The sequence below is a fragment of the Anaeromicropila populeti genome (genome assembly GCF_900112775.1).
Lineage (GTDB): Bacteria > Bacillota > Clostridia > Lachnospirales > Lachnospiraceae > Anaeromicropila_A > Anaeromicropila_A populeti.
Window position 1 is genome coordinate 57,672 of the sequence record NZ_FOYZ01000011.1, and the last position, 57,671, is coordinate 115,342.

A 57,671-nucleotide genomic window follows, 5' to 3' on the forward strand; every position below is an offset into this window, starting at 1 on the left:
GATTACAGGGGTAAAGTTTAATGCAATTAATTTACAAGAGAAGCTTTCAGTTGAGAAGGAAGAGATTTTTAGTGTGATTTTGGAGATTTCAAAGTTAATAAACCAATATGAACTGGATGTGGACAAGGTTAATTTCAATTATAATATGGAAGTTACTTTATATTCCCACGATATACGGGTGATTTTGGGAAAAAGGGACCATTATGATACACAGCTTGCAGAGCTTTCTAAGCTTTTACCAAAAGCGCAAGAAAAAAAGCTGAAGGGAGAGCTGGATATGGAAAACTTTGAAGAAGGCCAGGACAAGATAATCTTTCACGAAGATTAAAAAATTTAAAGAAAAGCTTGATTATTCTATAGAAAAAATATATTATATACTATAGAATTGTAATATCATATCTGAATATAAGTGTAAGAAATAGGGATCTATTGAATGATAAAGGAGGAAGTACCTTGCTTGAAATAAAATCAAATGAAGCAGAATCCGCGGCGAAAATACTGGTTATCGGTGTTGGAGGTGCTGGGAATAATGCTGTTAACAGGATGATAGAAGAGAGTATAGCAGGCGTTGATTTTGTTTGTGTAAATACAGATAAGCAACATTTAAAAAATTGTAAGGCACCTATTTGCATCCAGATTGGAGAGAAATTAACAAAAGGACTGGGAGCTGGTGCGCAGCCGGAAGTTGGGGAAAAGGCTGCTGAAGAAAGTAAAGAAGAATTAGCTGAGGTAATCCGAGGCTGTGATATGGTATTTGTAACTTGTGGAATGGGTGGCGGAACGGGAACAGGAGCAGCACCTGTAGTTGCACAGATTTCTAAAGATTTGGGTATACTGACAGTTGGTATTGTGACTAAGCCGTTTAAGTTTGAAGCAAAAACAAGAATGAATAATGCGGTAAATGGAATTGAAAAATTAAAGCAGCATGTAGATACATTGATTGTCATTCCTAATGATAAGCTGTTGGAGATTGTAGATCGGAGAACTACAATGCCAGATGCACTTCGTAAGGCTGATGAAGTTTTACAGCAGGGCGTACAAGGAATTACAGATTTAATTAATGTTCCAGGTCTGATTAATCTAGATTTCGCAGATGTACAGACTGTTATGAAGGATAAAGGCATTGCACATATTGGCATTGGTGTTGGAAAAGGTGATGAAAAGTGCGTCGAGGCAGTAAAACAGGCCATTTCTAGTCCTTTATTGGAAACTACTATTGAAGGTGCCTCTCATGTGATTATTAATGTATCAGGTGACATCAGTTTGTTTGAGGCGAATGAAGCAGCTACTTATGTTCAGGAGCTTGCTGGTGAAACCGCTAATATTATTTTTGGAGCCATGTATGATGAAGCATTACCAGAACAGGCGACCATTACAGTAATAGCAACTGGACTAGAGGACATTGGGAATAGTATTAAAGCACCTAATTTTATTAATACAACTGCTCCAAAGACAAGCTATAACTTTAAGTCCCAGGGAACAGAAAGTTCCTCTATGCATAACAGGGCGGCTTCCACTGCTGTACCAGCCAAGCAGGCACCAACCCAGAGACCTGTATTCTCTTCAAATAGTACACCGTCAGGTTCTGCTCCAGTTAAGCCAACTATAAAAGCTGAGTCAGATCATGGTGGAATAAAAATACCAGAATTTTTACAAAGAAATCATAAATAAAATATCTTTATCCTTTGTGTGATGATTTTCACACAAAGGATTTCTTTCTCTAAGGGAAAATCTCAATTCAAATATAATACCATAGAAAATGTAAAAAAAAGTAAAAAGATTATTTGATTTACTTCCATGTTTTGACATATTGAAATTGGAAAATATTGTATACTATCAATGTTGAAATGAAATGTAGTCATGGAGGTGAAGGTTGAAGCTCGTTATCTATATAGACTATTTTTTCTTTATCAATTATTGTATGAATTTTTTTATTTTATACATTCATAAGCAAATCATGAAGGAAAAAAGTAGTTTTTTAAAACTTACACTGGCTGCTTTATTGGGAGCATCAGGAGCATGTATGGCTATACTGTTTCCTGAAATTCCAATATTTATAAAGTTTCTATTGCTTTATGTAGGAATTAGTGCAGGAATGATTCGTATTGCTTTCTCATATAAAGGTCTAAAAAAGTTTTGTATCCATGTGTTCATACTTTACTTTATATGTTTCTTTGTAGGCGGAGGATTGTCATTTATTCTTTATCGTTTAGATTTAAATCAATTTTTAAATCAGCTGTCACGGCAACGTTTTGCAGGTGTTACAAGTTTTGTTAATCTGATATGTGCTGTTGGAGTTTTTTGTATACTTATTCCGGCATGCTTACGTATAGTGGCATCGGTTAAGGATAATTATACAAATATATATGCAGTAACGATTGTACTTGATGGAAAGGTCCTGTATGGGAAAGGATTTGTAGATACAGGCAATGGTCTGGTGGATGCACATACGAAAGATCCCGTTGTAATAGCGGAATATGAATGGATAAATAAAATATTAACCAATAATCAAAAAGATTATTTAGAGCAATTTATGAAAATAGGAGAGACTGATTTTAAAGATTATGAAGAACCACCTATTTTAGTACGAATGATACCCTTTCATTCCATTGGAGAAAATCACGGACTGCTGCCAGCAGTCAAAGTGGATCAAATTATGATTGAAAATGGAAAATATACAAAAGAAGCAGTTTCTATTTTGGTTGGAATATATTATGGTAAATTGTCCAATCATAGTGATTATCAACTGTTATTACATAAAGAATTAACATAAAATATTTACAGGGGGAAGTTCAATGCTTTTAAAGATTTCTATACCAAATAAAGTGCAGTTTCGTATGATTCCAGACATCAAGCATATTCTGTTTGGAAAGAGAGGAGATATTCACTACATAGGCGGGGCAGAGGTGCTGCCAGCACCTTTAGAATCAGAGGAAGAAACAGAGATAATTAATTGTCTTGGAACAGAAAGGGATACAGAAGCAAAATCAATTTTAGTTGAGCACAATTTACGGCTTGTAGTTTATATTGCTAAAAAATTTGATAATACAGGTATTGGTGTTGAGGATTTAATTTCTATTGGAACAATAGGGTTAATCAAAGCAATTAATACATTTAATCCTGACAAAAATATTAAATTAGCGACCTATGCGTCTAGATGTATAGAAAATGAAATATTAATGTACCTGCGCCGAAATAATAAGACAAAGATGGAAGTTTCTATTGATGAGCCATTAAATGTTGACTGGGATGGAAATGAACTTTTATTGTCTGATATTTTAGGTACAGATGAAGATATTATTTATAGAAATTTAGAAGATGAAGTAGATAGAAAATTGCTTAACAAAGCTCTTTCAAAATTAAATGAGCGTGAAAGAATGATTGTTCAGTTAAGATTTGGTTTAAACACTGAGGATGGAAATGAGCGGACTCAGAAAGAGGTTGCCGATTTATTAGGTATATCACAGTCTTATATCTCCCGTTTAGAAAAGAAAATTATTAAAAGACTGAAAAAAGAAATGTTGAAACTTGAATAGATAAAAATAAGAATTTATTACCTTAAATTAACAAAGTAATAATTGAATAAAAGGGAGCCATATAGTAAATCATTTTATTGTGACGGAAGAATAAAGTGGTAGATTTGGGAGGTACTATATGGCTCTTTATAAAGTTGAGATTTGTGGTGTAAATACATCAAAATTACCATTGCTAAAAAACGCAGAGAAGGAAGCATTATTTAAAAGAATTTTAGAAGGTGACAAAGAAGCGAGAGACTTATATGTAAAGGGTAATTTACGTTTGGTACTTAGTATAATCCAAAGATTTTCAAACAGCAATGAAAATGTGGATGATTTATTTCAAATCGGTTGTATTGGCTTAATGAAGGCAATTGATAACTTTGATATTACTCAAAATGTTAAATTTAGTACTTACGCCGTTCCTATGATCATTGGAGAAATAAGAAGATACCTGAGAGATAATAATAGCATAAGGGTAAGCAGATCCTTAAGGGATACGGCTTATAAAGCAATTTATGCAAAGGAAGCGTTGACGAAAAAGAATGATAAAGAGCCTACTGTAAGTGAGATTGCTGAAGAAATTGGGATGAGCAGCAGGGACATTACACTGGCCTTAGATGCCATTCAAAATCCAGTATCCTTATATGAACCAGTATATTCTGAAGGTGGAGACACATTGTTTATCATGGATCAGATTAGTGATAAAAAAAATAAAGAGGAAAACTGGGTAGAGGAAATTACGTTAAAAGAAGCAATGAATAAGCTTTCAGACAGGGAAAATAATATTATTAAGCTGAGGTTTTTTGAAGGGAAGACACAAATGGAAGTGGCAGATGAAATTCATATTTCCCAGGCACAGGTTAGCCGATTGGAAAAAACAGCTTTGAAAAATATGAAAAATTATTTATCTGACAAATAAATTGAGGTGTCAGACATATACTGTGATAAGAGGGTTATTTTGAGGTGTCAGCCTTGAGAATGTGTGAGCTGCGGGAAAAGGAAGTAATAAATGCTATTGACTGTCAGAGACTTGGATTTGTCTGTGACATCGAGTTTAATCTGGAATGTGGAAGAATTGAAAAATTGATTGTACCAGGACCATGCAAATTATTTGGTATTATTGGAAGAGAGTATGAATATATTATTGATTTCCGTTGTATAGTCCAGATTGGTCCAGATGTTATTTTAGTAGAAATTGATCCAGAAAAGGCACTTCATAAATGTTGTTAATAAAAATAAATTTTGGTATAATAAGCTTAGCGGAAGTCCGTATGTTTATGTAGTAATATCAGGAGGATAAATATGAAGTGCCCATTTTGTGGAGAGGACAATACAAGAGTAATTGATTCCAGACCAGCGGAGGACAACAGTTCTATCAGGAGAAGAAGACAGTGTGACAAGTGTCAGAAGCGTTTTACAACATATGAGAAGGTTGAGGCAATTCCCTTGGTTGTTATAAAAAAAGACTTAAACAGAGAATCCTATGACAGGGCCAAGATTGAAGCAGGTGTTTTTCGCTCTTGTCATAAAAGACCGATTTCGGTGGATCAAATCAATTGTCTGGTGGATGAAGTGGAAACAGCAATTTTCAATTTGGAAGAAAAGGAGATTGCAAGTTCTAAGATTGGTGAAATTCTAATGGAAAAATTAAAAGAGCTGGATCCAGTAGCATATGTTCGTTTTGCATCTGTTTATCGTGAATTTAAAGATGTAAATACTTTCATGGATGAATTGAAAAAAATTCTAGACAATTAAATTCTAAATTGTTATACTAAACATAGATGATATGCTTTCATTGGGAGAACAATGAAAGGAGTACTATGTTTAGTAAATCTTATAGTGCAGTAATTCAGGGAATTACTGCATCTGTGATTCAAGTCGAAGCAGATTTAAGTGATGGACTGCCAGTGTTCCAGCTCGTAGGATACTTGGGGTCTGCTGTAAAGGAAGCAAAAGATCGGGTTCGGCTTTCCATTAAAAATTCCGGATATAAAATTCCAGCAAAAAGAATTACGGTCAATTTGTCGCCAGCAGATATGAGAAAAGAGGGGACAACCTTTGATCTAGCAATTGCAATTTCTATTTTAATCAGCATTGGAGTTATTGTTAATAAAAACACGAATGAAGTAGTGTTTATTGGAGAATTGAGTTTAGATGGCTCTATAAAAAGAGTAAACGGAGTATTACCCATTGTATATGAAGCAAAAAGAAAAGGCTTTATTAGTTGTATTGTGCCTAAAGAAAATGAAGGGGAGGCTGCTGTAGTAGAGGGGATAGGGGTTTTTGGAGCTTCTCATCTGCTAGAAGTAGTGCGGCATATTAATGGGGAGAAACTGATTCCGCCTACTACATATCAATTGAAGAGAATGAAAAAACAATCTGAAGCAGAAAAATCTGATTTTAGTGAAGTAATAGGTCAGAGTTTAATGAAGAGGGCGGCAGAGATTGCTGTGGCAGGCCAGCATAATCTGATGATGATTGGACCGCCTGGTTCTGGTAAAACCATGCTTGCACAACGAATGCCTACAATTATGCCAGAGCTTTCATTTGAGGAAGCTATGGAAATATCTCAGATATACAGCATTTCAGGAATGCTTAATTCTAATTTTTCTTTTGTTTCTCAAAGACCATTTCGTGCACCACATCATACTATTACACCTTCTGCACTTGCAGGAGGAGGGAGCATACCAAAGCCAGGAGAAATTAGTTTTGCCAACGGAGGAGTTTTGTTTTTGGATGAGCTTCCTGAATTTAGCCGGGAGGCAGTTGAAGTACTGCGGCAGCCTCTGGAGGAACGTAAAATTACAATTTCTCGTCTAAACGCAGTTTTTACATATCCATCTTCGTTTATGCTTGTTGCAGCCATGAATGCCTGTCCATGTGGATATTATCCAAATAGAACAAAATGTCAGTGTTCAGAACACCAGATTAAAAAATATGTAGGGAAAATTAGTCAGGCTCTTTGGGATAGAATCGATTTAACTGCGGAGGCGGTAGAAGTGAATTACAAGGAGTTTATGTATGAAACGTCTATAGAATCATCACAAGCAATACGAGAAAGAGTGACCCGTGCAAGGGAGATACAGACTGAGCGATATAAATATCTTCCTATTCGTTTTAATTCCCAGCTATCTCCCAACCTGATGAAACGGTATTGTGGTCTTGGAAAGGAGAGCGAAAAATATTTAGAAACTATGTACCAAAAGCTAAAAATGTCGGTTCGTTCTTACCATAGAACATTGAAGGTGGCAAGAACAATTGCTGATTTGGACAGTTCCAGAAATATTGAAAAGGAGCATATACAGGAAGCAACCTTTTATCGCGTAACTGATAAAAAGCATTTTGAAATGGAGTGAAGCTATGAATTTAACAAAACAAGAACTTTGGTTCTGGATGGTAAGTATCAAAGGAATTGGAACAGGAAGAATAGATAAATTATTGTCACATTTTCATTCACCTGAGGAAATTTATCTAGCTGGGAAAAAGGAACTGCTTTCTATTGGGGGAATCGGAGAAAAATGTGCTGATGCTCTCGTAAATAGCAGAAAAGAGGAGAAAATTCATAAAGAATACATGGAACTGCAAAGAGAAGGAATTACGTTTCTCACAAAAGAAAGCTTAGAATATCCAGATAAGCTGCGCCATTTCGGAGGGGCACCCTATGGACTGTATGTGAAAGGAAAAATTCCTGAAAATGATAAAATAACAATTGCGGTTATAGGGGCAAGAAATTGTACCAGTTATGGACGAGAAATAGCAAATTACTTTGGAAAGTGTCTCGCAGAATCGGGGGTTCAAGTAATAAGCGGCCTTGCCAGAGGAATAGATAGTCATGCCCATCGTGGGGTAATTTCTGTTGGAGGGGAAACGTTTGCTGTGCTGGGAAGCGGAATTAATGTTTGTTATCCACCAGAACACATTAAATTATACAACGAAATTTTAAAAAAAGGAGGAATTTTATCCGAATATGGATGGAATGAACCACCGTTTGCTCAAAACTTTCCAGCCAGAAACCGGATTATCAGCGGTTTATCAGATGGAATACTAGTAGTAGAGGCAAAAGAAAGAAGTGGTTCCTTTATCACAGTGGATTTTGGATTAGAGCAAGGAAAAGATATTTTTACAGTGCCTGGACGAATTTTTGATCCACTAAGCTTCGGGTGCAATTGGCTTGCACAGTCTGGTGCAAAAATAGTAACAACACCACAGGATATACTAGAGGAATACGGAATCAAATTGAACAAGAAAAGGGGGAAAGAAAAAGCAGATAAACTTGGAGAAAAAGAAAAATTAGTAATGGAGTGCATAAATCTGGAGGCGGTACATATGAATGAAATTGTAGAGAAGGTTCATATTCCCCTTATTGAGGTTATGGATTTGGTAGTATCATTAGAGTTAATGGGACTAATCAGACAGACATCAAAAAATTATTACATCAGGATTATACAGTAAAATAGTTATGGCGGAAAGGTGAGGGGAAATTCCGCCTTTTGCAGAAAAAGTAAGATGATATTTTTTAGAAACAAAGCATACATATTTGGTGAAAAATGTTTTTCTTCTTATATTTACATACTATTACATCAACTGGAATTTTTGAAAAATAAAAATATAACTTGAAACCGTTTAGGAAATGGTGTATGCTTAATGAAGTTTTACGGAATTGGAAAATATGATTTTTACAAAAGAGAATATGATGGTGAATCATATTACAGAGTTTATATAAGGGAGTGATGATATGCCGAAGTATCTAGTGATTGTTGAATCACCTGCCAAGGCAAAAACAATTAAAAAATTTCTTGGAACTAATTATGAGGTGTTGGCTTCTAATGGTCACGTCAGGGACCTTCCAAAGAGTAAGCTGGGCATAGATGTGGATAATGAGTTTGAACCATATTATATTACGATTCGTGGAAAGGGAGAACTGCTTGCTAAGCTGCGGAAAGAGGTAAAAAAGGCAGATAAGGTTTATCTTGCCACTGACCCAGATCGGGAGGGAGAGGCAATTTCCTGGCATCTGTCCCAGGCATTGAATTTAGGGGATAGAACCAACAATCGAATTACTTTTAATGAAATTACCAAAAATGCAGTAAAGAATTCAATTAAACAGGCGAGAAACATTGATATGGATATGGTTTACTCCCAGCAGGCAAGAAGAATGATTGACCGTATGGTTGGATATGGGATAAGTCCTTTGCTTTGGGCAAAGGTTAAAAGAGGATTAAGTGCAGGAAGAGTGCAGTCAGTTGCGCTACGGATAATTTGCGATAGAGAAGAAGAAATTAATGCATTTGTTCCAGAGGAATACTGGACTCTGGAAGCGGATTTTAATGTGCAGGGACAGAAGAAACCATTACGTGCTAAATTTTACGGAAAAGATGGAAAGAAGTTAGTGATTCAAAATGAACAACAGGTGAATGAGATTTTAAGTGAGCTTGAAAAGGTTTCTTTTCAGGTAACTGACATAAAAAAGGGTGAGAGAATAAGGAAAGCGCCTATTCCTTTTACAACAAGTACGTTACAGCAGGAAGCGGCAAAGGTACTTAATTTTTCAACCCAGAAAACCATGAGACTGGCACAGCAGCTTTATGAAGGCGTTGATGTGAAAGGGAAGGGGACAATTGGTCTTATTACCTATCTGCGTACAGATTCTACTAGAATTTCAGAAGAAGCTGACCAGGATGCCCGCAATTTTGTTGAAAATCATTTTGGGGCTGATTTTGTTGCTACGACTGAAAGAATTCAAAAAAATACGGAAAAGAAGATTCAGGATGCCCATGAGGCAATCAGACCCACTTATGTTGAACTTACCCCTACAATAGTCAAGGAATCTCTGGCAAGAGATCAGTTCCGGTTATATCAGCTCATCTGGAAGAGATTTGTTGCAAGCAGAATGCAGCCAGCAAAATATGAGACTACATCAGTAAAAATAGATGGAGGGGCTTATCGTTTTACCGCATCTGCATCTAAGCTTGTTTTTGAAGGTTTTATGAATGTTTATGTATCAGAAGAGGATAAAGAGTTAACGGGAACATTGGCAGGGACAATCACAGAAAATGCAAAGATTGAATTGTCTGAATATTTTAAAAATCAGCATTTTACACAGCCGCCAGCTCATTTTACGGAAGCTTCCCTTGTAAAAACTTTGGAGGAACAGGGAATTGGTCGTCCTAGCACATATGCACCAACAATTACAACAATTATAGCAAGAAGATATGTAGCAAAAGAAGATAAAAATTTATATGTCACAGAACTTGGTGAAGTTGTAAATGCAATTATGAAAACTTCATTTGCAAGTATTGTTGATGTGAACTTTACAGCGAATCTAGAAGCATTGCTGGATAGAGTTGAGGATGGATCGGTTACATGGAAAACAGTAGTGAGCAATTTTTATCCTGATTTACATGAAGCCGTTATTCTGGCAGAAAATGAACTGGAACAGGTTAAAATAGAAGATGAAGTCAGTGATGTGATATGTGAACAATGCGGTAAGAATATGGTTATAAAATATGGACCTCACGGTAAGTTTTTAGCGTGTCCAGGTTTTCCAGAATGCAGAACTACAAAGCCGTATTTTGAAAAAATAGGCGTAGAGTGTCCGTTGTGTGGAAAGGAAATTGTAATCCGCAAGACGAAAAAGGGTAGAAAATACTTTGGATGTGAGGATAATCCTAATTGTGAGTTTATGTCTTGGCAGAAGCCTACAAAGGAGAAATGCCCAAAATGCGGAAGTATTATGATTGAAAAGGGAGCCAAAGTAGTATGTGCAAATGAAAAATGTGGTTACATTAAAGAGTAGGGGATATGCGGTAGATGAGAGTTTATGTCATCTGCCGCAGAATACTGTAAATGTATGGATTTGATTGACAAGTATAGTCCGATAAGGTAAACTAGATATTGTTAAGAATGAATTTCAGCTATTTTTTCTATTTTTTGAAAATTAGGCAAAATAACCAAACGAGTATTGTTTTTATGGACACAATATGTTAAAATGAATAGGAAATTGTAATAGCGAACTATAGATTAAGTTGGATTACAGGAGGTTTCTTATGGGTGTAGAATTACTAGACAAAACAAGAAAGATTAACAAATTGTTACATAATAATAATTCACATAAGGTTGTTTTTAATGACATTTGCAGCGTATTAAGTGACACATTAGAATCAAATGTTCTTGTAATCAGTAAAAAGGGAAAGGTGCTTGGAATTCATAATCGAAAAGATATTGCTGAAATAAAGGAACTGATTAAAGATAGTGTTGGTGGACATATTGATTTGCTGCTTAACGAACGGTTTCTTAATGTCCTTTCGACAAAAGAAAATGTTAATTTAGAAACACTAGGCTTTCAGTTTGATGGAATGGACGGTTATTCAGCAATTATTACTCCGATTAACATTGCTGGGGAACGATTAGGGACTTTATTCCTATATAAATGTTTTGCTCAATATGTTATAGATGATATTATACTAAGTGAATATGGAACTACAGTTGTTGGTTTGGAAATGCTTCGTTCAGTAAATGAAGAGAGTGCTGAAGAAAGCAGGAAGATTCAGATTGTCAAATCAGCAATTGGAACATTGTCTTTTTCTGAACTAGAAGCGATTACCCACATCTTCGAGGAACTAAAGGGGAGTGAGGGGATCCTGGTAGCTAGTAAGATTGCAGATCGGGTTGGAATTACCAGATCTGTTATTGTAAATGCCTTAAGGAAATTTGAAAGTGCCGGTGTTATTGAATCCAGGTCTTCGGGAATGAAAGGAACTTATATCAAAGTACTAAACGATGTAGTTTTCGATGAATTAGAGAGACTGAAGAAGGACTCATACTAACAAGAAACAGGGGTTAATGGGTAAGCATTCATGACTCCTTTCTTATACACAGGCATTTCTTTTTTTGTAAAGCTAGTTTGGTGAGAAAACTAAATATTTCTTGTGTTTTAATATTTTTTTAGTATAATTATTATAGGGAAAGGATGTGACAGAGTGGTTAGTTCAGATATGTTTAGTTATGTTAATGTTTTGGGACAGGCAGCCAGTGCCAACTGGTCAAGAATGGAAGTATTGAATAATAATATAGCAAATGCAAGCACTCCAAACTATAAAAGAAAAGATGTTCAGTTTGAATCTTATCTTTTGGCAGAAGTTGCAGGGGGAGATTCGCTGGATGAAAATATTAAAAATATTGATCTTAGCACGATTAATGCAACCACTTATATAGATCAGTCAAATCTTAGTTATAGATATGATGGGAACAATGTAAATATTGAAACAGAAAATGCTGAACTGGCTAAAGCACAAATCCGGTATCAGACGTTGCTGGATTCTATGACGAATGAGTATAGCAGAATCAGAACAGCACTTACAAAATCCTAGCAGGAAGCTTGTGCAATAACGAATGTCTAAATGGATAATAGCAGTTTATCGGGATAGCTTTCGGTCTGAATGATGAAAACAATGGAAAGGGGAGAATGAAATGTCGGTTTTTGGAAGTATGGACATTAGCTCCAGTGGATTAACAGCACAAAGATTGCGTATGGATGTAATTTCCCAGAATATTGCAAATGTAAACACAACTCGTGATGAAAATGGAAATGTTTATAGAAGAAAATCTGTTGTTTTTGCAGAAAAGGACATCACTTGTTTTTCGGATGCATTGAGCAGGGCATCTGGAACAGTTGGTGATGGAGTAAAAGTGGTTGAAATTGTTGAGGATACCAATACAGAACTAAAAAAGGTATATGACCCTTCACATCCAGATGCAGATGAAGAGGGATATGTATCTTATCCTAATGTTAATACAGTAACAGAAATGACAGATTTAATTGATGCCAGCAGAGCCTATGAGGCTAATATAACAGCGTTTAATGCAGCAAAGAACTTAGCGGTTCAAACGTTACAAATGGGTAAATAGTGGAGGGTAAGGTATGGCAATTTCAAGTATTAGTGCACTGACAGGGAATGAACTTCTGAACTATTCAAATAAAGTTCAGTCAAATAACAATGAAGCATTTGAAACGGTTTTTCAATCTGCATTAGATTTGATCGATGAAACGGATGGATACATAAAGAATTCTGAAGAGGAAGAGATCAAATTTGCTACAGGTGCATCAGATAGTTTAATCGATTTACAAAATGCCCAGATGAAGGCAAACATTTCGTTACAATACACTGTAACAGTGAAGAATGCTATATTGGAAGCTTATAAAGAGATTATGAACATGCAATTCTAAATAAAAATGATAGGACGCAACATTACGGCATAGTGTAGTGTTTGGGAAAGAGGATAATATGGTAGAAAGAGTTAAGCAGATACCGATCCAGTTGTTCGAAACATGGAAGAAATTTTCGAGAAAACAAAAAACTCTTATTCTCAGTGTTATTGCAGCGGTCATTTTAGCGTTGGTTGTTCTGTATGTTACGTTAACAAAAGTGCAGTATGTAGTTTTGTATAAGTTTGAAGATATGAGCAGTGCTAGTGCCTTTGTAGAATTACTGAAAGAAGAGAATATCAAATATAAATTATCAGGTGACGGAATAACCGTAAGTGTTGATTCAGAGCGACGTGAAGATGCAATGATAGTAATGGGAACCAATGATATTCCAACAACCGGAATGAGTTGGCAGGAGGCTCTTGATAATTCTATTTCAACAACTCAGTCAGAGAAGGATCAGAAAATTAACCTGGCATTTCAGAATGAATTAAGGGAAAATCTTTTAACATTTGAAAACGTAAAGGATGCAGTTGTACATGTAACTGCACCAGCTGAAGATAATACGATTTTTGCAGAAAATAAAGAAGCTACAGTAAGTGTTGTGTTAGAACTGTCAGAGGATATGTCGGCAGAAGCAGCAAAGGGAATGGCCAAAATGCTTGCTGGAGCAGTAGGAAATGATACAACAGAAAAGATTACAATTGTTGATACAAAGGCGAATGTTCTGTTTTCTGGTACAGATGAGACGGGATTGGGTGGTACGATTTCTTCATCATCAGAATTTAAAGAAAAACTTCGTAATACATTCCGTAATAATGTTAGGGACATGCTTCTTGCATATGGGTTTAGCCAAGTAGAAGTAAGCGGTGAGAACATTCAGTTTGATATGGATAAAGTATCAGCGATTGAAACTATGTACACCACCAATGAAGGTATGGAGCAGGGGCTTTACAGTAGTACGTATAACTATAAAACTACAGGAACTACGGGTTCAGGAGGGATTCCTGGTACGAGTTCTAATGGGGATTCTACTGACTATATGGTTGAGTCAGAAACTACTTCGGATTCAGAGACAACTTTAGATAAAGCGGATTATTTGCCAAACAGTACAGTGAAAAACATTGAATACGAAGTGGGAGCAGTGGATCATGCCAGTTCTTCCATGGGTGTGGTTTTAACCACATATAAAGTTTATGATGAAGCAGAATTAGAAAGACAAGGAGCTTTAGACGGAACGACATGGGAAGACTTTGTAAGCGCCAATGATGTTCGTGTGGAACTTGAGGTTCCTGATAATGTGATTGAATTAATTTCACAAGTTTCAGGTGTAGCAGATAGAAATATTGCAGTTGTATCCTGGGAACAGCCAATTTTTAATGAAAAGGTTACTACACCAAGAGGATATGCAACTTACTTGATGATTATACTTGCAGTTTTAATTATCGCACTGTTAATTTTTGTAGTATTTAAGAGTACAGCACCAGTTGCTGTTACAGAAGTGGAACCAGAGCTTTCTGTGGAACAGCTTTTAGCTACAACTAAGGAAAATCAGTCTCTTGAAGATATTGAATTCAGTGAGAAATCAGAAACAAGAAAATTAATTGAAAAATTTGTGGATGAGAATCCAGATGCAGTTGCTCAATTATTAAGAAACTGGCTGAGTGACGATTGGGGGTAACTAAATGGAAATGAAAGATGATATTACTGGCTTACAGAAAGCGGCTATATTGCTCATTGCATTGGGACCGGAAAAGTCAGCAAGTATTTTTAAACATCTGAAGGAAGATGAAATAGAGCAGCTCACATTAGAGATTGCTAATACAAGAAGTGTGCCGACCCAAACGAAAGATGCAGTATTGGATGAATTTTATGAAATTTGTCTGGCTCAGCAGTATATTTCCGAAGGTGGCATTAACTATGCAAAAGAATTGTTGGAGAAGGCATTAGGCCATGAAAAGGCCATGGATGTAATCGGTAAGCTTACAGCATCTTTACAGGTAAGACCGTTCGAGTTTGTACGAAAAACAGATGCAAGCCAATTACTGAACTTTATTCAGGATGAACATCCCCAAACAATTGCACTTATCTTGTCTTATCTTTCATCTGGTCAGGCGTCAGCTATTATTTCATCGCTATCACCAGATAAGCAGGCAGATGTAGCAAAACGTATTGCGCAGATGGATCGCACTTCACCAGATGTGATTAAGGAAGTTGAAAAAGTTTTAGAGAAGAAGTTAGCTTCTTTGGTAAATCAGGATTACACAATTGTTGGCGGCGTAGATTCTATCGTAGACATTTTGAATACAGTGGATCGTGGTACCGAAAAACATATTATGGAATCACTTGAAATTGATGAACCAGAATTGGCTGATGAAATCAGAAAGAAAATGTTTGTATTTGAAGATATTCTTTCACTGGATGACAAGTCTATTCAGAGAGTGCTTAGAGAAGTTGATAACAATGAACTTGCTGTTGCACTGAAGGGCTCGAATGAGGAAGTGCAGAATGTTATTTTCAACAATCTGTCCAAGCGTTTGTCTACTATGATTAAGGAAGATATGGACTTTATGGGTCCAGTTCGTTTGAAGGATGTGGAAGAAGCACAGCAGAAGATTGTTAATATCATAAGAAAACTGGAAGACTCAGGTGAAATTATTATTTCCCGAGGTGGAGGTGACGAGATCATTGTCTAACGTTATAAAGAAAAACTATATCTTTTACAATGAGTCTGAAAAAATGATTATTAATTCAGATAGCAGGATGGGCAGTTTTGTACCGTTATCTCTTCAAAGAATTGAACATGATATGCCGGAAAATTCAGAACTGGAAGATAGTCCTCTAACAGAACAAAGTATACATCCAGAGCCAGAGCAGGAACTGGAAGGAGCTTATCTGGAAGCGGCAGAAGAAATCATTGGTTCTGCAAATGAAAATGCTGCTTTGATTTTAGAAGAGGCACAGAGACAGGCAGAGTTGATAAAAGAGAATGCATATCAGGAAGCACAGAAAGCGGGATATGAAAATGGCATGTCAATGGCAAAGCTGGAAATAAAGCAGCTGGAACAAGAGCTGGAAGAAAAAATACTGGAAGTTGAGACAAACTATCAGATGGAACTGGAGCAGCTGGAACCAAAATTTGCTGAATTAACAATCCAGTTGGTTCAAAAAATTACAGGCATATTAGTTGAGGATAAGCAAGATATAATCACATATCTAATTGCTGCTGGCATGAGAAATATGAAAGGTCCTAAAAAAATTGTAGTTCGTGTGTCAAAGGAAGATGCATTTATTGTAAATCAAAATAAAAATAAATTTGCTGAACTTTTAGAGCAAGATGTAATACTTGATGTGGTAGAAGATTCTTCCTTAAAGACAAATGAATGTTTTATTGAAGCGGAGGATCGTATTATGGATGTGAGTCTGCCTGTTCAACTAGAAAATTTATCAAAAGACTTAAGGCTGTTGGCAAATTCATAAATATAAGTAATAGGAAGAAAGAGGCGTTTGTTTGAGTTCTGTAAATATGAAAAAGTATACTGCTTTACTTGATAAAACATTTGAGAAGAGGCTTGGAAAAGTAGTGAAGGTAGTAGGTCTTACAATAGAATCGATTGGGCCAGAAGCAAAGCTGAATGACTTATGCCATATCATTTCCAAGGATGGTCAGCAGGTGATTAAGGCAGAAGTAGTGGGGTTTCGGGATGACCGGGTGTTACTGATGCCTTATGATAAGGTTGAGGGAGTCGGCTTGGGAAGCAGTGTTGAAAACACCCATGCTCCACTTAAAATTAGAGCAAGTAGGGATTTACTTGGTAAAGTATTAGATGGCCTTGGCTGCCCATTGAAGGGCGGGGTAATTTTAAACGGTGAAGAGTATTCAGTAGAAGCTTCGCCCCCAGATCCTATGGAGAGAAAATTAATTGATACTGTTTTACCGTTAGGAGTGAAGGCGGTAGACGGACTAATTACGGTTGGCAAGGGACAGCGTATTGGAATTTTTGCTGGTAGTGGAGTTGGAAAAAGTACTTTGTTAGGTATGTTTGCCAGAAATACAAAAGCTGACATTAATGTAATTGCATTAATTGGAGAGCGTGGCAGGGAGGTTCGTGAGTTTATCGAAAGAGATCTTGGAGAAGAAGGAATGAAACGATCGATTGTGGTTGTTGCTACTTCCGATCAGCCAGCACTAGTGAGAAATAAAGCTGCTAAAACTGCAACAGCAATTGCGGAATATTTTCGAGACCAGGGTAAAGATGTTTTACTAATGATGGATTCATTAACTCGTTTTTCTATGGCTCAAAGAGAAATTGGTCTGGCGTCTGGAGAGCCACCCGTATCAAGGGGATATCCGCCTAGCGTATATGCCGAGATGCCGAAGCTGTTAGAGAGGGCAGGCTATGCACAAATTGGTTCTATTACAGGGCTATATACGGTTTTAGTAGATGGTGATGACTTTAATGAACCGATAACCGATACGGCAAGAGGAATTTTAGATGGTCACATTATGTTGTCCAGAAAGCTGGGGCATAAAAATCATTATCCAGCCATAGATGTATTACAGAGTATTTCCCGTGTTATGTCAAGCATTGTAGCAGATGAGCATAAAGACGTTGCAGGTAAACTAAAAAATGTTCTTGCTACATATAATGAAGCAGAAGATTTAATTAATATTGGAGCATACAAAAAAGGCTCGAATAAGAACATTGATTATGCAATAGAAAAAATTGACTTAGTGAATCAATTTTTGTGTCAGGGAGTATATGAAAAATATGCATTTGATGAAGTGATTGAAAAGTTAGGTGATATTTTTCAATAGTATCAAATAAAAAAGCAAGGTTGTGATAAAATGGCAAAGTTTTTCTATAAAATGCAAGACCTGCTGAACATTAAATTGAAGTTAGAAGAACAAAAGAGGGCAGCGTATGGAGCTGCCAAGAGACATCTAGACGAAGAGGAAGAAAAGTTTGAACAGCTTTCATTGAGAAAGCAAATGATGCAGGAAAGACTTACACAGCTTATGACTTCTCATATCAATGTTATGGAAGTGAAAAGACATAGAGAAGCGCTAAAAATCATTATGATGAAAATGGATGAGCAGAAAATTGCTGTGATTCATGCAACTCGTCAGCTGGAACTGGCAAGAATCACATTAAATGAAGCAATGAAGGAACGAAAGACTCATGAAAAGTTAAAAGAGAAGGCGTTTGAAGCTTTCAAAATGGAACTGCTTAAGGCAGAAGGCAAAGAAGTAGATGAATTGGTGAGCTTTAAATTTAGTAAAGCAAAGGATGAGGAAGATTAATTATGGCGAAAAAGAAAGAAAAAAATTATGACAATATGGATTCTCAAGAGGATTATAGTGAGAGACGGGGAAGCAAGATTGTAAACTTTTTAATTGCTCTGATCGTTGTCCTTATTTGGTTGGCTATTTTTGCTGTACTAATCAAGCAGGATTTTAATGGTATTGGCAGTAAAGTATTAAGACCAATTCTAAAGGATGTACCAATTATAAATCGAATATTACCAGACTCAACTGATGAAGAATTTTTCAGTGAGAATGATTATCCGTATACAAACTTGGAAAGTGCAGTTGCACGAATTAAGGAGTTGGAGCTTCAGCTTCAAGATTTACAAAGTCAAAGTGGTGCTGATAGTGAATATGTCAGTGATTTGAAAGCTGAAGTGGAGCGGCTTCAGGTGTTTGAAAAGAATCAGGCGGATTTTGAAGCCAGGGTTAAGGAATTTGATGAGAAAGTAGTATTTGCAGATGAGGCACCAGATATCGAAGAATATCAGGCTTTTTATGAGCAGATTGATCCAGAAAATGCTGAGGAAATCTATCGTCAGGTAATAGAACAAATTCAATATGATGAAAGAGTACAAGAGCAGGCAGACAGATATGCAAAGATGGATCCAGCAGATGCGGCAGCGGTTTTAGAAATTATGTCCGCAGGAGATTTGGATTTAGTTTGTGGCATTTTAAGTTCAATGAAGAGCCAGCAGAGTGCTTTGATTATGGCACAATTAGATCCTGCCACAACCGCAAAGATTACAAAGAAGATTTCATTGCAGGAGTAAGCTGCTAATGGCATTATGCCTTAGTATAAATTAATAAAAGAGAAAGGAGGAATGAGAACAAATGGCACAGGGATTGCGTGTTCAGGGAATGGATTTGCTTTCTAATCTGAAAACAGCTCAAGCTAGCCAGCCAGCGAATAAAAAGACTTCTGGTAATTTTCAGGATTTAATGGGCACTAACATTAAGAGTCTGAAAAATGAGGAAAAAGTAGTTGTGAAGGATTCTGCCGCTGTAAAGGATATTAACTTTAATAAGGCAGCTTTGGCAGCAAATAAGCAGGAAACAGCAGAGGAGACAAAGGCTGGTGAGATGTTAGAAACAGTTGGAATGGAAACAGAGGATGTATTAGCGTCAGGCAGTGAAGTACTGGAAGGTTTAGAACTGGAGCTGAAGCAAAAAATCTGCGATGTTTTAGAAATTTCACAGGAAGAGCTGGAAAAGCTTATGCAGGAATCAGGCTTGACCGTACTAGATTTGTTGAATCCAGAAAATCTTCAGAAACTGTTGTTTACTGTTGAAAGTGTCTCAGATAAGACAGAATTATTAACAAATGAAGATTTGTTGCAGGAGCTGGGGGAATTAACAGAGACAGTAGATGAATTTGTAAAAGAGAATGAGGTAATTCTGTCACATCTTTTGAATGGAAATAGTAGCGAAGATAATCAATTTTCAGCAGCTGTTTTGGAAAGTATGCCGGAAGCGAGAGAAGATATGCTTCAGGATGCAAAAGGAAAAAATGTGGAACAGGATTTGACAAAAGAAATTAACATTTCAGTGGAAAAAGAGCTAGAAGAAAAAATAACAGAAACAGCTGGGTCAGGTAAGGAAACGTCTAGTCAGGACGCTGACAGTATGGAACAATCAACGGTATTAAATCAGTTTGTAAATTATCTTGTACAGGGTGGAGATAGTGTAGAACAAATTGACACATTAGATTTTTCAAGAGTTCAGCAAATGAGAGAGATCGTTGACCAGGTTGTAGAGCAGATTAAGGTACTGATTAAACCAGATTCAACAAGTATGGAATTACAGTTAAATCCAGAACACCTTGGTAAGGTTAATGTCTCGGTAGTTGCAAAAGAAGGACAGATGACAGCTGTTTTTGTAGTGGAAAACCAGTTGGCGAAGGAAGCATTGGAAAGCCAGATGATGACACTTAAAGATAATTTAAGCGAACAGGGATTAAAAGTTACTTCAGTTGAGGTTACAGTTGCAAATCATGGTTTTGAGCAAAATGAGTTTTCTGAGGGGAACCAGGGTGGATTTCAGAAACAAAATAAGAGATCACTGCGTAGCAGTAAACTGGAGTCAGATGCCGATTTCGATGAAGAAGAACCTGAAGAATCAGATTCTATCTTACAGAGTGGAACGACAGTGGAATTCTCTGCTTAAAGGAGGAAAGAAATGAGTAATTTAACAGCAGCAGTTACAGATGGAGTAGTTCAGCAGACTACAAGCAGCACCAGTACAAAAAGTACAAGGGGAACCAGTGAACTGGGAAAGGATGCATTTTTACAATTACTTGTCACACAGATGCAATACCAGGATCCGCTGAATCCTCAGGCAGATACGGAATTTATTTCTCAGCTGGCTACCTTTTCATCATTAGAACAGATGCAGAATTTGAATAAAACCTTCACCAGTGCACAGGCATTTTCATTAATTGGCCAGACAGTAGTTGTATCTAAAAGCACCGATTCAACCGATTCGACCGATTCAAAGAATTCAAGTGCAACAGTACAGGGTAAGGTAGATTACGTTACTGTTTCAGGCGGCACCACATATTTATCAATAGATGGTACCCTATACTCAACAGACAAACTTCAGACAGTAATTGATTCCAATTATATTGCCCAACAGCAGGCACCAACAGTGACAGAAACAAAACTTGCGTATGATCATGACGATGCGAAGGATGTGGAGGTTCAGATTTCGTTAGGTGAAGAAGAAGGAGAAGCTTCGAGTTTTGCAGTATTAGTGAATGGAAGTTTGATTGATCCAGCTAAAATGAGTTTTGATACAGAAACTGAAAAGCTGACAATTAAGAAGGAAGCATTTTCTGGTTTGGATGCAGGAACATATAAAATCGTTTTCCTATTTGATGACCAGTTAGAAACAACTATTAGCGATAAGGTATCGGTTACTATTACTGGTACAAAGCCAGTCAGTGACAATGGTGATACAGAAACAGCATAGCCATATATGACGACAAGAAACTAAGTTGGCGGACACGATTTCGTTACATGGAGGTAGAAATGAATTATATTACGAATCGAAACCTAACTTCCATTGAGCATATGACAGGCAAACTATTACCAGCTAAAAAGACAGAAGGCAGTAAGAATAGTTTGCAGACAGCCTCCTTTCAACAGATTTTAAGTAAACAGCAGGATATAAATGCATCTGGAGAGCTTAAGTTTTCTAAGCATGCAAATGAAAGATTAGCAAGCCGTAATATTGATTTGTCCAAGGAGCAGATAGCACGACTTGAGTCTGGGGCAGACATGGCCAGAGAAAAAGGAATACAAGAATCATTAGTAATGGTAGATGATCTTGCATTTATTGTTAATTGTAAGAACAATACTGTTGTTACAGCGGTAAGTGACATGGAAAAGGCCGTTTTTACAAATATAGATGGAGCGGTTATTAGTTAGGCAGTTTCAAATTGCTGGCCCTTTGTATAGGAAGCAAGGCATCTTTGAACGACAGAGAAGATGACGAGACTGCATGAATATAGTATGAAATGGTACACATACAGGAGGTAAATAAATTATGATGAGATCATTGTTTTCTGGTGTTTCAGGATTAAAGGTTCACCAGACAAAAATGGATGTTATAGGTAATAATATTTCTAACGTTAATACAGTAGGATTTAAAGCAAGTACAGTTACATTTTCAGATATATTGTATCAGACAACACAGTCCGCGTCCGGACCAAATGAAACAACGGGTGCGGCTGGTAAAAATGCAATGCAGATTGGTCTTGGTGCCAGCATTGCAGGAATTACAACAAATGCCTCTGTTTCTGGTGGTTCACAGAGAACTGATAATCCGTTTGATGTTATGATTAACGGAGATGGATTTTTTGTAGTAAAAAGTGGTGGTACAAATTATTTTACAAAAGCTGGAGCGTTTCAGGTTGATGCAGCAGGTACCTTGTGTACATCATCTGGTGCCGTTGTAATGGGATGGCTTCCTAATGAAGAACAGACAGGAATTGATGTAGGAACGGTAGAAGAGCTTCAGATTATGTCACCTGATAATCTGACGGCTGAGCCAGAAGCAACTACGGAAGCAAAGATTACTGGAAATATTGACAAAAATGATGAACAGCTTGTAAGCACGGATGGAAAGCCAGTTCAGATTAAATTTTATGACAACTTAGGAAATACGTACACAGCCCAGTTTTCCATTAAGCAGTCTGCTACCAATACTAGCCAGTATTCAGTAGACTTAACCGATATTGTAGATAAAGACAATAACTCAATTTTCTTGGTGGAATCGACTAATGCTTCAACAGGAGTAGTTACTACAGCGTTAAACGCTAATCTGGCAGGTGTAACATTAGGTGGAATAACGTATACTGCAAGTTATTCAGCAGGAGAATTAACGTTTACACATTCTTCGTCTAATACACTGTCTTTTAATCCAGGCACTGGTGAGTTTGCAAGTGTGGGTGGAACGACAGCTACCTCTGCTGATAAAAAGTTAGCATTAGCAATTAATGCTGGTTCTGGTGCAGGTGCAGCTGCCGCAGTAGCTCCATTTGATGCCTTTAATATTGACTTTTCTACCATTACCATGTATGCAGCCAGTGGTACTTGTTCACTGGAAGGTTCTAAGGGAGATTTGACGGGAGCTGGAACAGGTAGAAAAGCTGGGGAAATGACAGGAATCAGTATTGACGCTGCTGGTAAGATATATGGCTCTTACAGCAATGGTACAGACCGTATATTAGGACAGATTGCGCTGGCAACATTTGCTAATCCTTCCGGACTAGAAGCGGTTGGTAATAACATGTTTGCAGAAACTCAGAACTCAGGAGAGTTTGATGGAATTGGTGTTGATCCATCTTCCCAGGGTAATTCCTTGACAACAGGTGTTTTAGAAATGTCAAATGTTGATTTGTCACAGGAATTTACTACAATGATTACAACACAAAGAGGTTTTCAGGCAAATTCTAGAATAATTACAACATCAGATACTATGTTGGAAGAGTTGATTAACTTAAAGAGATAATAGTAATGTATGATATTTCTTGAGTGTGGAATTACACTAGTTTAATAAAGTCCTATACTAATAATGTAAGGGCAGAACAGCTGCCCTTACAAAATTGGAGAGAGGGGAGGATTACAGAGTGATTGAACTTACAAAAATGAGTGGACAGGTATTTACCCTTAACTGTGATTTGATTGAAACGGTAGAAGAAACACCAGATACGGTGATCACACTTATGACAGGGAAAAAAATAATTGTAAAGGAAAGCAGACAAGATGTAAAAAATCTTGTATTAATATATAAAAAGGATATTTTTAGTAAATAATAAAGGTGGTGAAGAGTTTTGGATTTAGCTACATTAATAGGTCTTGCATTGAGTTTATTTTTAATGATCTTTGGTATTGTCTGGAGTCCAGATAAAGGACTTGAGTTGACGAATATAAATGCCTTTATAGATATACAATCTATTATGATTACATTTGGTGGTGCATTTATGGCTACCTTAACCCAAACAGAATCACTGAAAGTATTTGTAAACAACTTAAAGAGTTTTACATTAGTGCTTAAAGTTATGACAGTTTCAGAAAGTGAGATTATACACAAAATAATTGATCTTTCCAATGTTGCACGTAAGGAAGGGCTTCTTGCATTAGAGGAAGCAGCAAATGACGTGGAAGATGAGTTTTTAAAGAAAGGTATTTTACTAATTGTTGATGGTACAGATCCAGAATTGGTAAGAAGTATATTGGAAACAGAACTTTCTTGTATTGAAGATAGGCATAGCTCAACATTTGGGTTTTGGGAAATGGTTGCAGCCATGGGACCTGCCTGGGGTATGATTGGTACTTTGATTGGTTTGATTAACATGCTAAAGAATTTAAATGATCCATCTTCGGTAGGTCCAGCTATGGCAGTGGCTCTGGTAACAACGTTTTATGGTTCTGTTTTGGCAAACTGGATTGCAACACCTGTACTTACTAAATTAAAAGCAAACAGTGGAAAAGAAACCAGAATGAAAGAAGTAATGGTAGAAGGTTTGTTATCGATTCAGGCAGGAGAAAATCCAAGAGTTATTGAAGAAAAATTGAAATCATTCTTAGCTCCGGCAGCTCGTGCAGGTTTCACGGAACAACAAGAAGGCGGTGAAAATTAATGGCGAGAGCAAAGAAACAAAAAGATGCACCCCAGGGGTCTCCAGCATGGATGGCAACATTTAGTGACTTGATGAATCTTCTGTTATGTTTCTTTGTATTGCTTTTCTCTATGTCATCAGTTGATGTTGCCAAATATGAAGAGGTTGCTGCTTCTTTATCTAGAAGTTTTAGCATTTTCAATGGTGGTGGTTCTGCCATTGGGGAAGGACAGCTTATTAATAGTGGTATAAGGCAGCTGAATGATTTGGGCGAATTATACAATGAGGTAGGCAAGGCAAGTGAAGAGGAAGAAGTTAAGGACTCGGATTCATTAGAAGAATATAAGAAGGATTTGGAAGAACAGCGTAAGAAAGAATTGGAAAAGATTTATGAAGAAGCAATTGATGAAGCTGAAAACCAAAAAATAGACCAATATTTAGAATTTAGCATTGATGGTGAATATACTTATGTATGTATTAATATGAATGGTTCATTTCTTTTTGAATCGGGAAGTGATGAATTGAATCCAAAGGCTAAACTGATTTTGGATAAATTAAGTGAAATACTGAAATCCTATAATGATCACTTAATTAAGATAGAAGGGCATACAGATAATGTACCAATTAGTAATAGCAGATACAGAAGTAACCTAGAATTGTCATCGTTTCGTGCCATGGGAGTGTTTCAGTATTTAGTAGAAGATAAAAAATTAGATCCTAAAATGTTGGAAGCATCTGGAAGGGGTGAATATGATCCAATTGCTGATAATAAAACAGAAGAAGGGAAAGCTAAAAACAGACGCGTAGTATTTAAGATTTATTCTAATTCACAAAAAAATAATTAGGGAGCAGAGATATGAAAAAAAACATATTAACCATTATTATTATGGCATTAACGATTGTTAATGTAATATTATCTTCGGTACTGATATTTGTTGTTGTGCCAGCTTCAAACAGGACTAATAACCTGATTACAAAAGTTGCAAATGTAATTGATTTGGAATTAGCGTCATCTACAGACAAAGATGTGGCAGATAATATTGATGTGACAAAGCTGGAGAATTATACAATAGAAGATGAGTTATCCTTTAATTTAACACTTGGTACAAGTGGTGAACCTCACTGGGGAGTATTGGATAGCATTACGTTATCACTTAATACAGAATCAAAGGATTATAAAAAATTAAAAGATGTTTTAGCAAAAAACGAAACATATATACAGGAAATAGTTACGAATGTTATTTCGTCTTATCCATATGATTCTGCTATTGACAGCAGAGAAGAGATGAAAGTAAAATCACTACAGAAAATTCAAGAGTATTTTGATTCAGAGTTTGTTGTTGAAGTGTCTTTTGGAAGTTTAAGGTTTCAGTAATAAATTTGTTTGCAAAACTTGTGGTTTTACACTATATATAGTATAATGATAGTACTTTTGAGATATTCAGAATAGACAAAAATGATTGCGAGGTGAGAAGGAATGGGCGACGTCTTATCCCAAAGTGAGATAGATAATTTACTTGCAGCATTGAGTAGTGGTGAGTTAGATGCTGATGAGATAAAGGATTCAGGTGAAAAGCAAGTAAAAAATTATGATTTCGCCAGGCCTTCTAAGTTTTCGAAAGAACATTTGAGAACGCTTATTATAATATTTGAGCACTATGGGCGTTTATTATCTACAAATTTACCTGCTTACCTTCGTAAAAATGTTCAAGTAGAAGTTATGAATTCAGAAGCAGCGACATATTCTGAGTTTTCCAATGCGTTATCGAATCCAGTTTTATTGGGAGTGGTTAATTTTGCACCTTTGGATGGTAATATAATCATAGAGTTGGACAATGGTTTAGGATATGCTATTATAGATCGTATGCTTGGTGGCGGTGGGCAGCCAATTGATAGAATTCGGGATTTTTCAGAGATTGAATTGATTATTATTGAAAGAATTATGAATATTTGTACGAATTTGTTAGTTGAGCCCTGGTCCAGCGTGATTAATCTGGAGCCAAAGTTAGAGAGAATTGAAACAAACTCACAATTTGCCCAGATTATTTCTCCTAGTGAAATGACATCAATCATTACGATACATATAAGGATTGGTTCTGTAGAAGGTTTAATGAATATATGTATACCATATTCTTGTGTGGAGTCAGTAATTGACAGACTGAATACGAAATATTGGTACTCGACGTTACAGGTTAAGGATGATAAATTGTATCAGGATGTAATTGAAAGTGCAATTGCAAAGGCAAAGATACCAATGCGTACTGTTTTGGGAATGAGTACAATTTCAGTAAATGATTTTGTGAATATGCAGGTTGGAGATATTATCCGGCTTAATAAAAAAGTAGAGGAAGAATTGGACATTTATGTTGGCAACATTAAAAAGTTTACTGGATTGCCAGGGGCATCTTCTGATGCTTATGCAGTTAGAATTACTTCAATATTAAGGGAGGAATAAACAATGGATGGTATGTTATCTCAAGAAGAGATTAATGCGCTATTAAATGGAATTGACGATAGTACCAGTGGCAACAGTATAGAAGATACTCCGTCCCAGACTTTGTTAGATGAAGAAAAAGATGCACTTGGTGAAATTTCTAATATTAGTATGGGTTCAGCGGCGACTACCTTATCTACACTGGTAAATAATAAGGTAATCATTACAACTCCAGTTGTGTCTTACTCTAATATGGGAAGGCTGTCAGAAGATTATGACAAACCATGTGTTTTTATACAGATTTCGTATAAAGAAGGTTTGGATGGCAACAATGTTTTAATACTGAAGGAATCTGATGTCAAAATAATTACAGATTTGATGATGGGTGGAAATGGAATTAATGTAGAAGGAACACCACTGTCAGAACTTCACTTAAGTGCTATTAGTGAAGCAATGAATCAGATGATGGGTTCAGCGGCTACTTCGTTATCCTCCATGTTAGAAAAGAAGGTGGACATAAGCCCGCCTGTTGCAAGTTTAATTGATCTAAATGATACAATTTCTTCAGAAGAAATGTATTCCTTTTTAGATAATGAGTTTGTTGTTGTGAAATTTAAAATGGAAATTGAAAATTTGGTAGATAGCCAGATTATGCAATTATATCCATTTGATTTTGCAAGAGATTTGTATAGGAAGTTTTCAGATGAAACTATTGTGGAAGAACCTGTGATACCAACGACACCAACAGCACCAGTGGCACCGCCTCAGGCTGACAATACTTATACCCAGGGAAATCAGGGGATACCACAAGCGTCACAGCCAGCAATGTTTCAATCTTCACCACCACCTATGCAAATGCCATATATGGGAATGGCTCCTGGTATGCAGGGAATGGGACAAACAATGCCGATGGGAGGTAATGCAATGCCTTATAGTATGCCAGGTCCTGATTTAAACGTACAGCCAGCTCAATTTCAACCATTTTCAAATGCTGTTCATCCGATGATGCAGCAAGAAAATATTGGGTTAATTATGGATGTACCTTTAGAGGTTACAGTGGAACTTGGCAGAACAAGTAAATCCATTAAAGAAATTTTAGACTTTTCTCCGGGCACCATTATTGAACTAGATAAGCTAGCGGGTGAACCAATAGATGTTTTAGTAAATGGAAAGTTTGTGGCAAAGGGAGAAGTAGTTGTAATTGAAGAAAGTTTTGGTATAAGAGTTACAGAGATTATTAAATAGTACTGATAGATAGGAGAGAATGATATGGCAAAAAGGATTTTGATTTGTGATGATGCGGCATTTATGAGAATGATGATTAAGGACATCCTGACCAAAAATGGATACACTATTGCCGGTGAAGCTGAAAACGGTTTAAAGGCTATTGAAAAATATAATGAGACAAAACCGGATTTAGTTATGATGGATATTACTATGCCAGAAATGGACGGTATCCAGGCATTAAAGAAGATTAAGGAAATGGATTCTTCAGCAACTATTATTATGTGTTCCGCAATGGGGCAGCAGGCGATGGTAATTGAATCAATTCAGTCAGGTGCAAAGGATTTTATTGTTAAGCCATTCCAAGCGGACAGAGTATTAGAAGCTGTAAAAAAAGCGGTGGGGTAAGATGATTTTAGCATCAGATACATCAACATTTTCGACTGTATTGCAGCTATTAGGTGCTATGCTTATATTTGTCATTGTACTGATTGCTTGTTATTATACAACGAAACTGGTAGGTTCTTCTCGTATTTTGAATGGCCGCAATAGGAATATCAATATTGTTGAAACAGTTCGTATTGCGCCTTCAAAATATGTTCAGATTATTCAAGTTGGTCGGAAATATATTGTAATTGGTGTTTCAAAAGACCACATTGAAATGCTGACAGAAATTCGTGAAGATGAGATTGAAGTGAATGATTTAAAGGTAACTGAGAAAACTATATTTGCAGATGTGTTAGCCAAAGTAAAAACGAGACAATGGGGTGACAAATCTAATAAGGATGAAAAGTAAGGATTGATTTTATGAATACATATGTAAAAGTATGTGGGAAAAAATTAGTATTGTTATTAAGTATATTATTTATTATATGTATTGCAGGATTGATCCCAATTACAACTGTCTGTGCTACTACCGTAGATGAAATAGAAGGTACCACGGCAATTGAAGATCAGTCAACTCCATTTGAAATTAATATTGCAACTAATAATGGGACGACTAGTCTTTCTAGCACGTTGCAAGTTATGTTGCTTGTAACATTAATTTCTTTAGCACCAACAATAATCATAATGGTTACATCATTTACCAGAATAATTGTAATATTACATTTTGTCCGTTCTGCGATAGGTACCCAGACGACACCACCTAATCAGGTATTGATTGGATTGGCTTTGTTTCTTACATTATTCATTATGTCACCAATTATGACGGAAATAAATAATACAGCAGTTAAACCATATTCAAATGGAGAAATAACCAGAGATGAAGCAATTGAAACAGGGTTGGAGCCATTAAGAGTATTTATGTTTGAACAAACAAATAAGAAGGACATTAAGTTGTTTTTAAATATAGCCAATTACTCTTCGGATGACATTAATGATGTAGCAGATATTCCGACTACTGTTTTAATACCAGCATTTTTAATAAATGAACTAAGGATTGCTTTTATTATTGGGTTTTTGATTTATTTACCATTTATTGTGATTGATATGATTGTTGCTTCGACTTTAATGTCAATGGGTATGATGATGTTACCACCGACTACCATATCTATGCCTTTTAAAATATTATTATTTGTATTGGTAGATGGGTGGAATTTAGTGATTGGAGAAGTGGTGAAAACATTTTATACATGAGGATAAGCTGCTTTTCGGATAGGAGGCTGCCATGACGGTAGATGATGTTGTTGATATTGCAAGGGCTACCTTATGGCTAATTGTTAAGGTATCAGCACCTATGCTGATTGTATCCCTGCTAGTAGGATTAATAATCAGTATATTTCAAACGATTACATCAATTCATGAGCAAACATTAACCTTTGTACCAAAACTGTTATCAATTTTTCTTGTACTGGTACTATGTGGATCGTGGATAATAAATAATTTGATTGGTTATACAACGGAATTGTTTTCAAACTTTTCCTTGTATGTGAAGTGAAGTTATGGGTATTTCAGTAGAAAAGTTCATTTTTTTTATTATAATATTAGTGAGAATCAGTGCATTTATTATGACAGCGCCGTTTTTTAGCCAGAGAAATGTACCTATGCGTGGAAAAGCAGGGTTGTCATTTTTTTTAGCACTAATTGTATACTATAATGTTACTTATGTCCCCTTGGAATACATTACATCTGTGGAATTTACTGTAATCATATTGAAAGAAGTTATAATTGGTGCATCAATTGGTTATATGGCAACAATTTCCCTTTATATATTAGAATTAGCTGGACACTTAATAGATATGGAAATTGGTTTTTCGATGGTAAATGTATTAAACCCTGTATCTAACGTTCAAACTTCTGTAACTGGTACATTTTACACGTACTGTGTGATGCTTGTTATGTTGGTGTCGGACATGCATTATTTTATAATAGATGCATTGGTTGACACCTTTACTTTTATTCCAGTTGCAGGAGGGAAAATTCCGTCAAATTTATATCTAGTGATGGCTCAGTTCATAAAGCAGTATTTTATTACAGGTTTTAGAATTATTTTACCTGTTTTTTCTTGTATTCTGATTGTAAATGTTGTTTTGGGAATACTGGCAAAAATTGCTCCTCAGATGAACATGTTTGTTATCGGTATGCAGTTAAAGTTGTTTGTTGGACTATTTGTTTTAGTAATTGTGATCAGCTTGCTTCCATCCATTACGGAGTTTATTTTTGATCAGATGAAGAACGTTATAAGTGATATGATAAAGGCATTATCACCGTGATAGATTTAATGGTATGATGTATTTTGAAAGGAAAGTAAACATTGAGTAAATACATTTTACAGTATAATTTGCAGTTTTTTGCAAAAGATGGGCCTGGAGGAGAGAAGACAGAAGAACCTACCTCGAAGAAATTATCAGATGCCAGAGAAAAGGGACAGGTTGCCAGAAGTGCTGATTTGGTAACTGCGGTAATGTTATTGTCACTTTTTTTAATGTTAAAGATTTTTGTTGGTTCCATGGGTAACAGATTAATGGCGATATACTATAGTGATTTTACCAGAATGGCTGAAATAGCACAATTCGATTTTACGGCTCAGTTGGTGCAGTCGTTATTTCAAAATCTGATGATACAGATTCTAATGGTAACGCTACCTATTTTTTTGTTTTCATATATTTTGACAATTGGGGTTGAAATTTATCAAGTTAAATGGAAGCCTACACTGGAACCACTAAAGCCTAAACTTGATAAAGTGAATCCTATTAGTGGCATGAAGAAACTAATATCAATGGATAAGATTATGGAGCTGTTAAAATCACTGCTGAAATTAGGAATAATAGGAATTATTGTTTATACTACTTTAAATTCCCAGTGGGGATTGATACTCCAAGTATATGATTATACATTGGAACAGGCAATTGCTGTAATTGGTAATGTTATTATTGATTTAGGTTTGAAAATTAGTGTTTGCTTTTTTATTTTTGCATTTGCAGATGTTTTTTATCAAAAGCGCAAGTTTAGAAAAGATATGATGATGACAAAGCAAGAAATAAAAGACGAATATAAAAATACAGAGGGTGATCCTCAAATTAAAGGGAAAATCAGGCAGAAAATGAGGGAAGTTTCACGCCAAAGAATGATGCAGGCTTTGAAGGAAGCGGATGTAGTTATAACAAATCCTACACATTTTGCAGTTGCGGTAAAATATGATAAAGATGCCAGTAGTGCACCAGTTGTTGTTGCTAAAGGGGCAGATTTGCTGGCTGCTAAGATAAAAGAGGTGGCCAGAGAGAATGATATAGAAATAGTTGAAAATAAACCATTAGCACGAATGATTTATTTTAATGTAGAATTAGGTGATGAAATTCCCCAGGAACTATATCAAATGGTTGCGGAGGTTCTAGCATATGTTTATCGTATTAAAAACAAACTATAAGGAAGGAGGAACTGACATATGAAAAAAGGTGATATAGGAGTTGGCTTGTTTGTTTTATCGGCAATTATTTTCTTCATTATTCCCATGCCTTCTATATTATTAGATGTATTTTTAGCATTAAATATTTCGATTTCAATGATAATATTATTCAATTCTATGTTTGCAAAAGAAGCGCTGGATATGTCGTTTTTTCCAACCATGCTCTTATTTACAACACTTTTTCGTATCTCCTTGAATATTTCTTCTACAAAGTTGATTTTATTATATGGTAATCCAGGCAGTGTAGTTAGAACTTTTGGACAGTTCGTTGGTGGTGGAAATCTGATTACGGGTTCCATTGTATTTGTTATTTTAGTTTTAGTACAGTTCATTGTAATTAATAAGGGTTCAGAAAGAGTGTCTGAGGTAACAGCGCGGTTTACGCTGGATGCCATGCCGGGAAAGCAAATGGCAATAGATGCGGATCTGAATACTGGTGCAATTACAGATGTGGAAGCACAGCAAAGAAGAAATAAAATACAAGAAGAAGCAAGCTTTTTTGGAGCCATGGATGGTGCTACTAAATACGTAAAAGGAGATGCTACAGCTGGTTTGATTATTACAATAATCAATTTAGTTGGTGGTATGGCCATGGGGGTAATGTTTCAGAATCTTACCATGCAGGAAGCAGTCTCAAGATTTACCATTTTAACAATTGGTGATGGTTTGGTAAGTCAGATACCATCACTTATGATTTCTCTTGCAACAGGTATTATTGTTACTAAGGCGTCCAAAAATGCAGATATGGGCGATATTCTTATCAAACAGTTATTTTCAATTCCAAAGGTACTTTATATGGTTGGTGGAAGTATGCTGTTTCTGGGAATAGTAACCCCGTTGCCTTTTCTTATTTTTGCTGTCTATGGAACAATGTTTATTATTACTGGATTTTTAATCCAAAAGAAAATTGGTATTGAAAATATTGAAGTAGAAGTGAATGAGGAAGAAGCCGATGCAGATGAAATTCGGCGTCCAGAAAATGTGGTATCCCTTCTACAGGTAGATCCAATTGAACTGGAGTTTGGATATGGAATTATTCCATTAGCAGATGTAAATCAAGGCGGAGATTTATTAGACCGTGTCGTAATGATACGTAGACAGGTTGCTTTGGAATTAGGCTGTGTAGTACCTATTATACGTCTGCGTGATAATATTCAGCTTAATCCTAATCAATATATAATTAAAATTAAGGGTGTTCCTGTAAGCGAGGGAGAGATTCTCTTTGATCATTATATGGCGATGAATCCAGGGTATGTGGAGGAAGAAATAACAGGAATTCCTACATTTGAACCATCCTTTCACCTACCTGCAATCTGGATAAATGAAAATCAGAGAGAGCGGGCAGAAACCCTTGGATATACAGTAGTAGATCCACCATCTATTATTGCAACTCATCTGACAGAAATAATCAGGAAGCATTTGGATGAATTATTAACAAGACAAGATGTACAGGGATTGATTAATAATGTAAAAGAAGCAAATACTACCCTTGTGGATGAATTAGTACCTAAGCTTCTAGGTGTTGGTGAAATTCAAAAGGTTTTACAAAATCTATTGCGGGAGGGTATTTCCATTCGCGATTTAATTACAATTTTTGAAACATTAGCAGACTATGCTTCTACCACTCGTGACACTGATATATTAACTGAATATGTAAGGCAAAGTTTAAAACGTGCCATTTCAAATAAGTATTTTCCACATAATGAGACAACAAGCGTTGTAACTTTGGATCCTAAAATTGAACAGGATATTATGGAGTCAGTGAAACAGACGGAGCAGGGTGCGTATTTAACATTGGATCCTGAAAAATCACAAAATATAATAAGTGCACTAAGTGAAGAAATTACAAAACTTCAAAATCTTGGTAAGAATCCAATTATTATTACATCTCCGATTGTGAGAATGTATTTTAAAAAATTAACATCAGATTATTTTAAAGATTTAGTTGTTATTTCTTATAATGAAATTGATTCAAATGTTGAATTACAATCAGTTGGGATGGTGACAATTTAGTGATTATTAAAAAGTTTGAAGCAGAAACTGAAACAGAGGCAATGCTTCTTGTTAAAAAGGAATTAGGAAAAGATGCTATCGTTTTGAACATGAAAACAATCCGGCCGCGGGGAATTTATCGTTTCTGGAGAAAAAAAATGGTTGAAATTACAGCTGCGGTAGATGATAATGTTTCTAAAGATAAGGCTGAAGGACAAACAATTGATTCCGGACTAAGAAAAGCAGACAATTTACAGCCTGCATCTAATACAAAAAGATTTATGGATTTTTTGGAAAGTGAAGATAGGTTAGGAACACTTTCAACAGGAACCTCAGAAAATGCAATTGAAAAAAAACTGAATAATCTTCAAGAGTTACTAGAACAGCAGATAAAAGAAAAACCAGAGATAAAGAATGCAGATAATAAAGCAGAAGAGAAACAGGATGCTTGTATTGAGCTGATTCAGGAGCAGCTTATAAACAATGAAGTTGATCAGGTGTTTGTCAAACAGATAATGGATGAAATTAGCAAGTCGATAAAAAAGGATTCTTCTGTAGACTCAGTTCTTTCTAGTGTATACCAGAAAATTATTTTAAAATTAGGACAGCCTAAGTTTATTGAACTTGAGGAAGGAAAGAGAAAATGTGTTTTTTTTATTGGACCTACAGGTGTTGGGAAAACAACCACCATCGCTAAAATAGCTTCAAATTTGAAATTAAAACAAAAGGCAAAAGTTAGCTTGATTACCTCGGATACTTATCGAATTGCAGCAGTTGAACAATTAAGAACATATGCAAATATTCTTGGAATTCCATTGAGTGTGGTGTATACTAAAGAAGAACTTGAAGCAGAAAAGAAAAAGTATGAGGACTATGATATTCTTTTAATAGATACTGCTGGACGTTCTCATAAAAACAATGAGCAGCAGGAAGATATGAAACAGTTAATTGATACAATACCTGAAGATGAGCGTGAGGTATTTCTGGTTTTGAGTGCTACAACAAAATATAAAGATTTGATAAAAATCACAGAAAGATATAGTGAAATCACAGATTACAGTTTAATATTTACCAAGCTGGATGAGACAAGCAGCCTGGGCAATATACTAAATGTTAAGCTGCTTACAAAGGCACCTCTTTCGTATACAACATGGGGGCAGAATGTTCCAGATGACATCAGTAATATCGATGCACAAAGTATAGCAAAAAAGCTGTTGGGAGGAAATGATTGATGGACCAGGCTTCACAATTGAGAAAGATGATTAGCAGCCAGAGCCAGCCAGGTAATTTTGCTAAGGTTGTAACTATAACAAGCGGAAAAGGTGGAGTTGGCAAATCTAATATTTCAGTTAATCTGGCAATTCACTTGCGGCGTTTAGGAAACCGCGTAATTATTCTGGATGCAGATTTTGGATTAGCAAATGTTGAGGTAATGTTTGGGGTGAGACCATCCTATAATTTATCTGACTTAATTTTTAAAGGAAAAGATTTAAAGGAAATTATTACGGATGGACCAGAAGGAATAGGGATTATTTCAGGAGGATCTGGAATTCAGGAAATGGCCAATTTGACTAAATATCAAATATCAAACCTGACAGGCAAGCTTAGTGAACTGGATGAGATGGCAGACATTATTATTATTGATACAGGAGCCGGAATTTCTGATTCAGTGATTGAATTTGCTACCTACAGCAGTGAATTAATTTTAATTGCGACTCCAGAACCAACTTCCATTACGGATGCGTATGCACTGTTAAAAACATTAAACAAGAAGGATGAATATAATAAGGAAAAAGCGATTAAAATGATTACAAACCGTGTGGAATCCATAAAAGAGGGGAAAGAGCTATTTGTGAAGTTAAATACAGTAGTTGGCAGATTTTTAGATGTCAAGCTGGAACATTTAGGTTCTGTACCACAGGATGCTAACGTTTCAAAGGCGGTTATGAGACAGACACCATTTTCAATTGCTTATCCTAATTCGGTGGCAGCAAAAGCTATTTCAGAGTTGGCGGAAATGATTCAGACCAATGAAGTTTATAGTCAGAAAAATCGTAAGGGAATTCACTATTTATTTTCTAATCTTTTCGGTGATAAGGATAAAATGGTTTAGTAGTGGGAGGTTAATAGTATGAGTTCAGGTATATTTAACATTGGTGACAAAATTGAACTATACAAAGACAAGGAATATAGTGAAGATCAGATACGTAAAAAATATGTAAGTCAGTTTCTTGATTTTGAAGAAGACGAGAAAATTAAGATTGCAATGCCAATTGAGAGCGGAAGGTTAGTTCCATTATCAATTGGAGACGTATATAAAATGCTTTTCTATACAGATAACGGTATGTACCAGTGTCAAGGAAAAATAGTAGATCGCTTTAGGGAGAAAAATATTTTTTTCTTAGTAGTAGAACTATTAACGGATTTAGAACGTTTTCAGAGAAGAGAATTTTATCGGTTTGAGTGTGTTCTAAATGGCAGATGCCGGATGATTAGTAAGGAAGAGGAACTGCTGCTTGAAAAACTACAAACCAGTGAGGTCAGTTTAGAACAATTGAATGCACAGTATCAGGCTGTGTTAGCAGATATGGAGAGTCAGTGGAACGATGTAGTTTTTATTAATTTAAGTGGTGGTGGAGCAAAGTTTAATTCTAGAACAAGATATGAAAGTGGAAATAAATTAATTGTTCAGATGGAGATTCCTATTAATAATGTGCCTGTGCAGTTTGAATTACGTGCTCTAATAGTTGCGTCAGAAGCGATGTTTAACAGAAGTGGATTTTATGAAACAAGAATAAAATTCCTCAAAATTGGGAAGAAGGAAAGAGAAGACATTATTAAATTTATTTTTGAAGAAGAACGGCGTCAGAGACAAAGAAAAAAAGGAATGGTGTGATTGAAAAAAAATATTTTGGTTATAGATGACTCTGCACTTATGAGAAGGGTTATTTCTGATATAATTAAGAGTGATGATAGATATCAGGTTTCCGGACTAGCTGCGAATGGACTGGAAGGGTTTGATTTATTAACACGCAAAAGCTTTGATGTTGCTATTCTAGATATTAATATGCCTAAAATGAATGGACTTGAATTGTTAGAAAAGCTTAGAAAGCATAACGTAAAGACAAAAATAATTGTAGTTAGTACAGTAGCGAAAGAAGGTGCTGTTGAAACAATTAGAGCGTTGGAACTTGGTGCCTTCGATTTTGTTACAAAGCCTGACAGTTTTTATGAGACTAAAACAGATTCATTTCGTATTCATGTTATTGATGCAATTGCTTGCGCTATAGAAGCAAGTGAGGGTTTTGCACAAACACCACAAAGGGAAGCAGGTACGGCTGCAAAAAGATCCGTTGTTCAGCCTAAGCTAAGGAACCGAATTGCTGACAGAGTAAGACCTATTACAAAAAGCAGCGGAAATAAGCTGGTTGCATTAGCTTGTTCCACAGGGGGGCCTAAGGCATTACAATCTATCATTCCATATTTGCCTGAAAATCTTAATGCACCTATTCTGATCGTACAGCATATGCCAGAAGGGTTTACCCGTTCACTGGCAAACAGACTGAATGAAATGAGTAAAATCAGTGTAAAAGAAGCCGAGGATGGAGATATTATTGAAAAAGGTAATGTCTACATTGCAAAGGGCGGTCACCAAATGAGTGTAGTCAGAAAGGACAGCAGATACAAACTGTCAATAACAAAAGATGAACCAAGGAATGGATTAAGACCATGCGCGGATATTATGTATGAGTCTTTAGTGAATTCTGATTATCATGAAATAATTTGTGTTGTTCTAACGGGAATGGGTAGTGATGGCACAAAAGGAATTACACAGCTAAATAACAGTAATAGTATTTATGTTGTGGGACAAAATGCTGAAACATCTACTGTTTACGGAATGCCTAAGGTTATTGCTGATGCTGGTTTAGTAGATGAGGTTCGGCCGTTAAATGAAATTGCAAATTCAATTATAAATCACGTGGGGGTGCAATGATATGGACGTAAGTCAATATTTAGAGATATTTATCGATGAAACAAAAGAACATTTACAAAGTCTGAATGAACAATTACTGATTTTGGAAAAGGAACCAGATAATACAGATACAATTAACGAAATTTTTCGTGCTGCTCATTCTCTTAAAGGTATGGCTGGTACAATGGGATACAAGAGAATGCAGCGGTTGACTCACGATATGGAAAATGTTTTTTCTGAAATCCGAAATGGTAAAATGTCAGTATCTGCTCATCTTGTGGATGTTCTATTTCAAGGCTTGGATGCGTTAGAGGGCTATTTAGCACAAATACAGGAAAATGCCAACGAAGGTGAAGAAGACAATGAGGAAATAATTCAAGCATTAAACAATATTCTGGAGGAAGGGCTTGGCGGAGGAAATCAAACTAAGCCAGCTGCAAGTGCAGAAACTAAGACGGAGATAAAGGCTGAGGCGGTACATATTGCTGAAACCCAATCAAACGGATTAGAAAAATATAAGGATTTTGTTTTTGCAGATTATGAAAGACATGCAATTGAAAAAGCTTTTGAAGAAAAACAGAATGTATTTGGATTAACTGTTTCCATTGTTGAAACCTGCTTATTAAAAGCTGCGAGAGCATTTCTTGTATTTAAAGCTTTGGAAGAAATGGGAGAAATTATTAAATCTGTTCCAGATGTACAGGATATTGAAGATGAAAAGTTTGAGAATGATTTCAGTCTTGTATTGTTAACGAAATGCAGTTATGATGAGGTAAGAAATGCAGTTCTTAATGTATCAGAAGTAAAAGATCTGGCAATGGGCACAATCGAGTTGGAAAAAGAGGAAGAAGAGAAAAAGGAACAGCAGGCGGACTCTAATCAGTCACCAGCACAAAGTGCAGCGGTTCAGGCTAAGAAGGAAAAGAATGCAGCGGCGGCAGCAAAACAAGCAGCCAAGCCAGTTGTTAACCGTTCTGTTCGTGTAGATATTGAAAAATTAGATGTATTAATGAATCTTGTCAGTGAGTTAATTATTGCCAAAAATGGTCTGGTATCAATTGGAGCCTCCGAAGGTGATAATAAAAATTATTCTGGCTTTAATGAACAGATTGAATACTTGGAAAGGGTTACTACTAATTTACATGAATCAGTTATGAAGGTTCGAATGATGCCAATTGAAAGTGTTGTAAATAAATTTCCACGTATGATTCGTGATTTAACCAAAAAGTTAAATAAAAATATGGAATTGTACATGAGTGGTGAAGACACAGAACTGGATCGAACAGTAATTGATGAGATTGGTGATCCGTTGATGCATCTGTTAAGAAATGCAGCGGATCATGGTTTGGAAAGTAACGCCGAAAGAGTGGCGATGGGTAAACCTGAGGTAGGTTCCATTTTCTTGAATGCTTATCAGGACGGTAATAACGTTGTGATTGAGGTAAAAGATGATGGAAGAGGAATCGATGTGAAAAAGGTAAAAGCAAAAGCATTAGAAAAAGGTACCATTTCACATGAGCAGGCAGAATCCATGACGGATCAGGATGTAATTGAACTATTGTTCCGCCCAAGTTTTTCTACCGCTGAAAAAATATCAGATGTTTCAGGCCGCGGAGTGGGATTGGATGTTGTTAAAAACAAAATAGAAGGTCTAGGAGGAGATATTGAATGTCGTTCCGTACTAGGTGAAGGAAGTAAATTTATTATCCGGCTGCCACTGACATTAGCCATTATACAGGCACTGATGGTGGAGCTTGGTGCAGAAAAATATGCGATACCTTTAGGCAGTATTCAGACAATTGAAGATATTCCATCTGAAGACATTAAATATGTTCAAACAAGAGAAGTAATTAATTTAAGAGGCAAAGTGATTCCTTTGATTCGGCTGGGAGATATTTTGGATGTTGAACCAATTGAAAAAGAGGATACAAACTTAACTGTAGTTATTGTTGCAAAAGGCGATAAGCTGGCAGGTCTGGTTGTTGATAATCTGATTGGACAGCAGGAAATTGTTATTAAATCAATTGGTAAGTATATTAATAACAATAAAATTATTAGTGGAGCAACTATTCTTGGTGATGGTGAAGTGGCTCTAATTATAGATGCAAATATTTTAGTATAGGAGGTGCCAGAAATGGGGGAAAATACAAGAGTGACTTCCGGCGAAGGAAAACAATATATTGTTGTAGGTCTTGGTACAGAGCAATATGGTATCGATATTCAGTTTATTGATAATATTGTGAGAATGCAGAGGATTACAAGAGTACCGAAGGCACAGTCTTATTTTAAAGGTGTTATCAATTTGCGTGGTGAAATTATTCCTGTCATGAGTATGCGTTTGAAATTTGGTTTAGCTGCTGATGAATATACCAATGCTACCAGAATTATCATTATAAAATTGGAGCCACAGTCTGCAATTGGAATTATTGTGGACGAAGTAAAAGAAGTAGTAATGCTTAGTGAGGATGTAATTGAAAAACCTAATTATGATAGCAATGATGAAAAAATTTCATATTTAAGTGGTATAGGAAAGCATAGTGGTAATTTAATTTCATTACTAAATATTGCGGCTGTAATTATTGAGAAAGAAGCTATTTAGCGGGGTGAAATGGTGTCAAAAATTGATTTAGACCACATAGAAATGATGCAATATGATGTATTAAAGGAAATTGGTAATATTGGTGCAGGTAATGCAACAACTGCCTTATCCATGCTTATTAATGCTAAAGTTGATATGAAGGTTCCAAAGGTAGAGCTGCTTGAATTTCGGGAACTGGCAGATATTGTGGGAGGAGCAGAATCTCTTGTAGTAGGAATTCTGATTACCCTGGAAGGCGATATTCACGGAATGATGATGTTTATGCTGGAGAAAATGTCAGCACATCACTTAGTAAATATTTTAATGGGTAAGAATATTGATAACTTTGAAGAATTTACAGAGATGGATTTATCTGCTCTTATGGAAATAGGAAATATTATCTCCGGTGCCTATTTATCTTCATTATCACAATTAACAAAGCTCTTTATTTCTTCTTCTGTGCCATTGATGTCAATAGACATGGCAGGAGCAATTTTAAGTGTGCCAGCTATTGAATTTAGTAAGGTAGGGGATAAGGCATTATTGATTCAAAGCCAATTTGGAGAAAATGATACAGAGGTAAATGGATATTTCATTTTGATTCCTACTTTGGAGTCATATGATGAGATTATGAAGTCCTTAGGATTATAGGAGATTAGTATGGGAGAAATGATAAGAGTTGGAATGGCTGATTTGAATATTTGCAATTCGCCCAATGCCATTACAACATTAGGACTTGGTTCTTGCGTCGGCATTATTCTCTATGATCCAATAAAAAAACTTGCAGGTCTTGCTCATATCATGCTGCCAGATAGTACAAAGGTAAAAATGAATGAGAATAAAGCTAAGTTTGCTGATACAGGTACTGATTTGCTGCTTGATTTATTGCTGAAAGCAGGCGCTGGTAAGTCCAACATAGTTGCTAAGATAGCTGGGGGTGCTCAGATGTTTGCTTTTAGCTCAAATAATGATATGCTCAGAATAGGCGAAAGAAATGTTGAAGCCACAAAAGAAAAACTAAAACTGCTTGGTATCCGGCTGCTTGCGCAGGATACAGGATTAAACTATGGAAGAACAATTGAATTCTATCCTGAAACCGGAGAATTAGTAATTAAAGCGGTGGGCAAGGAGAAAAAAATAATTTAGTCAAGAGGTAGAATATGAATCCAAGATTTATTCCGGCAATTACAACATTGTCTGCTGGGGCAATTGTAAGTATTGTTAGTTTGGTAAAAAAGTTTGAGGTATTATATAGTTTGAAATTACTGCTTGCGACTTTAATTATTTTTTATGTAATTGGACTGATTGCCAGAAAAATTGTTAATTATATTATAAATAATTTTGGTGAAAAGGAAAGCGGGCTTCCTTCTGAAGAAGATGAAACAGAAGATATTCTGAATGAACAAGAAGACTAAAAGAATGAATCTATTCTTTAGGAGGTTAACATGAACGAGGATGAAAGATCCAGGTTATGGAATGAATATGCTAAATCCAGAAAAGCTGAAATAAGAGAACGGCTGATTATTGAGTATGCAGGACTGGTCAAAGTTGTTGCAGGACGATTGAATATGTATTTGGGGTATGCAGTAGAACAAGACGATTTGATTGGATATGGCAGCTTCGGATTAATTGATGCTATTGATAAGTTTGATTGTACAAAGGGTGTAAAGTTTGAAACCTATGCCAGCTTACGGATTCGAGGATCCATTATCGATCATATCCGAAAGATGGATTGGATTCCACGTACTCTGAGGCAGAGACAAAAGAAAATGGATCAGGCATATCAAAAGATAGAGTTTGAGACAGGCAGAAGTGCTACAGATGAAGAGGTAGCAAAGGAATTAGAAATTTCAGTTTCAGAATTGGAACAATGGAGAGGCCAGATGAAGATTACTAATTTGGTTTCTTTAGATGAGTTTTTTGAACAGGGGTCAGAATTAAAAGAACAATCAAATTTGAGTTCGCATTTTCAGCAACCCGAAATTGTAATGGAGAAGCAGGAACTAAAAAGGGAGCTTGAGGAAGTATTAGAGACACTTACTGAAAATGAAAAGAAGGTAATTGCACTTTATTATTATGAGGAGCTAACGTTAAAGGAGATCAGTCATATTCTTGAGGTTTCTGAATCAAGAGTATCACAGCTTCATACAAAGGCATTACAAAAGATGAAGAAAAAACTCGGAAATATTGATATTTACTGACAGTATAGATTAGACAGAAGATTGGTTTGGAAACTATATGACATGTTGAGTAAAGATAGGTGATGAGTGATGAACTATAGAAATGGGTTTTTTCAGCTTCAGAACAAGGATGACGGCACATACTTGAAGCTGTTTCCGGCTATGGCTGGGGGGGAACCAGTGACAGCGGATGAAATTAAAAAGTACTTAGAGGATAATTATGTAAAAGAATATGATTTGCCTGTTTTGCTTGAGGCATTAAGAAAATCACATGGGGTTACAGAGGTTAAAATTTCAAATGAGGATGTATGGCCAATACATGAAAAAATTAAGGTTCAGATTAGTCAAGATAAAATGACTGCCGCGATTTCTTTTTATCCGCCATCTTCCAAGGGTAAATTTCTTGATTATAGTGGAGTTATTGAGGAGTTAAACAAACAGGGAATTACAAATGGTATTATTAAAGAAAACATAGAAGCGTATTTAAGAAATAGAAGGTTTTGTACTCCCATACTGGCTGCCAAAGGATTGGAGCCAAGAGAGGGAAAGGATGCAGCGATTGAGTATTTCTTTAGTGTTGAGCGTACATCAAAGCCAAAAATAAATGAAGATGGATCGGTAGACTTTCATTGTCTTGATAATATTAGCAGAGTTCAGAAAAATGCGGTCTTAGCCAAGCTGACTCCAGAAGATGCTGGAGCACCCGGTAAAGACATTTATGGAAATAAAATTATGCCAAAGAAGGTTAAGAAGCTGATTCTGAGAGTAGGTAAGAATTCACATCTTTCTGAGGATGGGTTGGTTTTATATAGTGATGTAGATGGTCATGTGACGTTGGTGGAAGATAAAGTTTTTGTATCAAATTTGTATGAAGTTCCTGCTGATGTGAATGCATCTACTGGAGACATTGATTATGAAGGAAGTGTTAAGGTAAAGGGAAATGTACGAACGGGCTATACGATTAAGGCAAAAGGCGACATTATTGTGGATGGAGTCGTAGAAGGTGCTACATTAATTGCAGATGGAGATATCATATTAAAACGAGGTATTCAGGGCATGAGCAGGGGAAGCCTGATTGCAAAAGGTAATATTGTTACTAAGTTTATTGAAAATTCAGAAGTTCGTTCAGGAGCCAATATTTCCACTGAAGCCATTATGCACAGTATAGTAACAGCAAAAGATGAAATTATTGTTAGTGGAAAAAGAGGTCTTGTTACAGGAGGAGAATTGAAAGCAGGTTCTTCTATTAATATTAAGATTGCCGGTTCTACCATGGGAACAAGTACATTACTAGAAGTAGGAATTGATCCTGAACTGCGAGAAACCAGTTCAAACCTGGAAGCAAGAATTCAGAAAATAAAAGAAGAACTTGTAACGCTGGAACAGACGTTTAATGTATTTAAGAAAAAAATTGTTTGTGGAGAACATTTACCAGCAGATAAAATTAATTTTATTAAAGCAATACCTAAAACAAAGGCAGCATTAGAGAAGGAATTGAACCAGTGTTATGAAGAGCACATGGAAATCAAAGATGAACTGGATCAGTTTGACAGAGGAAATATTGTTATCACAAACATGGCGTATCCAGGTGTTAAAATAACGATAGCCAATGCGGTTCATTATGTTAAGACAGAAGAGCACCATTGCAGATATATTCTTGAAATGGGAGAAGTTAAGACTTTTCTTATATAAGGGGGGATGGCTGATGCCAATAAAGCCAATTGATATTTATACGATGCCTCCTAAGTCACAAGAAGCATCGCAACTTCAACAAGGTAGTATGACAAGAGCTGCAACAATGAATCAGCAGATGAATACACATTATCAAAATGAAACCAAACACAACTTACAAAAAACAGTGAAGGCGGAGCAGAAAGAAAATAAGAATTTTCGATTTGATGCAAAGGAAAAGGGCAGTAATGAGTATAAGGAAAATTATAAAAAGAAGAAAAAGGCAAAGGAGAAAGAAAAATCCGTTGTGCCAAAAAACTCAGGTGGAAATTTTGATATAACAATATAATAGGAGTAGAACAATGTCAGGATTTGAGATCGTTTTAATAGTAATTAGTATTGTATGTATTGTTAGTAGTTTTTTGTTATCGGAAAAATTGGATGATAAACTTACAGGTGACAGGTTAATGGACTCTGAGGAGGCTCTTGTCACCTTATTTCAAAGAAATGAAGAATTGCTAAAGGAAAAAGTATTATCCTTGCTTCTGGTTGAGAAGGACAATTTGATAGAAGAAACAACCCAGGAGCTAAACAGTCTCTGTAATGAAAAAATAATGGTAGTAGATGATTTTTCAGAACAAATACTTGAAAAAATCAACCAGAATCATTCAGAAGTAGTTTTTCTTTACAATATGCTGAATGAAAAAGAAGAAGTATTAAAAAAAGAACTTAATCAGTTAAATCAGGCGATGAAGGATGTAAAAAATGTGCAGACTGATAACAATAAAGGAAAAGGAAATCGTGGAAAGAATCTTTCTGGAAAGCAAAGCAACCATTTAGAGCATGCTGTGCGAAAAGAACGTGACAGCAAGGATATTCCTACAACAGGCAATACATTTAATGATCAGGTTCTTGAAATGTATACAGAAGGCATGACGGTAACAGAAATCGCTAAGCAATTAAATCGTGGGCAAGGTGAAGTTAAACTGATTATTGATTTATTCCAAGGAGCAAAGAAATGAAATGGAAATATTATTTAAGAGGATTAGGAATTGGTATTTTATGTACTACTATTCTTTTTACATTATCAAATAGTAAGCGGAATAAGGAATTATCTGAAGATGAAATTATTAGTTATGCAAGGGAAATGGGCTTGTATACGTTAGAGGAAGCAAAGGATGCCTTGCTGGAGGAAAGCATTGTCAAATTAAAAGAGGAAGCTACAGAGGCTGGGGCAGAACCTACACCCCAGTCTACGGTTGTTCCATCTGAAAGCCAGGAAGAGGAAGCAGGGGAGGAGTCTTCACCACAGCCATCAGTCAAACCATCAGCCAAACCATCAGCCAAGCCTACTTCTACTCCACAACCTTCGAAAGAACCAGCAAAAGTTACTACTATTTCTGTGACCATTGAACCTGGAATGACGCTCAGTACTGTAGCTAAATATTTCTATCAGGCGGGTGTCGTAGGAAGCGCAGAAGATTTTAAAGAATATATGAGTGAACAGGGGCTAGATGCAAAAATTCGGACTGGTGAGTATGAGATTCCAATCAATGCATCCTACAAGGAAATTGTGGATATTATATCTTGATTATGACGGAAAAGCTTGCTGATTGCAAGATAGAATTAAATTATTAAAAAATAAGCTTGTCATAGTACATGTACTATGCTATAATATGAAATTGTGAAAATGCACGTGTATGGATTTTCGTATTGGTGCCTGTTGGTAGTATGAAAAAATGAGATACACGGAAGAACAACCATATGGAGGTATAACAATGAGCGTTATTTCAATGAAACAGTTATTGGAAGCTGGTGTACATTTTGGACACCAGACTAGAAGATGGAACCCTAAGATGGCTCCTTATATTTACACAGAAAGAAATGGTATCTATATTATTGACTTACAGAAATCTGTAGGTAAAGTAGATGATGCTTACTATGCAATTAAGAATATTATTGCAGATGGCGGAACAATTCTTTTTGTTGGTACGAAAAAGCAAGCACAGGATTCTGTAAAATCTGAAGCAGAGCGTTGTGGAATGTACTACGTTAACGAGAGATGGTTAGGTGGTATGTTAACAAACTTCAAGACTATCCAGGGAAGAATTAACAGATTGAAAGAAATTGAAACTATGTCTGTAGATGGTACATTTGATGTATTACCAAAGAAAGAAGTTATTGAATTAAGAAAAGAATGGGATAAGCTTGAGAAGAACCTTGGTGGTATTAAGAACATGAAGAAAATCCCAGATGCTATTTTCGTAGTAGATCCTAAGAAAGAAAGAATCTGTATTCAGGAAGCACATACTTTAGGTATTCCGCTAATTGGTATTGCGGATACAAACTGTGACCCAGAAGAGCTTGACTTTGTAATTCCTGGTAATGATGATGCAATTCGTGCAGTTAAATTAATCGTTGCTAAAATGGCTGATGCTGTTATTGAAGCAAATCAAGGCGTTCAATTAACAGATGTTTCAGATGATGTAGAAGAAGCAGTGGAAGAAGTAGAAGAAACTGTAGCTGAATAATTTTGGGTTAACGGAGGGAAATGAAATGGCTATTACAGCTTCAATGGTAAAGGAATTAAGAGAAATCACTGGTGCAGGTATGATGGATTGTAAAAAAGCCCTTACTGCAACAGATGGTGATATGGATAAAGCAATTGAGAATTTAAGAGAAAACGGACTTGCTAAGGCTGAGAAAAAAGCTGGAAGAATTGCAGCAGAAGGTATTGTTGCAACCGATATTTCTGCTGATGGAAAAGTGGCAGCTATTGTAGAAGTTAATAGTGAAACAGATTTCGTAGCAAAGAACGATACTTTTAAAGACTTTGTAGCTGCAGTTGCAAAGCAGATTGCTACTAGTGATGTGGCTGATGTGGAATCTTTTATGGATAGTGCATGGGCTGAGGATACTTCTAAGACTGTAAAAGAACAATTAGCTTCTATGATCGCTACAATTGGTGAAAACATGAACATTAGAAGATTTGAAAAGATTAACACAGATGGTGTTGTTGTGTCCTATATTCATGCTGGTGGAAAAATCGGCGTATTAGTGGAAGCAAAGACAGAAGCAAGTGTTGATGATGTTCAAGAGTGTTTAAAGAATGTTGCAATGCAGGTTGCAGCGTTAAATGCAAAATATGTATCTGATAAAGAAGTAGATCAGGATTATATCGCACATGAGAAAGAAATCTTAACAGTTCAGGCTAAGAATGAAAAACCAGATGCTAACGATAAGATTATCGAAGGTATGGTTTTAGGACGTATTAAGAAAGAATTAAAAGAGATTTGCTTACTTGATCAGGTTTATGTTAAGGCTGAAGATGGAAAACAGTCTGTTGGTAAGTATGTAGAAGAATTTGCTAAGGCAAAGGGTGTTTCTTTGGAAATTGTTAAGTTTGTTCGTTTTGAAACTGGCGAAGGACTTGAGAAGAAAGAAGAAAATTTTGCTGAAGAAGTTGCAAAACAGATGGGTAACTAATAGACTTTTCTGAGAGTAATTTTGAGGATAAATAAAAGGACCGTCCAGGTTTTAATAGACTTGGGCGGTTTTATTTTGTTATTGATAAATAATTTTGCCATGCATATAAAGCCCCTTTGGTTTTTAAGTATAATTAAGAAAGCCGAAGTGACTTTCTTTTAATGTAAAATTAACCAATAGTTAAATTTTATGAATGAAATGTTACAACGGTTCACTTGCTTAACGTGAAGGTCTTTGCTATTCTATTATTAGCAAAGGCCTTTGCTAATAATAATATTGGAGACAGTGCAAATGAAAATAAATGAAGTCATTCGTAAATATAGAAAGGAACAAAATCTAACACAGGAGCAGGTTGCTCATTATTTGGGAGTTACGGCTCCAGCAGTTAATAAGTGGGAAAATGGTATATCTTATCCAGATATAACCCTCTTGTCACCATTGGCCCGGATACTAAAAATAAATTTGGATACGCTGCTTTCGTTTCATGAAGAACTTACGGATGCGGAAATTAGTGTAATTGTAAAGGAAATAATAGAATTAATGAAGAAAAATGGTTATGAGTCAGGATTTGAAAGAGGTGAAAATCTGATAAGAGAATATCCTAATTGTCATAACTTAATTCTTTCATTAGCTGGAATATTAAATGCGTATAGGAGTATTCTCAGTGTAGAAAGAAATGAGAAATATGAAGCTAAAATTATAAGCTGGTATGAAATGGAAGCTTCAAGTGATGATTCTGAAGCTGCTAATACAGCAATTGCTTCACTAGGTCATATTTATATTGCTAAAAAGGAGTATAATAAGGCACAGAACCTATTAGACAAAATTCCTCAACCTGGTTATGATAAACGTATGCTGCAAGCGATTTTATATGCTAGTCAGGATAATAATCAGGCTGCTTATGAAATTTATGAAAAGATGCTATATAAAGCTGCAAATGAAATATGCAGTATATTGCAGCTTATCATTCATTTACAATGTAAAGAAGAGAAAATGGATTATGCACTAACATATGCAGAGGTAGCAAAGCAGGCAGCAGAGCTTTTTGACCTAGGCTCCTATGTTGCATATACACCAAAAATGTTTGTGAAAATACAAACAAAAAATAAAGAGGAGAGTATTGAGCTATTAGAGCAGATGATAGATGGAATTGATACAATTGGGGATTTCAAAACCTCCCCTTTGTATTCGCATATGAAATTTAATGAAGTTGGAAATAGGAAGGAGATGATAGAACTGATTAAAAAGGCACTAGAAAATGACGAAGAGCTAGATTTTTTGAGGGAGGAAATAGGATTTAAAAGGATTTTGAAAAGACTAAAAGAATAAGAAAAATATGACTTATAATTTCTACTTAATGTTCCTATCAAAAAAACAGTGCTTTCGTGCAAAAAACCACCCAAAACTTCTATATAAGACTTGGGTGGTTTTATTAATACTGCGGATGGTGGGACTTGAACCCACACGATGTTGCCACCGTCAGATTTTGAGTCTGATGCGTCTGCCATTCCGCCACATCCGCAAAATAAATTCCTTAATGCGAGAATTATTCTAACATAAATAAATGAATAATGCAAGTCTTATTTTAATTTTTTTTTTAGAGTAAAGTTAATAGTAAGGAGAAAAAAGGGGGAGGGCTTAAAATGACCTGTTTTGAAGCACAAAGCATGATAACACCATTTATTAATGAACAGTTAGATATAAAACAGCTGGAGCAGTTTTTAGAACACATTGAAAGGTGCAAAGAATGCAAGGAAGAAGTTGAAGTTTATTTTACGCTCTTTTCGGGAATGAAACAGTTAGATGAGAATAAAACCATTTCAAACAAATTTCATATAGATTTGGATAATTTTATACAAAAACAAGAAGATAATATATTAGAAGTAAAATTTAAATTAGTCTGTACAAAAATAGTACTGATTCTAATTATGGTAGTACTGGGGCTATGGATTGGATAGGTGCATTAGGCAGACAGGAGGTTGAAATGAATCGAAAAATAGTATTAATTGATGGACATAGTATTTTAAACAGGGCATTTTATGGAATTCCCAATTTGACCAATTCAAAGGGGATTCATACCAATGCGGTATATGGGTTTTTGAATATTCTTTTTAAATTATTAGATGAGGAACAGGCAGAATATGTAACAGTTGCATTTGACGTGAAGCATCCAACCTTCAGGCATGAAATGTACCAGGAATATAAGGGAACCAGAAAACCTATGCCCGAGGAACTCCATGAGCAGGTACCTATTGTAAAAGAGGTTCTTCAGGCTATGAATATTAAGATATTAGAGAAGCCTGGTTTTGAAGCAGATGATATATTAGGAACACTAGCAAAAACATGTGAGGCAAGTGGGTTTGAGGTAGCTCTTGTTTCTGGGGACAGAGATTTATTACAGCTGGCATCTGATAAAATTAAAATCCGGATACCAAAGACAAAACAAAGCGGAACTGAGATAGAAGACTATAATACAAAACAAGTAATAGAAAAGTATGGCATAACGCCAGCACAAATAGTTGATTTAAAGGGATTAATGGGAGATACAGCAGATAATATACCGGGAGTTCCAGGAGTAGGTGAAAAAACGGCATTAAAGATACTAACATCCTTCCAGACAATAGAAAATGCCTATGCCCATGTGGATGAAATCACCCCAAACAGAGCAAAAGAGGCTTTGAAAAATCATTATGAGCTTGCACAGCTTTCTAAGGTTCTGGCAACTATAAAAACAGATTGTCCACTAGACTTTGAAATGAAGGATGGGAAAATAGAGAATATTTACAATGAAAAGGCATATCAGAAGCTGAAGGAACTAGAGTTTAAATCACTGTTATCCAGATTTGACTGTGAGGTTTCCAGTAATGAGAATATAGAAGATATTTTTGAACTTGCAGCTGAGCCCAAAAGAGCAGCAGCTGTTTTACAGCAAATTATGCTGCTGGCGGAACAACCAGATTTTCAATTGGGACTCTGTGTATTTGCCAAGAATCAAAAAGAAAATGTATTTAAGGTGAAAGAAGATGGTCAGTTTGTGTTTGACCTGTCGGAGAAAAAGGAAGAAGATTTATTGGGAATTTCTGTTTGTTATAAAACGGAGGCTGCCACAAAAGCAATTTTTATTCCAGTAAGTGAAGCTGTGAAAGGAGAGTATCTGTTAGACCAGTTAAAGGTAATTTTAAAACATGATATATTAGTTTCTGTAATAGACTATAAGGAACTTCTTTATAATATTCCAGAACTGTCCCATACAGAAGGCGGAATGAAACCACGTATATTTGACTGTCAGGTGGCTGCTTATTTATTAAATCCACTAAAGGATTCTTATGCATATGACGATATTGCAAGGGACTATATGGGATTAACTGTTCCATCTTACGAAGATTATTTTGCCAAAGCATCTGTGACAGCAGCATTAGAAAAGAAAGAATTTGTGAAATATGCTTGTTATCTAGCCTATGTCCCATATGAGGCAGTCAGAGCCATGGAAGAGGAGTTAGAACAAAGCGGAATGAGGCAGCTTTATTACGAGGTGGAGCTTCCCCTAATTACTACACTATATGATATGGAAATGCGCGGTGTTCGTGTCAACAGAGAAGCTTTAACGATATATGGGCAACAGCTGGCAGAGAAAATTGAAGTACTGGAAAAAGAAATATATAGACAGGTGGGAGAAAGTTTTAATATTAATTCTCCCAAACAGCTGGGAGTAATATTATTTGAAAAACTTCAGCTTCCATTTGCCAAAAAAACCAAAACAGGCTATTCTACCTCAGCTGATGTATTAGATAAACTTAAGTGTGAACACCCTGTTATTAATCTGATACTGGAATACCGCCAGCTTGCGAAATTAAAATCAACCTATGCAGATGGCTTAGTAACTTACATTAGTGAAGATGGACGGATTCATGGAAAGTTCAATCAGACCATTACCGCCACTGGAAGAATCAGCAGTACAGAACCTAATCTACAGAACATTCCAATCCGGATGGATTTGGGACGTCAGATCCGAAAGGTATTTGTGCCAAGAGAGGGTTATATTTTTCTAGATGCAGATTATTCTCAGATTGAACTGAGAGTCCTGGCACATATGTCTGGAGATGAAAAACTAATAAACGCGTACCGCCAGCAGCAGGATATTCATCGTATCACAGCTTCGGAAGTGTTTCATATCCCGTTTGAAGAGGTTACTGCTTTACAAAGAAGCAATGCAAAAGCGGTTAATTTTGGAATTGTATATGGTATAAGCAGTTTTGGTCTTAGTCAGGATTTAAATATCACAAAAAAAGAGGCAGATGAATATATTAAAAAATATTTTAATACGTATCCAAGGGTAAAAGAATTTTTAGATGAACTAATTCAAACTGGAAAAGAAAAAGGTTATGTGGAAACAATGTTTAAGAGAAGAAGACCTGTTCCAGAGTTGAGTTCATCGAATTTTATGCAGCGTTCTTTTGGTGAAAGAATTGCCATGAATTCCCCTATACAAGGAACAGCAGCAGATATTATTAAAATAGCTATGATTCGGATTAATGACAGATTGAAGAAAAATAATTTTAAGTCCCAGCTGATTTTACAAATTCACGATGAACTGCTTATTGAAACCTATGAAGAGGAAATAGAAGCTGTTAAGGAAATACTGGAAAAAGAAATGTTTTATGCAGCCGAAATGAATGTTCCTCTTGAGGTGGATGTTAAGCAGGGGAACAGTTGGTATGAGGCACATTAGATAGAAGTAAAGGATGATAAGATTGAAGATAATAGGTTTAACAGGAGGCGTGGGCAGCGGAAAATCTACGATTGCCAAATTAATTGCGCAGAATTTTAATGCTTGTGTCATTATTGCAGATGAGGTGGGACATCTGTGTATGGAAAAAGGCCAGCCGTGTTATCGGGATATTATAACAGAATTTGGAGTAGAAATTATGACGGCTGAAGAAAAAATTGACAGGGCAAAATTAGCAGAAATTGTGTTTCAGAATGCTGAACTGCTGAAGAATTTGAATGCTATTATTCATCCAAGAGTGAGAGAATATATTGAAGCACAAATCGCCCAGGTCCAGTCAGAAGGAAAAGCTGATTATATTTTTATTGAATCTGCAATCCTATTAGAAGCAGGCTATGAAAATATTTGTGATGAATTTTGGTTTGTATCCGTATCCGATGAAATAAGGAGGAAAAGATTAAAGGAATCCAGAGGGTATTCAGATGAAAAAATAACTCATATTTTGCAGAATCAGAAAAATGATTCATATTTTAAAACAAAATGTAATGTGATCCTGGATAATAATGGAGAAAGTGAAAAAATGCTGTCTGTATTGAAAGTTTTACTAGTTTAGCAATATGTTTTATGTTATAATAAATGTATATGTTATTTCTTAACAAGATTTATGTTATGAAAATTGGGGGAATCTAGATGCAAGGTAACGTAAGATATCCTGAGCACCTGGTGTTTGGCCTGGATATAGGAACAAGGAGCATTGTTGGAACAGTTGGATATAAGGAAAATCAAGTATTCAAAGTTGTTGCGCAGGTGGTTTTGTTCCATGATACCAGAGCAATGATGGATGGCCAGATACATGATATTATTAAGGTGTCAGAGACGATTACAACGATAAAAACAACTCTTGAACAGAAGATTGGACGAAAGCTTACGGATGTTTGCATTGCGGCTGCCGGGAGGGTATTAAAAACACTTACCGTTACAACAGAATATGAATTTTCCAATGAAACAATTGTAGAAGAGGAGCATATTCATTCTCTGAATTTAATGGCAGTTGAGAAGGCATATGAACAGCTGAGAGAAGAGACACAGGAAGAGGATATTAAGTTTTATTGTGTAGGATATTCTGTAATACGGTATTTTTTAAATGACTATTCCATCTTGAATCTGCATGGTCATAAAGCGAATAAAATTGCGACGGAACTGATTGCAACTTTTTTACCAGAGGAAGTAATAGATGGGTTGTATTTAGCGGTAGAACGTGCAGGGTTATATGTGGCGAATCTTACCCTTGAGCCAATTGCAGCCATTAATGTGGCTATTCCAGAAAGTTATCGTTTGTTAAATATTGCACTTGTAGATGTTGGAGCAGGGACATCAGATATTTCAATTACAAAGGATGGAAGTATCATTGCATATGGAATGATTCCGTATGCAGGGGATGAAATTTCAGAGACAATTGCAAAACGGTACTTAGTTGATTTTCAGACAGCAGAAAAAATAAAAATTGCCTGCATGAATAAAAAGACCGTGACTTATAAAGATATAATGGGATTAAGCTATAAGATTACTACAAAAGAAGTATTAGAAGCAGTGGATGAAACAGTCCGGATGATAACAAAAAATGTGGCAGACCGGGTGATTGAATTAAACGGTGATAAAACGGTCAGCGCAGTTTTTGTAGTTGGAGGAGGCGGAAAGCTTCCGGGTTTTACAACGTACTTAGCGGACTATTTGAATTTGCCAAAAGAAAGAGTTGCTTTGCGTGGGCAGGAAGTACTTGGCAATGTAGAATTTTTGGAAACAGGGATTAAAAAAGATTCTCTTTTGGTAACACCAATAGGAATTTGTTTGAATTTTTATGAGCAGAAAAATAATTTTATTTATGTTCAGGTCAACGGTGAAAGAATAAAATTATATGATAATAATAAATTGACAATTGTAGATGCTGCATTGCAGGCGGGTGTATTAAATGAACAGTTATTTCCACAACGGGGAAAGGCGATTAATTTTACATTAGATGGAGAGAAGAGACTGGTTCGAGGAGAACTGGGAGAAGCTGCTGTTGTTAAGTTAAATGGTAAGGTTGTAGGTATCAGCAGTTCAATCCAACAAAATGATAAAATTGAAATCATTTCTTCCACAGTGGGAAGGGATGCCATATATGAAGTGAGACAGCTGCCTGAGTTTAAAAGTAGTATTTCATTTATTTTTAATGGTAAAAGCATTATTTGTCCTAAATTTATAGTTGCGAATAACCAGCTGGTTTCTGAATTTTATGAGATTCAGGAGGGGGATCAGTTAGAAATTTTGAATTATTATACATTGAAGCAGATTCTGGAATTTATGGATTTGGATTTTGATGGGGATATTTATGTGAATAATGAACTGGCTTCTTTGGATGAAAAGGTATATGAACAGTTTTCAATTCGTCTGGATATGAGCAAACTGAAAATTGCCAGAAGGCAAAGCCTGTGGAATGAACCAGAACAAGTAACAGAACAAGTAACAGAACAAGTAACAGAACAGGAGAAAGGACAGGAGAAAGTTATAGATACAAAAGAAGTAACTGTTTATGTGAATGGTGAGAAGGTTGTATTAAAGAATAAGGGAAATTATATTTTGGTGGATGTGCTGGATTTTTATCCTTTCAATGTTGCAGAAGCGAAAGGAACAAAATTTGTGATAAAAGTAAATAATGTGACAGGAGATTTTACAACTGGCATATATGAGAACGACAGTATTGAACTGTATTGGGAGGAATAGATGTCTTGGATTATAATCAAGTTGTATTAATTCAAAAGAGGTTTTTTAAATTTCATAGAATTGTAGCTTGTTTTCTGATATTATATACCCTTCAGCAATATGTAGCTTCTGGTGGATGGTGTGCTCTCGCAGCAATGATATATCTTTTTTGTAGTGTTTTTCTGGAGGGAGTTCTTCTTTACGTGAAACACTACTATCCAAAATGTATGGTTGTTTTGAAATATATAAATATTTGGTTTGGTATGTTTCTTGCGATTACAACATCAAACTATTATACTTTTGGAATATGTTTATTATGCTTGATTTTACTAGCTATGGAATATTATGTCTGTGTTGATTTTACAGATCCCTATGTTAGAAAATTATATTTCTTATCAATATGTATTCCACTCATTGCTTACATATTGTGGTATAGTCTGATAGGAACTATTGCAGAGATTAGACTGATTTTAATGGTATTAGTATTAGGAGTGTTTTATGGGATTGTATGGCAATTTGCCGAAATAATAGCGAAGGTTATTAGTGAAAATAATGAGACGGTTTATGCTCAGACCCGATTGATTGAGAGAATCAATGAAACCAATGAGGAACTGGTTGTGAATCAGGAAAAAGTAAAGAAAGCGAATGAGCTTCTTGGGGAACAAAAAATCAAGTTAGAAGCTGCTTATACAAAAATCAACAGTGTAAATATGGAAATGAAGATTCAAAACGATATTTTGAAATATATTTCTAGTTCACTAGAGCTTAGTAAACTGATGACCCTGATAACAGAATCCATTATTAATCGAATCGGTGTTGACATTTGTGCCATTGTGCTTCACCCAGATGCACTTTCAGAGGAAGCCTGCAATGGACGTATGGTATATAAGATAAAAAGTAAGTTAAGTAAAAAGTACATAGAAGAATTAAGTGAAGCAATTGAAGATAATTGTTTTGAAAAAATTATGATTAATTCAGTTACATACGTGGATAATTATGTAAATAAAAAAAAGTATTCCTTTCTGGAGGATGGCATGATTGGCTCTATGCTAATTGTACCATTAATCAGAAATAGTATGCAGATCGGTGAACTTTTCGTTGGTCACCGTTCATACGATTTTTTTATTGAAAATACAGCTTTTTTTGAAGGTATCGTTGCCCAGTTTACCATTGCCATGTACAATGCAAATTTATATGAGAAGATGCAGCTTATGGCAATTCAAGATGGTTTGACAGGGATATATAACCGAAGACATCTGACAGCGCTGTTTGAACAATATGTAAATGAATCATTAATCAATAGGGTTCCTTTGTCGGTCTGTTTGTTTGATATTGACCATTTCAAAAATGTGAATGATACGTATGGACATTTATTTGGAGATGAGGTTATACGCAGAATTGCTAGCTTATCAAAAGAAATTGCCTGTAAGTTTAATGGCGTTGTAGGCCGGTATGGGGGAGAAGAATTTGTAATTATTTTCCCTAATAAGGGGCTAGAAGAAGCGTATATTCCAGTTTCTATGCTTCAGCAGAATGTGAAAAAGCTGGGATTACAGCATAATGAAAAACCAGTTTCGGTAAATGTAAGTGTTGGACTTACTTCTTATCCAGAAACTTGTGCTAGTCCGTTGGAATTACTGAACAGAGCAGATTGGGCAATGTACTATTCAAAACAGAATGGCAGGGATCAAATCACAATTGATTCCGATGAAATACGACAGGCAGTAAAACTAAAATAGTATTTTAATTAGTGAGAAAAGGGGTTTATTCTAATGAGAATAGAATAGATTCCTTTTTTTGTCTAGCTAATTAAAAAAGAATGTGTTATAATGTCATAGATTTTAGATGAAAAATTGCTGGAAAAGAGGAAGGCCCATGGAATTATGTAGCATTGCCAGTGGAAGCAGTGGGAATTGTATATATGTTGGAAATAGGTGTACAAGTCTGCTGATTGATGCAGGGATTAGTTGTAAGCGAATCGAAAGTGGCTTATCAGAAATAGATGTAAATCCTGAAAAACTAGATGGCATTTTGGTTACCCACGAACATTCTGATCATGTTTTAGGATTGGGAGTTATGGCGAGAAGATATCATGTTCCGATTTATGCAACAGCTGAAACCTTAAGTGCATTAAGCAGAATAAAGAGTCTCGGCAAAATAGATCCTGGTTTATTTCGGATTATTGAACCAAATCAGAGTTTTGAAATTCATGATGTGATTGTGAATCCATTTTCTATTTCCCATGATGCAGCAAATCCAGTTTGTTATACCATTGAACAGAATGGGCATAAGGTTGGAGTAGCAACAGACTTAGGGATTTATGATGATTATATTGTTGAAAGTCTTAAAAACTCAGAGATTCTTTTATTAGAAGCAAATCATGATATTAACATGCTTCAGGTTGGAGCTTATCCTTACGTACTGAAAAGAAGAATTCTGGGAGAACGAGGGCATTTATCTAATGACAATTGTGGCAGGCTGATTCGGAATTTGCTGCATGATAAATTGCGATATATTTATCTGGGGCATTTAAGTAAAGAAAATAATTATCCAGATTTGGCTTATGAAACAGTAAAATATGAACTGGATCAAAGTGATAGTCC

General features: G+C 35.8%; 60 protein-coding genes and 1 tRNA gene (2 of these 61 cut by a window edge). 60 read left to right on the plus strand and 1 reads right to left on the minus strand.

Features of this window, described 5'->3' with window-relative positions; translation table 11 throughout:
* From BM305_RS13890 to BM305_RS14155, 54 genes are all read left to right on the plus strand, one after another.
* Window positions 1-328, plus strand: the 3' portion of a protein-coding gene (locus BM305_RS13890; RefSeq protein WP_092561875.1) for a cell division protein FtsQ/DivIB. 425 nt of this gene lie to the left of the window's left edge; 328 of the gene's 753 nt are visible here — the last part of the coding sequence; its start codon lies beyond the left edge, outside the window; it ends in the stop codon at window positions 326-328.
* A gap of 125 nt (window positions 329-453) precedes the next feature.
* The gene (gene ftsZ / locus BM305_RS13895; protein WP_092561877.1) at window positions 454-1,671 is read left to right on the plus strand and encodes a cell division protein FtsZ; all 1,218 of its coding nucleotides are present in this window, start codon (window positions 454-456) and stop codon (window positions 1,669-1,671) included.
* Between the two features lie 202 nt (window positions 1,672-1,873).
* Window positions 1,874-2,773, plus strand: a complete 900-nt coding sequence (locus BM305_RS13900; RefSeq protein ID WP_092561880.1) for a sigma-E processing peptidase SpoIIGA — start codon at window positions 1,874-1,876, stop codon at window positions 2,771-2,773.
* Between the two features lie 22 nt (window positions 2,774-2,795).
* Entirely contained in the window at window positions 2,796-3,536 is a 741-nt protein-coding gene (gene sigE / locus BM305_RS13905) for an RNA polymerase sporulation sigma factor SigE (protein WP_092561883.1), read from the plus strand.
* 118 nt (window positions 3,537-3,654) lie between these two features.
* The gene (gene sigG / locus BM305_RS13910) at window positions 3,655-4,437 is read left to right on the plus strand and encodes an RNA polymerase sporulation sigma factor SigG (RefSeq protein WP_092561887.1); all 783 of its coding nucleotides are present in this window, start codon (window positions 3,655-3,657) and stop codon (window positions 4,435-4,437) included.
* A gap of 44 nt (window positions 4,438-4,481) precedes the next feature.
* The gene (locus BM305_RS13915) at window positions 4,482-4,748 is read left to right on the plus strand and encodes a PRC-barrel domain-containing protein (RefSeq protein WP_330393492.1); all 267 of its coding nucleotides are present in this window, start codon (window positions 4,482-4,484) and stop codon (window positions 4,746-4,748) included.
* A 72-nt stretch (window positions 4,749-4,820) separates the two neighbouring features.
* Window positions 4,821-5,273: a transcriptional regulator NrdR gene (gene nrdR / locus BM305_RS13920; protein ID WP_092561890.1), complete on the plus strand. Its 453-nt coding sequence runs from the start codon at window positions 4,821-4,823 to the stop codon at window positions 5,271-5,273.
* Between the two features lie 65 nt (window positions 5,274-5,338).
* Complete coding sequence (locus BM305_RS13925; protein WP_092561893.1) at window positions 5,339-6,874, plus strand: YifB family Mg chelatase-like AAA ATPase; 1,536 nt, start codon at window positions 5,339-5,341, stop codon at window positions 6,872-6,874.
* 4 nt (window positions 6,875-6,878) lie between these two features.
* A complete protein-coding gene (dprA, locus tag BM305_RS13930; protein WP_092561896.1) occupies window positions 6,879-7,970 on the plus strand; it encodes a DNA-processing protein DprA in 1,092 nt (363 codons plus the stop codon).
* A gap of 283 nt (window positions 7,971-8,253) precedes the next feature.
* On the plus strand, window positions 8,254-10,314 hold the full coding sequence (topA, locus tag BM305_RS13935) for a type I DNA topoisomerase (protein WP_092561899.1): 2,061 nt from the start codon (window positions 8,254-8,256) through the stop codon (window positions 10,312-10,314).
* 250 nt (window positions 10,315-10,564) lie between these two features.
* Window positions 10,565-11,344 carry a GTP-sensing pleiotropic transcriptional regulator CodY gene (codY, locus tag BM305_RS13940; protein ID WP_092561902.1) on the plus strand — a complete coding sequence of 260 codons (780 nt, stop codon included), beginning with the start codon at window positions 10,565-10,567 and terminating at the stop codon, window positions 11,342-11,344.
* A gap of 168 nt (window positions 11,345-11,512) precedes the next feature.
* On the plus strand, window positions 11,513-11,887 hold the full coding sequence (flgB, locus tag BM305_RS13945) for a flagellar basal body rod protein FlgB (RefSeq protein ID WP_092562218.1): 375 nt from the start codon (window positions 11,513-11,515) through the stop codon (window positions 11,885-11,887).
* A 100-nt stretch (window positions 11,888-11,987) separates the two neighbouring features.
* Complete coding sequence (gene flgC, locus BM305_RS13950) at window positions 11,988-12,425, plus strand: flagellar basal body rod protein FlgC (RefSeq protein ID WP_092561905.1); 438 nt, start codon at window positions 11,988-11,990, stop codon at window positions 12,423-12,425.
* Window positions 12,426-12,438: 13 nt separating this feature from the next.
* A complete protein-coding gene (locus BM305_RS13955; RefSeq protein WP_092561908.1) occupies window positions 12,439-12,744 on the plus strand; it encodes a flagellar hook-basal body complex protein FliE in 306 nt (101 codons plus the stop codon).
* Between the two features lie 58 nt (window positions 12,745-12,802).
* Window positions 12,803-14,404 (plus strand): flagellar M-ring protein FliF C-terminal domain-containing protein, encoded by a 1,602-nt coding sequence (locus BM305_RS13960; protein WP_092561911.1) that lies wholly within the window; start codon window positions 12,803-12,805, stop codon window positions 14,402-14,404.
* Window positions 14,405-14,414: 10 nt separating this feature from the next.
* Entirely contained in the window at window positions 14,415-15,419 is a 1,005-nt protein-coding gene (fliG, locus tag BM305_RS13965; RefSeq protein WP_456297655.1) for a flagellar motor switch protein FliG, read from the plus strand.
* Window positions 15,412-16,203, plus strand: a complete 792-nt coding sequence (locus BM305_RS13970) for a FliH/SctL family protein (RefSeq protein ID WP_092561917.1) — start codon at window positions 15,412-15,414, stop codon at window positions 16,201-16,203. The genes fliG and BM305_RS13970 overlap by 8 nt, the downstream gene beginning before the upstream one ends.
* Window positions 16,204-16,249: 46 nt before the next feature.
* Window positions 16,250-17,542: a flagellar protein export ATPase FliI gene (fliI, locus tag BM305_RS13975; protein WP_092562221.1), complete on the plus strand. Its 1,293-nt coding sequence runs from the start codon at window positions 16,250-16,252 to the stop codon at window positions 17,540-17,542.
* A 30-nt stretch (window positions 17,543-17,572) separates the two neighbouring features.
* A complete protein-coding gene (fliJ, locus tag BM305_RS13980) occupies window positions 17,573-18,028 on the plus strand; it encodes a flagellar export protein FliJ (protein ID WP_092561920.1) in 456 nt (151 codons plus the stop codon).
* A 2-nt stretch (window positions 18,029-18,030) separates the two neighbouring features.
* Complete coding sequence (locus tag BM305_RS13985) at window positions 18,031-18,804, plus strand: MotE family protein (protein WP_092561923.1); 774 nt, start codon at window positions 18,031-18,033, stop codon at window positions 18,802-18,804.
* Between the two features lie 61 nt (window positions 18,805-18,865).
* Window positions 18,866-20,197 (plus strand): flagellar hook-length control protein FliK, encoded by a 1,332-nt coding sequence (locus tag BM305_RS13990; RefSeq protein ID WP_092561926.1) that lies wholly within the window; start codon window positions 18,866-18,868, stop codon window positions 20,195-20,197.
* A gap of 12 nt (window positions 20,198-20,209) precedes the next feature.
* Complete coding sequence (locus tag BM305_RS13995; RefSeq protein WP_092561929.1) at window positions 20,210-21,001, plus strand: flagellar hook capping FlgD N-terminal domain-containing protein; 792 nt, start codon at window positions 20,210-20,212, stop codon at window positions 20,999-21,001.
* A 59-nt stretch (window positions 21,002-21,060) separates the two neighbouring features.
* Window positions 21,061-21,459, plus strand: coding sequence for a TIGR02530 family flagellar biosynthesis protein (locus BM305_RS14000; protein ID WP_092561931.1), 399 nt, complete (start codon window positions 21,061-21,063; stop codon window positions 21,457-21,459).
* 118 nt (window positions 21,460-21,577) lie between these two features.
* Window positions 21,578-23,044 carry a flagellar hook protein FlgE gene (locus BM305_RS14005; protein ID WP_092561935.1) on the plus strand — a complete coding sequence of 489 codons (1,467 nt, stop codon included), beginning with the start codon at window positions 21,578-21,580 and terminating at the stop codon, window positions 23,042-23,044.
* Between the two features lie 118 nt (window positions 23,045-23,162).
* Window positions 23,163-23,348, plus strand: coding sequence for a flagellar FlbD family protein (locus BM305_RS14010; RefSeq protein WP_092561938.1), 186 nt, complete (start codon window positions 23,163-23,165; stop codon window positions 23,346-23,348).
* An 18-nt stretch (window positions 23,349-23,366) separates the two neighbouring features.
* Window positions 23,367-24,176, plus strand: coding sequence for a motility protein A (locus BM305_RS14015; RefSeq protein ID WP_092561941.1), 810 nt, complete (start codon window positions 23,367-23,369; stop codon window positions 24,174-24,176).
* A complete protein-coding gene (locus tag BM305_RS14020; RefSeq protein WP_092561943.1) occupies window positions 24,176-25,000 on the plus strand; it encodes an OmpA/MotB family protein in 825 nt (274 codons plus the stop codon). Before BM305_RS14015 ends, BM305_RS14020 begins: the two co-directional genes overlap by 1 nt.
* A gap of 11 nt (window positions 25,001-25,011) precedes the next feature.
* Window positions 25,012-25,530 carry a hypothetical protein gene (locus BM305_RS14025; RefSeq protein ID WP_092561946.1) on the plus strand — a complete coding sequence of 173 codons (519 nt, stop codon included), beginning with the start codon at window positions 25,012-25,014 and terminating at the stop codon, window positions 25,528-25,530.
* A 102-nt stretch (window positions 25,531-25,632) separates the two neighbouring features.
* The gene (gene fliM, locus BM305_RS14030) at window positions 25,633-26,610 is read left to right on the plus strand and encodes a flagellar motor switch protein FliM (protein WP_092561949.1); all 978 of its coding nucleotides are present in this window, start codon (window positions 25,633-25,635) and stop codon (window positions 26,608-26,610) included.
* 3 nt (window positions 26,611-26,613) lie between these two features.
* A complete protein-coding gene (gene fliY, locus BM305_RS14035) occupies window positions 26,614-27,834 on the plus strand; it encodes a flagellar motor switch phosphatase FliY (protein ID WP_092561952.1) in 1,221 nt (406 codons plus the stop codon).
* A 24-nt stretch (window positions 27,835-27,858) separates the two neighbouring features.
* Window positions 27,859-28,221: a response regulator gene (locus BM305_RS14040; RefSeq protein WP_092561955.1), complete on the plus strand. Its 363-nt coding sequence runs from the start codon at window positions 27,859-27,861 to the stop codon at window positions 28,219-28,221.
* 1 nt (window position 28,222) lies between these two features.
* The gene (locus BM305_RS14045) at window positions 28,223-28,609 is read left to right on the plus strand and encodes a flagellar biosynthetic protein FliO (protein ID WP_092561958.1); all 387 of its coding nucleotides are present in this window, start codon (window positions 28,223-28,225) and stop codon (window positions 28,607-28,609) included.
* 11 nt (window positions 28,610-28,620) lie between these two features.
* Window positions 28,621-29,451, plus strand: coding sequence for a flagellar type III secretion system pore protein FliP (gene fliP / locus BM305_RS14050; RefSeq protein ID WP_092561961.1), 831 nt, complete (start codon window positions 28,621-28,623; stop codon window positions 29,449-29,451).
* A 31-nt stretch (window positions 29,452-29,482) separates the two neighbouring features.
* Window positions 29,483-29,752 (plus strand): flagellar biosynthesis protein FliQ, encoded by a 270-nt coding sequence (gene fliQ, locus BM305_RS14055; protein WP_092561964.1) that lies wholly within the window; start codon window positions 29,483-29,485, stop codon window positions 29,750-29,752.
* 4 nt (window positions 29,753-29,756) lie between these two features.
* The gene (gene fliR / locus BM305_RS14060; protein ID WP_092561967.1) at window positions 29,757-30,527 is read left to right on the plus strand and encodes a flagellar biosynthetic protein FliR; all 771 of its coding nucleotides are present in this window, start codon (window positions 29,757-29,759) and stop codon (window positions 30,525-30,527) included.
* A 41-nt stretch (window positions 30,528-30,568) separates the two neighbouring features.
* Window positions 30,569-31,681: a flagellar biosynthesis protein FlhB gene (flhB, locus tag BM305_RS14065; RefSeq protein ID WP_242940551.1), complete on the plus strand. Its 1,113-nt coding sequence runs from the start codon at window positions 30,569-30,571 to the stop codon at window positions 31,679-31,681.
* Window positions 31,682-31,699: 18 nt separating this feature from the next.
* Complete coding sequence (flhA, locus tag BM305_RS14070) at window positions 31,700-33,733, plus strand: flagellar biosynthesis protein FlhA (RefSeq protein WP_092561970.1); 2,034 nt, start codon at window positions 31,700-31,702, stop codon at window positions 33,731-33,733.
* Window positions 33,733-34,944, plus strand: coding sequence for a flagellar biosynthesis protein FlhF (flhF, locus tag BM305_RS14075; protein WP_092561974.1), 1,212 nt, complete (start codon window positions 33,733-33,735; stop codon window positions 34,942-34,944). The genes flhA and flhF overlap by 1 nt, the downstream gene beginning before the upstream one ends.
* Window positions 34,944-35,825, plus strand: coding sequence for a MinD/ParA family protein (locus BM305_RS14080; RefSeq protein ID WP_092561977.1), 882 nt, complete (start codon window positions 34,944-34,946; stop codon window positions 35,823-35,825). Before flhF ends, BM305_RS14080 begins: the two co-directional genes overlap by 1 nt.
* 18 nt (window positions 35,826-35,843) lie before the next feature.
* On the plus strand, window positions 35,844-36,608 hold the full coding sequence (locus BM305_RS14085; RefSeq protein WP_092561980.1) for a flagellar brake protein: 765 nt from the start codon (window positions 35,844-35,846) through the stop codon (window positions 36,606-36,608).
* A complete protein-coding gene (cheB, locus tag BM305_RS14090) occupies window positions 36,609-37,706 on the plus strand; it encodes a chemotaxis-specific protein-glutamate methyltransferase CheB (RefSeq protein ID WP_092561983.1) in 1,098 nt (365 codons plus the stop codon).
* Between the two features lies 1 nt (window position 37,707).
* On the plus strand, window positions 37,708-39,807 hold the full coding sequence (locus BM305_RS14095) for a chemotaxis protein CheA (RefSeq protein ID WP_092561986.1): 2,100 nt from the start codon (window positions 37,708-37,710) through the stop codon (window positions 39,805-39,807).
* Between the two features lie 12 nt (window positions 39,808-39,819).
* Window positions 39,820-40,284: a chemotaxis protein CheW gene (locus BM305_RS14100; protein WP_092561989.1), complete on the plus strand. Its 465-nt coding sequence runs from the start codon at window positions 39,820-39,822 to the stop codon at window positions 40,282-40,284.
* A 9-nt stretch (window positions 40,285-40,293) separates the two neighbouring features.
* The gene (locus BM305_RS14105; protein ID WP_092561992.1) at window positions 40,294-40,914 is read left to right on the plus strand and encodes a chemotaxis protein CheC; all 621 of its coding nucleotides are present in this window, start codon (window positions 40,294-40,296) and stop codon (window positions 40,912-40,914) included.
* Window positions 40,915-40,923: 9 nt separating this feature from the next.
* Entirely contained in the window at window positions 40,924-41,409 is a 486-nt protein-coding gene (locus BM305_RS14110; RefSeq protein ID WP_092561995.1) for a chemotaxis protein CheD, read from the plus strand.
* A 14-nt stretch (window positions 41,410-41,423) separates the two neighbouring features.
* Complete coding sequence (locus BM305_RS14115; protein ID WP_092561998.1) at window positions 41,424-41,678, plus strand: hypothetical protein; 255 nt, start codon at window positions 41,424-41,426, stop codon at window positions 41,676-41,678.
* Between the two features lie 30 nt (window positions 41,679-41,708).
* Window positions 41,709-42,464 carry a FliA/WhiG family RNA polymerase sigma factor gene (locus tag BM305_RS14120; RefSeq protein ID WP_092562001.1) on the plus strand — a complete coding sequence of 252 codons (756 nt, stop codon included), beginning with the start codon at window positions 41,709-41,711 and terminating at the stop codon, window positions 42,462-42,464.
* 69 nt (window positions 42,465-42,533) lie between these two features.
* The gene (locus BM305_RS14125) at window positions 42,534-44,135 is read left to right on the plus strand and encodes a DUF342 domain-containing protein (RefSeq protein ID WP_092562004.1); all 1,602 of its coding nucleotides are present in this window, start codon (window positions 42,534-42,536) and stop codon (window positions 44,133-44,135) included.
* A gap of 13 nt (window positions 44,136-44,148) precedes the next feature.
* On the plus strand, window positions 44,149-44,463 hold the full coding sequence (locus BM305_RS14130; protein ID WP_092562008.1) for a hypothetical protein: 315 nt from the start codon (window positions 44,149-44,151) through the stop codon (window positions 44,461-44,463).
* A gap of 13 nt (window positions 44,464-44,476) precedes the next feature.
* On the plus strand, window positions 44,477-45,136 hold the full coding sequence (locus tag BM305_RS14135) for a DUF6115 domain-containing protein (RefSeq protein ID WP_092562011.1): 660 nt from the start codon (window positions 44,477-44,479) through the stop codon (window positions 45,134-45,136).
* A complete protein-coding gene (locus BM305_RS14140) occupies window positions 45,133-45,705 on the plus strand; it encodes an endolytic transglycosylase MltG (protein ID WP_092562014.1) in 573 nt (190 codons plus the stop codon). Before BM305_RS14135 ends, BM305_RS14140 begins: the two co-directional genes overlap by 4 nt.
* Before the next feature lie 187 nt (window positions 45,706-45,892).
* Window positions 45,893-46,645, plus strand: a complete 753-nt coding sequence (gene rpsB, locus BM305_RS14145) for a 30S ribosomal protein S2 (RefSeq protein ID WP_092562017.1) — start codon at window positions 45,893-45,895, stop codon at window positions 46,643-46,645.
* A gap of 25 nt (window positions 46,646-46,670) precedes the next feature.
* Window positions 46,671-47,600 carry a translation elongation factor Ts gene (tsf, locus tag BM305_RS14150; RefSeq protein ID WP_092562020.1) on the plus strand — a complete coding sequence of 310 codons (930 nt, stop codon included), beginning with the start codon at window positions 46,671-46,673 and terminating at the stop codon, window positions 47,598-47,600.
* A 291-nt stretch (window positions 47,601-47,891) separates the two neighbouring features.
* Complete coding sequence (locus BM305_RS14155) at window positions 47,892-48,929, plus strand: helix-turn-helix domain-containing protein (protein ID WP_092562023.1); 1,038 nt, start codon at window positions 47,892-47,894, stop codon at window positions 48,927-48,929.
* A gap of 110 nt (window positions 48,930-49,039) precedes the next feature.
* Here the strand turns inward: BM305_RS14155 and BM305_RS14160 are convergent.
* A tRNA-Leu gene (locus BM305_RS14160) sits at window positions 49,040-49,122 on the minus strand.
* A 121-nt stretch (window positions 49,123-49,243) separates the two neighbouring features.
* On the opposite strand from BM305_RS14160, the gene BM305_RS14165 reads away from it, so the two are divergent.
* From BM305_RS14165 to BM305_RS14190, 6 genes are all read left to right on the plus strand, one after another.
* The gene (locus BM305_RS14165) at window positions 49,244-49,558 is read left to right on the plus strand and encodes an anti-sigma factor family protein (RefSeq protein ID WP_092562026.1); all 315 of its coding nucleotides are present in this window, start codon (window positions 49,244-49,246) and stop codon (window positions 49,556-49,558) included.
* A 26-nt stretch (window positions 49,559-49,584) separates the two neighbouring features.
* Window positions 49,585-52,329 carry a DNA polymerase I gene (gene polA, locus BM305_RS14170; protein WP_092562029.1) on the plus strand — a complete coding sequence of 915 codons (2,745 nt, stop codon included), beginning with the start codon at window positions 49,585-49,587 and terminating at the stop codon, window positions 52,327-52,329.
* A 22-nt stretch (window positions 52,330-52,351) separates the two neighbouring features.
* Window positions 52,352-52,939, plus strand: a complete 588-nt coding sequence (coaE, locus tag BM305_RS14175) for a dephospho-CoA kinase (RefSeq protein ID WP_177214738.1) — start codon at window positions 52,352-52,354, stop codon at window positions 52,937-52,939.
* 77 nt (window positions 52,940-53,016) lie between these two features.
* Window positions 53,017-55,089, plus strand: coding sequence for a cell division protein FtsA (locus BM305_RS14180; RefSeq protein WP_092562035.1), 2,073 nt, complete (start codon window positions 53,017-53,019; stop codon window positions 55,087-55,089).
* A gap of 5 nt (window positions 55,090-55,094) precedes the next feature.
* On the plus strand, window positions 55,095-56,807 hold the full coding sequence (locus tag BM305_RS14185; protein WP_092562038.1) for a sensor domain-containing diguanylate cyclase: 1,713 nt from the start codon (window positions 55,095-55,097) through the stop codon (window positions 56,805-56,807).
* A 136-nt stretch (window positions 56,808-56,943) separates the two neighbouring features.
* Window positions 56,944-57,671: the 5' portion of an MBL fold metallo-hydrolase gene (locus BM305_RS14190; protein WP_092562041.1), read on the plus strand. 67 nt of this gene lie beyond the right edge of the window; only the first 728 of its 795 coding nucleotides appear in the window; its start codon is at window positions 56,944-56,946; the stop codon falls past the right edge of the window.

What these genes read in the sequence shown, in the direction of transcription:
- sigE (WP_092561883.1), top strand. Translation starts at nt 2,796, where the DNA reads ATGCTTTTAAAGATTTCTATACCAAATAAAGTGCAGTTTCGTATGATT.
- sigG (WP_092561887.1), top strand. Translation starts at nt 3,655, where the DNA reads ATGGCTCTTTATAAAGTTGAGATTTGTGGTGTAAATACATCAAAATTA.
- nrdR (WP_092561890.1), top strand. Translation starts at nt 4,821, where the DNA reads ATGAAGTGCCCATTTTGTGGAGAGGACAATACAAGAGTAATTGATTCC.
- BM305_RS13925 (WP_092561893.1), top strand. Translation starts at nt 5,339, where the DNA reads ATGTTTAGTAAATCTTATAGTGCAGTAATTCAGGGAATTACTGCATCT.
- dprA (WP_092561896.1), top strand. Translation starts at nt 6,879, where the DNA reads ATGAATTTAACAAAACAAGAACTTTGGTTCTGGATGGTAAGTATCAAA.
- topA (WP_092561899.1), top strand. Translation starts at nt 8,254, where the DNA reads ATGCCGAAGTATCTAGTGATTGTTGAATCACCTGCCAAGGCAAAAACA.
- codY (WP_092561902.1), top strand. Translation starts at nt 10,565, where the DNA reads ATGGGTGTAGAATTACTAGACAAAACAAGAAAGATTAACAAATTGTTA.
- flgB (WP_092562218.1), top strand. Translation starts at nt 11,513, where the DNA reads ATGTTTAGTTATGTTAATGTTTTGGGACAGGCAGCCAGTGCCAACTGG.
- flgC (WP_092561905.1), top strand. Translation starts at nt 11,988, where the DNA reads ATGTCGGTTTTTGGAAGTATGGACATTAGCTCCAGTGGATTAACAGCA.
- BM305_RS13955 (WP_092561908.1), top strand. Translation starts at nt 12,439, where the DNA reads ATGGCAATTTCAAGTATTAGTGCACTGACAGGGAATGAACTTCTGAAC.
- BM305_RS13960 (WP_092561911.1), top strand. Translation starts at nt 12,803, where the DNA reads ATGGTAGAAAGAGTTAAGCAGATACCGATCCAGTTGTTCGAAACATGG.
- fliG (WP_456297655.1), top strand. Translation starts at nt 14,415, where the DNA reads ATGAAAGATGATATTACTGGCTTACAGAAAGCGGCTATATTGCTCATT.
- fliI (WP_092562221.1), top strand. Translation starts at nt 16,250, where the DNA reads ATGAAAAAGTATACTGCTTTACTTGATAAAACATTTGAGAAGAGGCTT.
- fliJ (WP_092561920.1), top strand. Translation starts at nt 17,573, where the DNA reads ATGGCAAAGTTTTTCTATAAAATGCAAGACCTGCTGAACATTAAATTG.
- BM305_RS13985 (WP_092561923.1), top strand. Translation starts at nt 18,031, where the DNA reads ATGGCGAAAAAGAAAGAAAAAAATTATGACAATATGGATTCTCAAGAG.
- BM305_RS13990 (WP_092561926.1), top strand. Translation starts at nt 18,866, where the DNA reads ATGGCACAGGGATTGCGTGTTCAGGGAATGGATTTGCTTTCTAATCTG.
- BM305_RS13995 (WP_092561929.1), top strand. Translation starts at nt 20,210, where the DNA reads ATGAGTAATTTAACAGCAGCAGTTACAGATGGAGTAGTTCAGCAGACT.
- BM305_RS14000 (WP_092561931.1), top strand. Translation starts at nt 21,061, where the DNA reads ATGAATTATATTACGAATCGAAACCTAACTTCCATTGAGCATATGACA.
- BM305_RS14005 (WP_092561935.1), top strand. Translation starts at nt 21,578, where the DNA reads ATGATGAGATCATTGTTTTCTGGTGTTTCAGGATTAAAGGTTCACCAG.
- BM305_RS14020 (WP_092561943.1), top strand. Translation starts at nt 24,176, where the DNA reads ATGGCGAGAGCAAAGAAACAAAAAGATGCACCCCAGGGGTCTCCAGCA.
- BM305_RS14025 (WP_092561946.1), top strand. Translation starts at nt 25,012, where the DNA reads ATGAAAAAAAACATATTAACCATTATTATTATGGCATTAACGATTGTT.
- fliM (WP_092561949.1), top strand. Translation starts at nt 25,633, where the DNA reads ATGGGCGACGTCTTATCCCAAAGTGAGATAGATAATTTACTTGCAGCA.
- fliY (WP_092561952.1), top strand. Translation starts at nt 26,614, where the DNA reads ATGGATGGTATGTTATCTCAAGAAGAGATTAATGCGCTATTAAATGGA.
- BM305_RS14040 (WP_092561955.1), top strand. Translation starts at nt 27,859, where the DNA reads ATGGCAAAAAGGATTTTGATTTGTGATGATGCGGCATTTATGAGAATG.
- BM305_RS14045 (WP_092561958.1), top strand. Translation starts at nt 28,223, where the DNA reads ATGATTTTAGCATCAGATACATCAACATTTTCGACTGTATTGCAGCTA.
- fliP (WP_092561961.1), top strand. Translation starts at nt 28,621, where the DNA reads ATGAATACATATGTAAAAGTATGTGGGAAAAAATTAGTATTGTTATTA.
- fliQ (WP_092561964.1), top strand. Translation starts at nt 29,483, where the DNA reads ATGACGGTAGATGATGTTGTTGATATTGCAAGGGCTACCTTATGGCTA.
- fliR (WP_092561967.1), top strand. Translation starts at nt 29,757, where the DNA reads ATGGGTATTTCAGTAGAAAAGTTCATTTTTTTTATTATAATATTAGTG.
- flhA (WP_092561970.1), top strand. Translation starts at nt 31,700, where the DNA reads ATGAAAAAAGGTGATATAGGAGTTGGCTTGTTTGTTTTATCGGCAATT.
- BM305_RS14080 (WP_092561977.1), top strand. Translation starts at nt 34,944, where the DNA reads ATGGACCAGGCTTCACAATTGAGAAAGATGATTAGCAGCCAGAGCCAG.
- BM305_RS14085 (WP_092561980.1), top strand. Translation starts at nt 35,844, where the DNA reads ATGAGTTCAGGTATATTTAACATTGGTGACAAAATTGAACTATACAAA.
- BM305_RS14095 (WP_092561986.1), top strand. Translation starts at nt 37,708, where the DNA reads ATGGACGTAAGTCAATATTTAGAGATATTTATCGATGAAACAAAAGAA.
- BM305_RS14100 (WP_092561989.1), top strand. Translation starts at nt 39,820, where the DNA reads ATGGGGGAAAATACAAGAGTGACTTCCGGCGAAGGAAAACAATATATT.
- BM305_RS14105 (WP_092561992.1), top strand. Translation starts at nt 40,294, where the DNA reads ATGGTGTCAAAAATTGATTTAGACCACATAGAAATGATGCAATATGAT.
- BM305_RS14110 (WP_092561995.1), top strand. Translation starts at nt 40,924, where the DNA reads ATGGGAGAAATGATAAGAGTTGGAATGGCTGATTTGAATATTTGCAAT.
- BM305_RS14115 (WP_092561998.1), top strand. Translation starts at nt 41,424, where the DNA reads ATGAATCCAAGATTTATTCCGGCAATTACAACATTGTCTGCTGGGGCA.
- BM305_RS14120 (WP_092562001.1), top strand. Translation starts at nt 41,709, where the DNA reads ATGAACGAGGATGAAAGATCCAGGTTATGGAATGAATATGCTAAATCC.
- BM305_RS14125 (WP_092562004.1), top strand. Translation starts at nt 42,534, where the DNA reads ATGAACTATAGAAATGGGTTTTTTCAGCTTCAGAACAAGGATGACGGC.
- BM305_RS14130 (WP_092562008.1), top strand. Translation starts at nt 44,149, where the DNA reads ATGCCAATAAAGCCAATTGATATTTATACGATGCCTCCTAAGTCACAA.
- BM305_RS14135 (WP_092562011.1), top strand. Translation starts at nt 44,477, where the DNA reads ATGTCAGGATTTGAGATCGTTTTAATAGTAATTAGTATTGTATGTATT.
- BM305_RS14140 (WP_092562014.1), top strand. Translation starts at nt 45,133, where the DNA reads ATGAAATGGAAATATTATTTAAGAGGATTAGGAATTGGTATTTTATGT.
- rpsB (WP_092562017.1), top strand. Translation starts at nt 45,893, where the DNA reads ATGAGCGTTATTTCAATGAAACAGTTATTGGAAGCTGGTGTACATTTT.
- tsf (WP_092562020.1), top strand. Translation starts at nt 46,671, where the DNA reads ATGGCTATTACAGCTTCAATGGTAAAGGAATTAAGAGAAATCACTGGT.
- BM305_RS14155 (WP_092562023.1), top strand. Translation starts at nt 47,892, where the DNA reads ATGAAAATAAATGAAGTCATTCGTAAATATAGAAAGGAACAAAATCTA.
- BM305_RS14165 (WP_092562026.1), top strand. Translation starts at nt 49,244, where the DNA reads ATGACCTGTTTTGAAGCACAAAGCATGATAACACCATTTATTAATGAA.
- polA (WP_092562029.1), top strand. Translation starts at nt 49,585, where the DNA reads ATGAATCGAAAAATAGTATTAATTGATGGACATAGTATTTTAAACAGG.
- BM305_RS14180 (WP_092562035.1), top strand. Translation starts at nt 53,017, where the DNA reads ATGCAAGGTAACGTAAGATATCCTGAGCACCTGGTGTTTGGCCTGGAT.